The 57,671-nt window shown below is 35.7% G+C and carries 53 protein-coding genes, 2 tRNA genes, 2 pseudogenes and 1 riboswitch (2 of these 58 only partly in view); of the genes and pseudogenes, 23 read left to right on the top strand and 34 right to left on the bottom strand.

All coding sequences use genetic code 11. The annotated features are described in order from the left end of the window. The 11 genes from OOK84_RS06245 to pgsA all read right to left on the bottom strand — a co-directional run. Positions 1 to 59, bottom strand: the 5' portion of a protein-coding gene (locus OOK84_RS06245) for a TrbC/VirB2 family protein (protein ID WP_264731653.1). Its footprint begins 298 nt before the window's first position; only the first 59 of its 357 coding nucleotides appear in the window; it begins with the start codon at positions 57 to 59; its stop codon lies off the left edge, out of view. 956 nt (positions 60 to 1,015) lie between these two features. Next, entirely contained in the window at positions 1,016 to 2,812 is a 1,797-nt protein-coding gene (lepA, locus tag OOK84_RS06250) for a translation elongation factor 4 (protein ID WP_264731656.1), read from the bottom strand. Between the two features lie 79 nt (positions 2,813 to 2,891). Next, a complete protein-coding gene (locus OOK84_RS06255; RefSeq protein WP_264731657.1) occupies positions 2,892 to 4,295 on the bottom strand; it encodes a malonyl-CoA decarboxylase in 1,404 nt (467 codons plus the stop codon). A gap of 1,082 nt (positions 4,296 to 5,377) precedes the next feature. After that, positions 5,378 to 6,067, bottom strand: coding sequence for a thiamine diphosphokinase (locus OOK84_RS06260; RefSeq protein WP_264731659.1), 690 nt, complete (start codon positions 6,065 to 6,067; stop codon positions 5,378 to 5,380). Next, on the bottom strand, positions 6,048 to 6,323 hold the full coding sequence (locus OOK84_RS06265; RefSeq protein WP_006280002.1) for a SemiSWEET family sugar transporter: 276 nt from the start codon (positions 6,321 to 6,323) through the stop codon (positions 6,048 to 6,050). Before OOK84_RS06265 ends, OOK84_RS06260 begins: the two co-directional genes overlap by 20 nt. Then, positions 6,312 to 6,414, bottom strand: a riboswitch (TPP riboswitch). It overlaps the preceding gene by 12 nt. A 76-nt stretch (positions 6,415 to 6,490) precedes the next feature. Beyond that, positions 6,491 to 7,336, bottom strand: a complete 846-nt coding sequence (locus OOK84_RS06270) for an SPFH domain-containing protein (RefSeq protein WP_264688468.1) — start codon at positions 7,334 to 7,336, stop codon at positions 6,491 to 6,493. A gap of 7 nt (positions 7,337 to 7,343) precedes the next feature. Continuing rightward, positions 7,344 to 8,282 (bottom strand): M23 family metallopeptidase, encoded by a 939-nt coding sequence (locus OOK84_RS06275; RefSeq protein ID WP_264732595.1) that lies wholly within the window; start codon positions 8,280 to 8,282, stop codon positions 7,344 to 7,346. A gap of 3 nt (positions 8,283 to 8,285) precedes the next feature. After that, positions 8,286 to 9,026, bottom strand: coding sequence for a YebC/PmpR family DNA-binding transcriptional regulator (locus OOK84_RS06280; protein WP_264732597.1), 741 nt, complete (start codon positions 9,024 to 9,026; stop codon positions 8,286 to 8,288). A 59-nt stretch (positions 9,027 to 9,085) separates the two neighbouring features. Then, on the bottom strand, positions 9,086 to 9,793 hold the full coding sequence (locus tag OOK84_RS06285) for an outer membrane protein assembly factor BamD (protein WP_264731661.1): 708 nt from the start codon (positions 9,791 to 9,793) through the stop codon (positions 9,086 to 9,088). A 60-nt stretch (positions 9,794 to 9,853) separates the two neighbouring features. Then, on the bottom strand, positions 9,854 to 10,852 hold the full coding sequence (locus tag OOK84_RS06290) for a hypothetical protein (protein ID WP_264731663.1): 999 nt from the start codon (positions 10,850 to 10,852) through the stop codon (positions 9,854 to 9,856). A 100-nt stretch (positions 10,853 to 10,952) separates the two neighbouring features. Continuing rightward, on the bottom strand, positions 10,953 to 11,495 hold the full coding sequence (gene pgsA, locus OOK84_RS06295; RefSeq protein ID WP_253309177.1) for a CDP-diacylglycerol--glycerol-3-phosphate 3-phosphatidyltransferase: 543 nt from the start codon (positions 11,493 to 11,495) through the stop codon (positions 10,953 to 10,955). A gap of 126 nt (positions 11,496 to 11,621) precedes the next feature. Here pgsA and OOK84_RS06300 point away from each other — a divergent pair, with 126 nt between their 5' ends. From OOK84_RS06300 to grxD, 3 genes are all read left to right on the top strand, one after another. After that, the gene (locus tag OOK84_RS06300; protein WP_264731666.1) at positions 11,622 to 12,944 is read left to right on the top strand and encodes a malic enzyme-like NAD(P)-binding protein; all 1,323 of its coding nucleotides are present in this window, start codon (positions 11,622 to 11,624) and stop codon (positions 12,942 to 12,944) included. Positions 12,945 to 13,022: 78 nt separating this feature from the next. Then, positions 13,023 to 13,241, top strand: a complete 219-nt coding sequence (locus OOK84_RS06305; RefSeq protein WP_096641415.1) for a BolA/IbaG family iron-sulfur metabolism protein — start codon at positions 13,023 to 13,025, stop codon at positions 13,239 to 13,241. A 15-nt stretch (positions 13,242 to 13,256) separates the two neighbouring features. Then, entirely contained in the window at positions 13,257 to 13,580 is a 324-nt protein-coding gene (gene grxD, locus OOK84_RS06310; RefSeq protein ID WP_164224629.1) for a Grx4 family monothiol glutaredoxin, read from the top strand. A gap of 73 nt (positions 13,581 to 13,653) precedes the next feature. On the opposite strand, the gene OOK84_RS06315 is transcribed toward grxD, so the two are convergent. Together OOK84_RS06315 and dnaG are read right to left on the bottom strand one after the other, a co-directional pair. Next, positions 13,654 to 14,736 carry an efflux RND transporter periplasmic adaptor subunit gene (locus OOK84_RS06315; RefSeq protein ID WP_264731670.1) on the bottom strand — a complete coding sequence of 361 codons (1,083 nt, stop codon included), beginning with the start codon at positions 14,734 to 14,736 and terminating at the stop codon, positions 13,654 to 13,656. Between the two features lie 184 nt (positions 14,737 to 14,920). Beyond that, entirely contained in the window at positions 14,921 to 16,669 is a 1,749-nt protein-coding gene (dnaG, locus tag OOK84_RS06320) for a DNA primase (protein WP_264731672.1), read from the bottom strand. A gap of 174 nt (positions 16,670 to 16,843) precedes the next feature. Here dnaG and ubiG point away from each other — a divergent pair, with 174 nt between their 5' ends. Beyond that, positions 16,844 to 18,013: a bifunctional 2-polyprenyl-6-hydroxyphenol methylase/3-demethylubiquinol 3-O-methyltransferase UbiG gene (gene ubiG / locus OOK84_RS06325; protein ID WP_264731674.1), complete on the top strand. Its 1,170-nt coding sequence runs from the start codon at positions 16,844 to 16,846 to the stop codon at positions 18,011 to 18,013. Between the two features lie 205 nt (positions 18,014 to 18,218). On the opposite strand, the pseudogene OOK84_RS06330 reads toward ubiG, so the two are convergent. After that, positions 18,219 to 18,493 (bottom strand): annotated as a pseudogene (locus OOK84_RS06330) (TrbC/VirB2 family protein); the annotation flags it as partial. A 157-nt stretch (positions 18,494 to 18,650) separates the two neighbouring features. On the opposite strand from OOK84_RS06330, the gene metG reads away from it, so the two are divergent. Next, positions 18,651 to 20,249 (top strand): methionine--tRNA ligase, encoded by a 1,599-nt coding sequence (gene metG / locus OOK84_RS06335; RefSeq protein WP_264731676.1) that lies wholly within the window; start codon positions 18,651 to 18,653, stop codon positions 20,247 to 20,249. A 230-nt stretch (positions 20,250 to 20,479) separates the two neighbouring features. On the opposite strand, the gene OOK84_RS06340 is transcribed toward metG, so the two are convergent. Then, the gene (locus OOK84_RS06340) at positions 20,480 to 21,502 is read right to left on the bottom strand and encodes an IS110 family RNA-guided transposase (RefSeq protein WP_264731025.1); all 1,023 of its coding nucleotides are present in this window, start codon (positions 21,500 to 21,502) and stop codon (positions 20,480 to 20,482) included. 304 nt (positions 21,503 to 21,806) lie between these two features. Then, entirely contained in the window at positions 21,807 to 22,019 is a 213-nt protein-coding gene (locus OOK84_RS06345) for a hypothetical protein (RefSeq protein WP_264731678.1), read from the bottom strand. 40 nt (positions 22,020 to 22,059) lie between these two features. On the opposite strand from OOK84_RS06345, the pseudogene OOK84_RS06885 reads away from it, so the two are divergent. Then, positions 22,060 to 23,000, top strand: a pseudogene (locus tag OOK84_RS06885) (IS5 family transposase). A gap of 347 nt (positions 23,001 to 23,347) precedes the next feature. Next, positions 23,348 to 24,691 (top strand): DNA repair protein RadA, encoded by a 1,344-nt coding sequence (gene radA / locus OOK84_RS06360; protein WP_264732599.1) that lies wholly within the window; start codon positions 23,348 to 23,350, stop codon positions 24,689 to 24,691. On the opposite strand, the gene ftsY is transcribed toward radA, so the two are convergent. Continuing rightward, positions 24,678 to 25,589 carry a signal recognition particle-docking protein FtsY gene (gene ftsY, locus OOK84_RS06365; RefSeq protein ID WP_264731680.1) on the bottom strand — a complete coding sequence of 304 codons (912 nt, stop codon included), beginning with the start codon at positions 25,587 to 25,589 and terminating at the stop codon, positions 24,678 to 24,680. The two genes, radA and ftsY, sit on opposite strands and share 14 nt — an antisense overlap. 192 nt (positions 25,590 to 25,781) lie before the next feature. On the opposite strand from ftsY, the gene iscU reads away from it, so the two are divergent. From iscU to hscA, 4 genes are read left to right on the top strand one after another with little or no spacing between them, the layout of a single operon-like run. Continuing rightward, positions 25,782 to 26,174 (top strand): Fe-S cluster assembly scaffold IscU, encoded by a 393-nt coding sequence (gene iscU / locus OOK84_RS06370; RefSeq protein WP_114516867.1) that lies wholly within the window; start codon positions 25,782 to 25,784, stop codon positions 26,172 to 26,174. 10 nt (positions 26,175 to 26,184) lie between these two features. Next, complete coding sequence (locus OOK84_RS06375) at positions 26,185 to 26,589, top strand: HesB/IscA family protein (protein WP_264328899.1); 405 nt, start codon at positions 26,185 to 26,187, stop codon at positions 26,587 to 26,589. Then, positions 26,582 to 27,040: an iron-sulfur cluster co-chaperone HscB C-terminal domain-containing protein gene (locus OOK84_RS06380; RefSeq protein ID WP_319803093.1), complete on the top strand. Its 459-nt coding sequence runs from the start codon at positions 26,582 to 26,584 to the stop codon at positions 27,038 to 27,040. The genes OOK84_RS06375 and OOK84_RS06380 overlap by 8 nt, the downstream gene beginning before the upstream one ends. Next, positions 27,018 to 28,775, top strand: a complete 1,758-nt coding sequence (hscA, locus tag OOK84_RS06385; protein WP_264731684.1) for a Fe-S protein assembly chaperone HscA — start codon at positions 27,018 to 27,020, stop codon at positions 28,773 to 28,775. The genes OOK84_RS06380 and hscA overlap by 23 nt, the downstream gene beginning before the upstream one ends. A 3-nt stretch (positions 28,776 to 28,778) precedes the next feature. On the opposite strand, the gene lepB is transcribed toward hscA, so the two are convergent. Beyond that, entirely contained in the window at positions 28,779 to 29,525 is a 747-nt protein-coding gene (gene lepB, locus OOK84_RS06390; RefSeq protein WP_264732601.1) for a signal peptidase I, read from the bottom strand. Between the two features lie 94 nt (positions 29,526 to 29,619). Beyond that, positions 29,620 to 29,928, bottom strand: coding sequence for a hypothetical protein (locus OOK84_RS06395; RefSeq protein WP_264731686.1), 309 nt, complete (start codon positions 29,926 to 29,928; stop codon positions 29,620 to 29,622). Positions 29,929 to 30,008: 80 nt separating this feature from the next. Between OOK84_RS06395 and OOK84_RS06400 the strand changes: the two genes are divergently transcribed. Together OOK84_RS06400 and OOK84_RS06405 are read left to right on the top strand one after the other, a co-directional pair. Further along, positions 30,009 to 31,196 (top strand): phosphoglycerate kinase, encoded by a 1,188-nt coding sequence (locus OOK84_RS06400; protein WP_264731688.1) that lies wholly within the window; start codon positions 30,009 to 30,011, stop codon positions 31,194 to 31,196. A 58-nt stretch (positions 31,197 to 31,254) separates the two neighbouring features. Beyond that, positions 31,255 to 32,082, top strand: a complete 828-nt coding sequence (locus tag OOK84_RS06405) for an EndoU domain-containing protein (protein ID WP_264731690.1) — start codon at positions 31,255 to 31,257, stop codon at positions 32,080 to 32,082. 177 nt (positions 32,083 to 32,259) lie between these two features. On the opposite strand, the gene OOK84_RS06410 is transcribed toward OOK84_RS06405, so the two are convergent. From OOK84_RS06410 to OOK84_RS06420, 3 genes are all read right to left on the bottom strand, one after another. Next, entirely contained in the window at positions 32,260 to 33,225 is a 966-nt protein-coding gene (locus OOK84_RS06410) for an RluA family pseudouridine synthase (RefSeq protein ID WP_264732603.1), read from the bottom strand. Continuing rightward, positions 33,216 to 34,982 (bottom strand): hypothetical protein, encoded by a 1,767-nt coding sequence (locus tag OOK84_RS06415; RefSeq protein ID WP_264731693.1) that lies wholly within the window; start codon positions 34,980 to 34,982, stop codon positions 33,216 to 33,218. Before OOK84_RS06415 ends, OOK84_RS06410 begins: the two co-directional genes overlap by 10 nt. A 61-nt stretch (positions 34,983 to 35,043) precedes the next feature. After that, on the bottom strand, positions 35,044 to 37,209 hold the full coding sequence (locus tag OOK84_RS06420; protein WP_264731695.1) for a ComEC/Rec2 family competence protein: 2,166 nt from the start codon (positions 37,207 to 37,209) through the stop codon (positions 35,044 to 35,046). Between the two features lie 59 nt (positions 37,210 to 37,268). Here OOK84_RS06420 and OOK84_RS06425 point away from each other — a divergent pair. Then, positions 37,269 to 37,345, top strand: a tRNA-Met gene (locus tag OOK84_RS06425). Between the two features lie 874 nt (positions 37,346 to 38,219). Here the strand turns inward: OOK84_RS06425 and OOK84_RS06430 are convergent. After that, entirely contained in the window at positions 38,220 to 39,092 is an 873-nt protein-coding gene (locus OOK84_RS06430; RefSeq protein ID WP_264731697.1) for a DNA-methyltransferase, read from the bottom strand. A gap of 204 nt (positions 39,093 to 39,296) precedes the next feature. On the opposite strand from OOK84_RS06430, the gene OOK84_RS06435 reads away from it, so the two are divergent. Then, a complete protein-coding gene (locus tag OOK84_RS06435; RefSeq protein WP_264731699.1) occupies positions 39,297 to 40,010 on the top strand; it encodes a helix-turn-helix domain-containing protein in 714 nt (237 codons plus the stop codon). A gap of 300 nt (positions 40,011 to 40,310) precedes the next feature. Here OOK84_RS06435 and pdxH read toward each other — a convergent pair whose 3' ends face one another. Genes pdxH through OOK84_RS06450 form a run of 3 tightly spaced genes read right to left on the bottom strand, consistent with a single transcriptional unit; the run spans position 40,311 to position 41,845 of the window. Then, the gene (gene pdxH, locus OOK84_RS06440) at positions 40,311 to 40,904 is read right to left on the bottom strand and encodes a pyridoxamine 5'-phosphate oxidase (RefSeq protein WP_264731700.1); all 594 of its coding nucleotides are present in this window, start codon (positions 40,902 to 40,904) and stop codon (positions 40,311 to 40,313) included. 16 nt (positions 40,905 to 40,920) lie between these two features. Then, positions 40,921 to 41,736 carry a bifunctional DNA-formamidopyrimidine glycosylase/DNA-(apurinic or apyrimidinic site) lyase gene (mutM, locus tag OOK84_RS06445; RefSeq protein WP_264731702.1) on the bottom strand — a complete coding sequence of 272 codons (816 nt, stop codon included), beginning with the start codon at positions 41,734 to 41,736 and terminating at the stop codon, positions 40,921 to 40,923. Beyond that, on the bottom strand, positions 41,702 to 41,845 hold the full coding sequence (locus tag OOK84_RS06450; protein ID WP_264731704.1) for a hypothetical protein: 144 nt from the start codon (positions 41,843 to 41,845) through the stop codon (positions 41,702 to 41,704). Before OOK84_RS06450 ends, mutM begins: the two co-directional genes overlap by 35 nt. A gap of 19 nt (positions 41,846 to 41,864) precedes the next feature. On the opposite strand from OOK84_RS06450, the gene OOK84_RS06455 reads away from it, so the two are divergent. Beyond that, a tRNA-Thr gene (locus tag OOK84_RS06455) sits at positions 41,865 to 41,937 on the top strand. A gap of 53 nt (positions 41,938 to 41,990) precedes the next feature. Here the strand turns inward: OOK84_RS06455 and OOK84_RS06460 are convergent. From OOK84_RS06460 to OOK84_RS06480, 5 genes are all read right to left on the bottom strand, one after another. Next, positions 41,991 to 43,517, bottom strand: coding sequence for an acyl-CoA carboxylase subunit beta (locus OOK84_RS06460; protein WP_264731706.1), 1,527 nt, complete (start codon positions 43,515 to 43,517; stop codon positions 41,991 to 41,993). Between the two features lie 115 nt (positions 43,518 to 43,632). After that, positions 43,633 to 43,986 (bottom strand): hypothetical protein, encoded by a 354-nt coding sequence (locus tag OOK84_RS06465; RefSeq protein ID WP_264731708.1) that lies wholly within the window; start codon positions 43,984 to 43,986, stop codon positions 43,633 to 43,635. Positions 43,987 to 44,207: 221 nt separating this feature from the next. Then, positions 44,208 to 45,155: an IS110-like element ISWpi12 family transposase gene (locus OOK84_RS06470; protein WP_264731046.1), complete on the bottom strand. Its 948-nt coding sequence runs from the start codon at positions 45,153 to 45,155 to the stop codon at positions 44,208 to 44,210. 203 nt (positions 45,156 to 45,358) lie between these two features. After that, on the bottom strand, positions 45,359 to 45,877 hold the full coding sequence (locus OOK84_RS06475) for a hypothetical protein (protein ID WP_264731710.1): 519 nt from the start codon (positions 45,875 to 45,877) through the stop codon (positions 45,359 to 45,361). 88 nt (positions 45,878 to 45,965) lie between these two features. Continuing rightward, positions 45,966 to 46,109, bottom strand: coding sequence for a hypothetical protein (locus OOK84_RS06480; protein WP_264731712.1), 144 nt, complete (start codon positions 46,107 to 46,109; stop codon positions 45,966 to 45,968). 134 nt (positions 46,110 to 46,243) lie between these two features. On the opposite strand from OOK84_RS06480, the gene der reads away from it, so the two are divergent. The 7 genes from der (at position 46,244) to OOK84_RS06515 (ending at position 56,125) form a co-directional block, all read left to right on the top strand. Then, positions 46,244 to 47,569, top strand: a complete 1,326-nt coding sequence (der, locus tag OOK84_RS06485) for a ribosome biogenesis GTPase Der (protein ID WP_264731714.1) — start codon at positions 46,244 to 46,246, stop codon at positions 47,567 to 47,569. Beyond that, complete coding sequence (locus OOK84_RS06490; protein ID WP_319803084.1) at positions 47,566 to 48,096, top strand: disulfide bond formation protein B; 531 nt, start codon at positions 47,566 to 47,568, stop codon at positions 48,094 to 48,096. Before der ends, OOK84_RS06490 begins: the two co-directional genes overlap by 4 nt. Continuing rightward, complete coding sequence (locus OOK84_RS06495; protein ID WP_253302799.1) at positions 48,071 to 48,613, top strand: demethoxyubiquinone hydroxylase family protein; 543 nt, start codon at positions 48,071 to 48,073, stop codon at positions 48,611 to 48,613. Before OOK84_RS06490 ends, OOK84_RS06495 begins: the two co-directional genes overlap by 26 nt. Positions 48,614 to 48,783: 170 nt before the next feature. Further along, entirely contained in the window at positions 48,784 to 53,094 is a 4,311-nt protein-coding gene (locus tag OOK84_RS06500) for a collagen-like protein (protein ID WP_264731719.1), read from the top strand. A 4-nt stretch (positions 53,095 to 53,098) separates the two neighbouring features. Next, entirely contained in the window at positions 53,099 to 54,427 is a 1,329-nt protein-coding gene (locus tag OOK84_RS06505) for a hypothetical protein (protein ID WP_264731721.1), read from the top strand. 114 nt (positions 54,428 to 54,541) lie between these two features. Beyond that, positions 54,542 to 55,522: a phospho-N-acetylmuramoyl-pentapeptide-transferase gene (mraY, locus tag OOK84_RS06510; RefSeq protein ID WP_264731722.1), complete on the top strand. Its 981-nt coding sequence runs from the start codon at positions 54,542 to 54,544 to the stop codon at positions 55,520 to 55,522. 6 nt (positions 55,523 to 55,528) lie between these two features. Then, positions 55,529 to 56,125, top strand: coding sequence for a ribonuclease HII (locus tag OOK84_RS06515; protein ID WP_264731724.1), 597 nt, complete (start codon positions 55,529 to 55,531; stop codon positions 56,123 to 56,125). A 14-nt stretch (positions 56,126 to 56,139) separates the two neighbouring features. Here the strand turns inward: OOK84_RS06515 and virB9 are convergent, their stop codons facing one another. The 3 genes from virB9 to OOK84_RS06530 form a co-directional block, all read right to left on the bottom strand. Then, on the bottom strand, positions 56,140 to 56,925 hold the full coding sequence (gene virB9 / locus OOK84_RS06520) for a P-type conjugative transfer protein VirB9 (protein WP_253309562.1): 786 nt from the start codon (positions 56,923 to 56,925) through the stop codon (positions 56,140 to 56,142). A gap of 187 nt (positions 56,926 to 57,112) precedes the next feature. After that, positions 57,113 to 57,568: an outer membrane lipid asymmetry maintenance protein MlaD gene (mlaD, locus tag OOK84_RS06525; protein WP_264731726.1), complete on the bottom strand. Its 456-nt coding sequence runs from the start codon at positions 57,566 to 57,568 to the stop codon at positions 57,113 to 57,115. Between the two features lie 2 nt (positions 57,569 to 57,570). Further along, on the bottom strand, positions 57,571 to 57,671 hold the 3' portion of the coding sequence (locus OOK84_RS06530; protein WP_264731730.1) for an NADH-ubiquinone oxidoreductase subunit NDUFA12 family protein. Its footprint extends 214 nt past the window's final position; only the last 101 of its 315 coding nucleotides appear in the window; its start codon lies beyond the right edge, outside the window — the gene reads right to left on this strand; its stop codon occupies positions 57,571 to 57,573.

Genomic DNA, 57,671 nt, shown 5'->3' on the forward strand with positions numbered 1-57,671 from the left:
TGAGAAAAAGAAATAAATAATACTATAAAAAGAATATTAAAAACTTTCCTAGGGTTCATCCCTATACCTTAAATTTAGATATTGCAATTATACCTAAAATACTATAATTTTTAGTAAAGCTAGCATAAAGATTGAATAACAAACGGTGCCACAAAAGTAGTTGACACACAACTGCACGAACATTGTAATATGGCACGATATCACATAGTAAACAATGTCATCCCAGTGCTCAGACACTGGGATCCGTTTTCTTTTTTCTAGATTCCAGCGTCACGCGCTGGAATGACAGCAGTCCTATGTCATACCGCCGCGGTATCTCTAGATCCCGCTAACAAGTAGCGGGATGACGAATTGCTTAACCGTAATACCGCCACGAACCGTCATACCGCCGCGGTATCTCTAGATCCCGCTAACAAGCAGCGGGATGACAGCAATCCTACGTCATACCGTGATTTATTCACGGTATCTCTTAGCCGCTAACACGTAGCGGGATGACGGTTGTCGGTGAACCTAAATTACTTTAGCCATAAATGTTTGAGAAATTTACCAAACGAAAAAAAAGGCAAAAGGAACCCCATGGTTGGCTAATTATCTATATTAACTTTATAAATTGGCGTTTTTTACTCTCAACGCTCCAATTTAGCTACTTTTATAACAAAATTGTAAACGTTAAGAAATTTACTAAGCAGAAAAAAAGGCAAAAGAAACCCCGCGTTAGCTAGTTGTCACTCTCTAATCCTGCAAATTGGCGTACTATACTGTCTTAAACGACTTATAAGCGCGTTTCAGCTTGTGTAGGTAAAAACCTAGAAATGTTGTGAAGACATAAGGTGTACATAGTGCGAAAAATTAAAAATAAGACGCCAAGTACGTTGTTTTTTTGCTGTTTAATCTGCACAGATGAAGATAACTGAATACCTTCACTATCATGATAAGGGGGCTGGCGGAGTTTGTCAAGTAAGTTTTTTCGTTTCTAACGGTTGTTGCCAAAAACTATACAAGAAGTCTTTTAAGATCAATCACTTATCTTCAAAGCTTGAATAAAAGCATTCTGTGGAATATTTACGTTCCCTATAGAATGCAACCTTTTTTTACCCTTCTTTTGCTTTTCAAGCAGTTTCATTCTTCGTGTCACATCTCCACCATAGAGTTTAGCTGTTACATCTTTTCTATATGGATTAATCGTTTCTCTGGCAATAATTTTCCCGCCCACTTCCGCTTGAATCGCGATTTTATATTGCTGACGTGGTATTAGATCCTTCAAGCGTGCGCATATTTCACGCCCCCTTTTTTCTGCTCTGCTTTTGTGAGCGATACAAGCCAGTGCATCTACGGGCTCTCCATTAATTAAAAAGCTTAATTTATCTATTTGGCTTACCAGATAGCTGGAAATTTCCCAATCCAAACTTGCATACCCCTTGGAAATTGATTTTAATCGATCATAAAAGTCAAAAACAACTTCAGACAGTGGTAACTTATATCTTAACAATGCTGTTGTTGTGTTACCAATGTAAGATAAATCTTCCTGTTCTCCCCTCCTCTCTTCACATAATGATAGAATCTCACCTAAATATTGGTCAGGGACCATTATAGTTGCAGTAATCCACGGCTCTTCTACCATTTCAATCTTTGTTGGATCTGGCATGTCACTAGGATTATGAATGCTCAGAACTTCACCACCTTGCGTTGTAACCTTATATATAACACTCGGTGCAGTTGCTGTTAGATCTAAATCAAATTCTCTCTCGAGCCTTTCTTGAATAACTTCAAGATGCAACATTCCCAAAAAACCACAACGAAATCCATAGCCTAGCGCATTTGAAGTTTCTGCTTCAAAAGTAAAACTTGCATCATTCAAATGTAATTTTTCCAGTGCTTCTCTTAAATATTTAAAGTCGTCCGTTTTATTAGGAAAAATACTACAAAATACCACAGGGTGCACTTCTTTAAAACCAGGCAATGCCTTGCTGCACGGTCTTTTCTCTTCAGTAATAGTGTCTCCCACTCTACAGTCTGCAACTTCCTTCATTGAAGCAGTGATAAAACCAACTTCACCTGCTGAGAGTTCACCTGTCATTACTTTTTTAGGAGTAAAAATACCGATATTGTCCACTTGGTATGTAGAGTTATTAGACATCATAACAATCTTCATGCCCTTTTTTAGCACTCCATTTTTAATTCGTACTAAAATTACTACTCCCAAATAAGTGTCATACCAACTATCAACTAAAATTGCCTGTAGTGGAGCATTCACATCACCTTGAGGAGCTGGAAGTTTTGTCACTATAGCTTCTAATACATCCCTTATTCCAAGACCAGTCTTGGCTGATATTAAAACTGACTCACTTGCGTCAATGCCAATTACTTCCTCAACCTGGAGTTTTACCTTTTCTGGATCTGCAGCAGGGAGATCAACTTTATTGAGTACAACTATTATTTCATGATTGTTGTCAATAGCTTTATATACATTTGCAAGAGTCTGAGCTTCAACACCCTGGCTACTATCTACCACTAAAAGTGAACCTTCACATGCAGCTAAGCTTCGACTTACCTCATAAGAAAAATCAACGTGACCTGGGGTGTCCATGAGATTTAGGCAATATTGATTACCGTCGTTTGCCGTATAATTGAGTTTTACCGTCTGTGCTTTAATTGTAATGCCACGTTCACGCTCTATATCCATTGAATCGAGTATTTGATTGATCATTTCTCTTGCTTCAAGGCCGTTACATTTCTCTATTAAACGGTCAGCAAGCGTTGACTTACCGTGGTCTATATGCGCTATTATTGCAAAATTTCTTATGTTGTTCATTTATGGCCTACTATACTTAATTAGTAAAACTATTTTACATTTTAAGTGTTGTGAGGGCAATTATTTATTAAGAGACTATTTACTCCTTCAACATAGACGACACTTTTTTCGAGCAGGAAATCACTTTATTAACCATATAGTTTTCATGATTGTTATCTATTTTAGGCAACTCATACAGATAATTCACCATCATTCCAGCCGACTGACTAATACCCTTTTCAGAAGTATCTGCCATCCAGTTTAATTGTTTTATTGATGCGCCATTGCTTAAATGAAAATGTGCCACCGGATCATAAGCATTTCCATTACTATTATTCACTTTTAGTAAATAATATGTACACAGTTTAAGCATGCATTGTTTAGTTTCATTTGTACATTCAACGTTAGTTTTTAATTGCTCTGCACTTTCTAAAATTTCTGCACTAGATTGTTTTATATTTAGTTTGCCCAATAAAGTGACATCTTGGTTTAGATTGTTTTTTAGCCATTTCGTAAAGCCAGGTATTGGAGAAAGAGTTGCGTATGTTTTTATACTTTTAAACTCTTGCGATAGCTTTTCTACAACCCTTTTGATCAAAAAATTACCAAGGCTGATTCCAGATAACCCTGCTTGAGTATTTGATATTGAGTAGAATATAGCAGTGCTTGCACTACTTGGATCACTTGAAGGTACTGATTCATCTAAAAGGTGTTGAATGCTATCTGCAATCTTATTCACCAATGCAACCTCTACAAAAATTAGAGGTTCGTTTGGTATTTTGTAATGAAAGAAAGCAAAACAGAGACGATCAGAATCTAGTCTGTTTTTTAAGTCATCCCAAGAGGAAATTTTATGCACAGCTTCATATTTTATAAGTTTTTCTAGCAATGATGCAGGTGAATCCCAGGTGATTTGACGAAGATCGAGTAGATCAACATCAACCCAAGTATAGAGTATATTTTTTAATTCATTCTCTAGTGGATTCAAGCTTCTATATTGGTTCTTTAGCTTAAGCACATCAGAACGCATATCAACAATAAACTTGAGGCCTTCTGGTAGAGAAATAAATTGCTTCAATATTTTAGAACGCGGTGATTCAAGAATTTTTATTAAATCCTGTTCAAATTTATAGTTTAACTCGGGATCTTGATTTTCCTTGTACTCTTTTATTTTCTCATCTATTTCTTCTTTATGTAGACTAAATTTTTCTGCCAGGGTTTGCAGAAATTTTATTTTACCTTTCTCTGATAAGCTTAAGTACAAATTACCAAGAGATACAGCATTCTTACGTGCTGAAACCTCCCCTCCCTTTGGATTTAAGCACTCGTTCATCTTCAAGACTAAACTATCGATATCGCGACTGTTGCTTAAATCAGGACCGATGTTACCAATCCACGATCTTACAGCATCTGCCACTTCACCTAGTATTTTAAAAAAGCTTCTTACCGCTTTTTTGTCTTCAACTTTCACTATATCAGTTTTTACCAATGATTCTTTTGTCATAGATTTCCTTTATTATACATGGCTAATGCAAGTCAGGTTTCCCTACGTCATACCGCCGCGGTATCTCTAGATCCCGCTAACAAGCAGCGTGATGACGAATTTGTCGTTTGTCAAATCGTCGGTAAACCCAAGTTATTTTAGCTACATATAGCTTAAGTTAAAGGAAAATTTTAGCTACATAGCAGGCACTATTACTGAATTATTAATAATTCAGTAATACAATAGACTTCTTGCACTACCTCCCAAGCCACAACTGTCATTCAGTAGAAACAAAAAACTTACTTGACAAACTCCGCCAGCCCCCTTATTATGATAATAATGGTATTCATGACTCAAAACTTGTTTTTGACCTGCAGGCTCAATGACAAAATTCAGTAAAAAACTTAGGGTATTTTTTGGCGGATTAGATAAAATTATAGCGGCTGCATGTCTTTTAAATTTTTTCTACATTCAGCCAAATCGCGCTTATTTTAAGCGTTAGCACATTATTACAGCGCCACTTACAGTAATATAGAGTCAAAACTCGCTACTCGGGGCTTCTTTTGCCTTTTTTTCGTTTGGTAAATTTCTTAATATTTGTAGCTGAACGACAACCGTCATCCCTGTAAAGGTCAAGTATCCCGCTACGTGTTAGCGGATGAGATACCGCGAATGAATCGCGGTATGACGGTTCGTGGCGGAATGAAGGTTCGCGGCGGAATGACGGTTAAGCAATTCGTCATCCCGCTACGTGTTAGCGGATGAGATACCGCGAATGAATCGCGGTATGACGGTCTGCGGCGGAATGACGGTTCGCGGCGGTATGACGGTTAAGCAATTCGTCATCCCGCTGCTTGTTAGCGGGATCTATGCTAAGAGATACCGCGAATGAATCGCGGTATGACGGTTCGTGGCGGTATGACGGTTAAGCAATTCGTCATCCCGCTGCTTGTTAGCGGGATCTAGAGATACCGCGGCGGTATGACGTAGGACTGCTGTCATTCAAGTAGCTGACACTGGAATGACACGTCATAAAGGAACCAGTGTCAGCTACTTGGATGATACCTTTTTTCTACTTAGTTTGGGTTATGCAAGAAGTCTATTTACTTCTTAACTTGACGCACATGATGTCTTGCAGCATCATCTACTGCTTCTAAATAAACCATCGCCAAACATATACCACTGTGTACTTCTATAGATAACTTATTGCCTAAACTTCGATTAAAGCAAGAATTCTTTCCTGGAAAAGCAAGGTTGCTAAGATGCAGTTCCCATTTTAATCCTTTGGTTGATATTTGAGCTCTCGGTATACCAAGTAAAGATATTTTAGTATCTTTCGGCAAAGAAAAATGGGTAATACTTTTTTGTAGGATGTAACCTACCATGGGAGGTGAAGGTGTGTAAAAGATACTGCCCGTACTTAGAAAAATGTTAATATTCTGTAGTATGTGATCAATTGCTCCTCCAGTAATACCCGTTACTATTGATGGCAATAACTTTACTGTTTTTAAGTGAGCCATTGCTTTAGAAAAGTCGCAATAATCTTGATCAGGTAGATATATCGTATTCAAATTAGCACGTAAATCCGGATTTACGCTATCCAAATCTCCTACTACAAGATCAGGTTTTACGCCAATTGATAGAAGCTTGTTTGCTCCTCCATCTACAGCAATAATAGGTATATCTCGTTTAAAAAACGATGAGCTCGGTATTTCTCCATTTAGCACTACAATAGAACGATATTGTTGTTGTGTACTGCAGTGCAGCACATGATCATGGTGCAGGTTTTGCATCGTAGTAACATTTTTGAATAATTGATATTATGCTAATCACTAATCCAGCAATATTGCTAAGCACCACAAAAATTGAGCTCTGGTAAAGACCATAGCCAATCCAAGACAATGAACAAATAAGATAGTTTACTAACATTAGCATCGATACATCACGAGTAACTTTAGTGATATATGCTTTATATACTTGAGGTGATAATCCAATTAGAGATGCAATTAACGCAATGAAGCCGAAGCATTCTTCAATATTTATATACATACATTTTCCTACGCTTGCTTTAACAATATCAGGTTCAAAGGGTTGTACTTTATGTACTCTCAGCTTTTCTAGAGCACCCCTAATGCGTGTAATTTATAACATCATTTAGTCTATTAATCAAGAAATTAATAGTGACTTGCATTCATGAAACCCAATCGGCTTCTATGCTAATTATTATCCAAACTAATCGTCGGTTGTGCATCTTGCTCAGAGATTAGGGCAACCAACAAATTATTTATCAATTGAACCTTTTGCTTGCCATCTAATTGTAAGCTTTTGTTTTTTTCAAAATGAGCTATTACTTCCTCGACAATTCCTATTGCATTTTGCACTATATGCCTTCTTGCCGAAGTGATAGCATGTGCTTGTTGACGCCTTAACATTGCTTGTGCAATCTCGGACGAATACGCCAAATGCGATATTCTTGCTTCTGTAATCTCAATTCCTGCAATATCTAATCTTTGTTGTAACATTGACCGCAATTCATCTGAAATTTTATCAGAATTTTTACGTAAAGATTCCTCATCGCTTTCGCTATCATACGGATAATTGCTTGCTAATTCTCTTATTACTGAGTCACTTTGTACAAAAACAAATTCGTGATAGTTGTTAACATTATAATACGCCTTTGCAGGGCTGTTTACTCTCCAAACAATTACTGCAGAAATCTCTATTGGACTTCCATTTGCATCATTCACTTTTATTTTTTCTGTGTTGATATTTTGAAATTTTAGGGAAACTATATATTTGCTTGAAAAGGGAAGCGTTACACATATTCCAGACTTAAAATAAGTTCCAATATAATGACCAAAAAACTCTATCACTCTTGCTTCATTAGGGTCATTAATAAAAAATCCTTGAAGAAAAGTCAAAATTGAAACAGCAGCAACTCCAAGCGCAATTGTGCTGTCATATGCAAAAAAAAGCAGCGATAAAATTAATCCTAGCGCTATTAGTACAGGAAAAAACCGGAGTTGACTTAAATTTCTATCGTTTATCGTATTCTTATCCATATTGTCTTTAAACTTCTTTTTCACTTGAACCCTCTCTGTTGATCGTTTTATTTATCTTATTTACAAATAGTTTAAACTCTCTTAATTCATGATCAGGCAATTTTACTTCAGTTTTATGCGCTATCGTAAGCGGATCGACGTGTTTGCCGTTATATATAACTTCGTAATGTAAATGGGGTCCTGTTGCAACACCAGTGCTACCAACATAGGCGATTACCTGCCCCTGCTTTACTTTAGAGCCTAACTTTATATCGCCACTAAATCTACTTATATGCGCATAACAGGTTGAATATTCATTTTTGTGTTTTATTTTGATGTAATTTCCATAGCCACCATTCTTTCCTATATATTCTACCACACCCTCTGCAGCAGCGTATATGGGAGTGCCAAGCTTAGCTGCATAATCCACTCCTTTGTGAAAAGCAATTTTACCGCGAACAGGATGCTTTCTATTGCCAAATTTTGAGGATATGCGATAATCTCCATTTAAAGGATTTGCAAAAATTTCGCCATTTTTTAAGCTTATTCCTTCTTTATTAAAATACCTTTCTTTGCCGTCTTGCGATTTATAATGATATAAACTAATAGCTTTCTTGTTTATTGTCAGTGAAGCATATAAAATCTTTTCTTCAGTCTTCTGATTACTGATCGATCTCTCAAAAAGAACCTCCAATTTACTCTTCGGCACAATGTCTTTTTTAAAATCAACACCAAAATCTTTATATATGTTGATCAATTTTACCACTGTATTTGGCGCCAACCCTTCCGTGTCAAAAAAAGAGGATTTTATGTCACTAGATATGAATAACAACTTTCCATCACTTTCTGTCGTCAAAGTAGCTTTTTTTTTTCTGATTCCATGCTGGAATGGCTGTGCAAGATCTGTTGATGTTTCAGTAGCATATGCTGGTAAAATATAAAGCAGTATAAATATAATCAGCTTCATCATTTAAACAGCATCAACAAAAGTAAAATTACCTTCAACATACTGTACATCATCATTATCTTCTAATTCTTCAACCAATGTGGATAATTTATCGATCAACTCTTTATCGCTAATTTCAACTAGATCCTTTGGTTGCCACGAAAGACGAGCAAGTTCTGGTTCTCCGAATTTTGCATAAAAGGCATCGCGTACTTTACCAAAATCTTTTATTTCACAAGTTATAACGTGTAATCCTTCTTTGTCATTTTCCTCAACATTCAATACTTCTAACTCGATCCCATAATTAAATAAATCATCAAAATTCACACCCTCTGCTTTATAGACGATTAAGCCTACATGATCGAAAAGGTAACTAACACTTCCTGTTTCTCCCAAGTTTCCACCCTTGCGAGAAAATATATAACGTACCTCAGAAGCAGTACGGTTGCGGTTATTAGTCAAGGCATGGACAATAAGTGCAGTGCCAGAAGGCCCATGACCTTCATATTGGATTTCCTCATAATTTTCTCCAGCAACGTTACCAGTTGCATTTTTTATTGCTGTTTCTATTTTATCTTTTGGTAGATTTTCCTTGCGTGCAGCAAATATAGCAGAGCGAAGGCGCGGGTTGAGTTCGGGATCGGGTAGCCCTTGCTTTGCAGCAACTGTTATTTCTCTAATCAGCTTCGTAAATTTTTGAGAGCGCTTTGCATCCTGAGTGCCTTTCCGATGTTTTATATTTGAAAATTGTGAATGACCAGCCATATTCAAATAGTTAAAAACCTAATTATATATCAAAGCATAGAAAAAACTAAAGCAAATTTTCAAGCCTCCGGCTTGGCATCTTGCAGGTTTTCTGCTAATAACATACTTTCATACTGCTCAGCTTCTAAGTCAAGGCCAAGAGCTGAATGGGCTGCTATTAAATAGTTAATAGACTTAGAAAAATATTTAGAATCCTTATAGCTTGCTATATTCTGGAAACGCTTAATTGCTGCTAAATATTCACCACGCCTCAGGTAAAATTTACCGATAGAATACTCTTTTATTGATATATGTTCTGTGATTAATTTTGCTTTTTCCTTGATTTCATCTATATATTCGCTGTCTGGGAAAAGGTTAATGTACTCTGTAGCCAGCTCTAAAGTTTTATATGCAGTTTGCTGTCCAAGTTGCACTTTATTAATTTGCATGTAACAAGATAATACTCTTAAGTAGTATACATATGGTAAATCTTCACCATTTGAATAAACATATATATAATCATCCATATCACTTGCAGCACTGCTATAGTTACCCATGTTATAATGAGACACACCAGATAATAATTTTGCTTTCCTTGCCCAATAAGAGAAAGGGTACAAATCTTCTATCTTTTGAAATGCCCTAATAGCTTGTTTATATTTTTTCTGGTCAAAAAGTTCAACTGCTTCCTCATATAGTTCAGCTTCAGTTTTTTCAAGATCATCCGCATACGATTGTGTAAAGGAGCAAATTAGGAAAATAAAGCACGTGATTAAAGTCTTATGCATAAGATTTTTTTCGATCAAAATAAAGTATAGACCTAAATATTACTTAAATAAATAAATTTCTTAGGCAATAGCCGGCCCTTCCTCTTTATAACTACGGTCAGAACTACCTGCATTCCTCGATTTACCTTGTCCTTCCACTTTTGGATCTTTCAGCGTTTTGCTGTAGGAATGTGTAGTTAATATCTGTACAACCATAAAAAGTGCAATACCTATCAAGCCTAAAGTAGGCCCAACAGAAGGATTTAAGGACGATGCTAATGCCATTAACATTATCCTTCTTATTAAAAATATAGAAGAACCAGCAAGCGCCAATCCGGCTACAGACATATTGCTAGTTTTCTTGCTAGATTTTTCATCAAGATTAGATTTTTCTGTTTCCTTTTTCTTATTTTTTTCATGCTCATCAATATAAGAAACAAGAGTTACAAGAAAAGCAATTGCATTGGCAAGAAATAAAATTGCATCCTCTGCTGCTTCAAGTGAAGATGTTTCACCCATTATCATACCTACAATAATCAGTGCAGTTGTTATAGCCTCAATATAGATCAAACACTGACCTATATCAGAAATATTGTGCTCTTTTTCCTTTACTTCCTCTCCATTTTCAATATTCTCCAACTCTCGTTCTTTTTGTGCTATTTTCCTATTATTGTAAATTAAATATAGCGTACAAATAAGAGATAGGACCATAGAAGGTAATATAGTGTGGCTTAGCGCGCCACTTATCACGCCAAGTAATACCTGATCGCTACATATTTTTTCCAGTTCAATAGCCATAAATAATGCAAATGGAACCATTGTTACCAATGATACACATTGTCTATATAGCTCTCTTTTTTTTAGTGTTAATAGCTCTTGTTCTAGCTTCTTCTTTTTTTCTGCTTCTCCTACTTTTAGCATTAATAACTCCTGTTCGAGTTTCTTCTTTTTTTCTGCTTCTTCTTTTAGTGTTAATGACTCTTGTTCTGACCTTTCTTTTTTGACTTCCTTATCAACTGTCAGCCAAAAATCCCCAAAAAAATCTTCAGGAGAAAACGTAGTCTTAAAGTTATCAGTCATATAAACCCTATTAACTAATATATTATACAGGATTTTAACTATTCAGTCAATATTATGAAAGTATTAACCACTTTTGTATATTAACTGTTTCTCAAGAAATTCAGTCAACCTGTTTGATGCCGGCTAGGATATAATTATAGCCTGACCACATAGTTATAATAGCTGCAACCCATAAACAAATTGCACCTATATATTGAGTTGTGTCGTAATCGTTCATTATTAGCGCTACTACAGCAACCATCTGCAAAAATGTTTTAATTTTGCCAGCTTTGCTTACAGGTAGACTAACATTTATAGCTATAAGGAACTCCCGTAAACCCGAAACTAATATTTCCCTACAGATGATGATAATCGATGGTACTATTGTAAAATCATTTATCTTCTGCTTATAAACTAGCATAATTATCGTTGAAACCACTATTAATTTATCAGCAATTGGATCAAATAGCTTGCCAAACTTTGATTGGACTTTCCACGCACGCGCCAAGTAACCATCAAAAAAATCCGTAATGCACGCAAACACAAAGATTGATATTGTTATTAGGCCTGCATATTTATTTTCTATATAAAAACTTAATATTATTGCTGGTATTGCAAGTGCACGAGAAATTGTAAGCAAATTAGGCACGTTTTTCTTAAGCATGTAATATCATCTTACGTAATAGGTAAACTTATACAGAAGTACAACAGAGTTCACAAGCTAATAGTTTACAATTGAACATTTATAAAAACTCCATATACTTAAAAATTACAAGCTTAAAATATAAGAATGAACGATGATTTAGATAATACCACAAAACAAGAGGCACTTAAGTATCACAGTAGAGGTGGTAACCCTGGTAAAATTTCAATCATGCCAACAAGACCTTTATCTACCCAGTATGATTTGTCACTTGCTTATTCTCCTGGCGTTGCAGCTCCGTGCCTTGAAATAGCTAAAAATCCTGAGGTTGTTTATGATTATACGGCAAAAAGCAACTTTGTAGCTGTCATTTCAAATGGCACTGCAGTGCTTGGGCTTGGTAATATCGGTCCTCTTGCTGCAAAACCTGTCATGGAAGGCAAAGCTGTTTTATTTAAGCGTTTTGCTGATATTGATGCAGTTGATATAGAAGTTGGTACAGAAAATATAGAAGATTTCATCAATGCAGTAAGGTACCTTGGGCCAAGTTGGGGGGGGATAAATTTAGAGGATATAAGATCTCCCGATTGTTTTATAATAGAGAAACGTCTGAATGAACTGATGGATATTCCAGTGTTCCATGATGACCAGCATGGAACTGCAGTGGTTGTTGCCGCTGGTATAGAAAATGCTCTTGATATTGTCGGAAAGAAATTAGAGGACGTTAAGATCATTATGAATGGTGCTGGAGCAGCCGGTATTGCATGTTTAGAAATACTAAAGTCCATGGGCGCTAAAAATATAGTGCTGTGTGATAAGCAAGGAGTAATATACAAAGGTAGAAACGAGGACATGAATGAGTGGAAGGAAAAATATGCAATTGATACTTCCGAACGTTCTCTACTTGATACAATAAAAGGCGCTGATGTATTCATCGGATTATCTGCAAAAGATGTGTTAAATGAAGAGATGTTAAAGAGTATGGGCAAAGACCCGATTATTTTCGCTCTCGCCAACCCCGATCCAGAAGTAAGGCCTGAGTTTGCAAAATCTGTGAGGCCAGATGCAATAATCGCAACTGGCAGGTCAGATTACAACAATCAAGTCAACAACGTAATGGGATTTCCTTATATATTCAGAGGAGCGCTTGATGTACATGCAACAACAATAAATGATGAGATGAAAATTGCAGCTGCAGATGCAATAGCAAAGCTTGCCCGTGAGCAAGTGTCTGACGAGATATCTGCAGCCTATGGCGGTCGTAAAATGAGCTATGGACGTGAATATATAATACCTACTCCATTTGACCCAAGATTAATTTCTATAGTATCTCCTGCTGTTGCAAAAGCCGCAGTTGATTCAGGTATTGCAAGAAAGGCAATACAAGATTGGAGTAAATATGAAAATCAATTGAAATCTCGCCTTGCTAGTGCACTTAACACGCTGAATCTACTGTCTTCACAATATTAGTAACCATATAATCAATAATTCAATTGCACCCAGTCGTTTTAGATTTATAATGAAAGTATTGTAATTTAAAGCAAATCAATGACTATTGCAATTCACGAATTAGAAAGGATCATCAAACAATCGTTCCCCGACGCTGATATAAAGGTTCATGACCTTGCTGGAGATGATGATCATTATCATTTAAAAATAACCTCCAAGCGTTTTCTTGGAAAGACAAAAATAGAACAGCATAAAATGGTATATAAAGCTCTGGAAGGTCAGTCTATACACGCCTTGCAACTGGAAACTAATACTTAAAAATAAGGTGAATTTATGAGCAGTTTTGAACAAATAAAAAAAGATATAGCGGAAAATGATGTGGTGTTGTACATGAAAGGCACTTCTGATTTTCCTCAATGCGGATTCTCTGGACTCGTCGTGTCAATCCTAAAAAAATTGAACGTGAAGTTTAAGTATATTAACGTGTTGGAGAATGATGAAATACGTGAATCTATAAAAAAGTTTTCTGATTGGCCAACAATTCCACAATTATATATAAAGGAAGAGTTTATCGGTGGTTGCGACATCACTCGCGAGATGTACGAAAAAGGCGAACTGCAAAATTTATTGAAGGAAAAAAAAATTATTGCGGAATAAGTACCAAGAAACCAGTTCCCAGACGCTGGGATTGGTATAACGTAGTATAAGCTATGAAAAAGGATCTTATGTCTTAAACCTTATCACCAGGCTTAACAAATAGGTGGCCCAATACTATTAACTTTATGGGTTTACCTTCGTTATTTGCTACTATCCAAACCCCATCGCTCTCATGATCAACAATTTCTATTGGTACAAATATTACATAATTATTGTCATCAACAATCTTTATTCCAAGAGCACCCTCGTCACTTAAGCTCAGGGCTGAAGAAGGAACTTTATATGCAAATCTTTCGCCTGAAGGTAGTCTTACGTTGGCAGTTAGTCCCTGCAAGGATATCATTTTATTATTAATTACCTTTACCTCTACCCTATAAGACCCAGTTTTAGGCTCAGCAATTTTACTAATAAAACTTACTTCACCTGCCAATTCTTTTCCGTCCAGTAAACTAATTTGAGCTGTGCTGCCTAGCTCTATTTTATTTACTTCATTTTCCGAAACGTATAACACCACAAGAATTTGATCGAAATCAACCACGTCAGCTATTTTTTGCCCAGCATTAACAAAATCCCCTTCGTTTGCATTGATTTTATCAATATAACCATCTATAGGAGATTTGACTGCAGTATTTTCTAAATCCAATTCTAGCCTTTTTAGGTCAGCTTTTGCACTTTGTAACGCAGTAAAAGCTGCTTCTACTTGTATTTGTGCTCCATAGCCTGTTTTATTCAGTTTGTGAGAGGAATCATACTCAATTTCACGCTGCTTTAATAAAGCTTTGGCTTTCTGAGCTTGCTCAATCCTGTCATAATCTTCTATCTTTAACACTACATCATCTCTTTTTACCTTTTCACCATCAGGTAAATAAATAGCAATAATCTTACCACTTATTTTTGAGACAAGGCTAGCTCTATGTAAGGGATTTACTGTACCAGAAAAATTTAAATATATAGTGCGGTTTTGCGGCGCACATTCTTGAGTTTTTACTGAAAAGCTACTAGTTGCATTATCACTATGAACCGCCTGATCTTTTTTTAAAAATGCACTGCTGATAAAAAACAGTAGAATAAAAGCAATACTAGAAATGATGATTACTTTATTTCTCATCTTTAAACAATAGAATTTGTTGACTAATTTTGTTAGAAACAACTGCATAAATTTTCGAATCAAAAATGTAAGTATAATACATGCACCATTGTCACTCCATAAATAGTTTTATATGAGAACAAACACAAGATTTTCCTACAATAAGTAAGTTTTTTATTGCTAAGAGGCAGTATAAATTCCGTTAAAAAGCAGCAGAATGACAAACAACCTAAAAATAATTAACTGTAGCAGCCTACTTTTCAATAAACTCCATTTGCATTTCTTGTATATTACTTTCTATTTGCTCTATTTGTTCTATCAACCTTTCCTCTAAGTCAAGATTACCGCTCAGCCTCGCTTCGGTTCTTTCTTTTCGTAACGCATTTAATTCTTTTAGTAACACTATATTATTCCACACAATTTCTGCAGATTTTCTCTCGTTCAGTTGGCTATTTAGTACACTAGTTTTTTCAAATACATACTTTATAACGTCAAACTGTTTCAATTCTTGTAACAAAGCCTCTTTACCAAGTTTGCTTTTGTTACTTATTACATCAATTACACGCTGTTGTAATCTTTTCATCTCATTAGTAAATTCAAAATGAGAAAATTGCTCAAAAAATATAGGACGGTTCAAGATTTCAGGAAATTCTACGGCTATACGCAAAATTATGGCCTGATTTTGCTCTGCCTCAATTAGCTCTGGAGATTTGTTATGAAGATACTCACCTTTTGTTGCTCTAGTTTTACTATTAAAAATCTGTTTTTTGAAGCTACTTCTTAGTTCACTAGCCTTATTGTAAAAATAATCTCTATAATACCTTCTAATACTGCTGTTGCTAATAGTATTTACATATTCCATGAACTTGTGCTCAAGAATTGAATATTTTTCCGGAGCAAGTTTTTCATAATTTTGAAAGTTGCTATCGATTATGTGACGCCATAAATATTCAGAATGCAGTTTTGTTGAATGGTCAAGAGCAGTCAACACGTCTTCTTTCTTGTATGCCAGTTCGTTACATATATCGTATGGATCTTTATTACTCGGCAAAGTCACAAACTTTAACGTGTATCCAGGCTCTAATATTGGCAGAGCAAGTTCTGCAACTCGGGTAGCAGCATGACGTCCAGCATTATCGCCATCCATACAGATGGAGATTTCTTTAGCAAATCTCCATAGATTTTTTATCTGTTCTGCAGAAATTGCGGTACCAAGTGGAGCAACTGCATTACTAATTCCCGCTTGATGTAGCGCTATAGTGTCCATATATCCTTCAACAACAAATATGTGCTGTTTTTTACGTATTTCGCTTAAAGCAAAGTTTAATCCGTATAAATTCTCCCTCTTCTTGAAGAGCTGACTCTCTGGGCTATTTAAATATTTTGGCTGTTGCTCAGAACTCAGCGCACGTCCGCCAAAACCAATAACTCTTCCTGCAATGTTGTATATAGGAAATATCAGCCGTTCATAAAAATAATCATGAAAATTTTTGTTTACTAATCCAATATCAATTAAAATTTTGTCTTCAATACCTGAAGAGTTTAAATACTCTTTCAAACCAGAGCTTGGTGCATAACCTATCTTAAATTTATCTATGATTTCAGGTAAAATCTTGCGCTGCTTTAAATAATCTACAATGCCCTGATTTTTTTGTGCAAACCAATTTGCAGCTAAATCAAGCGCTAAAAATAGTTTATTGTCCCCTTTTGTAATACTAAGACTTTTGGGCAGTTCAACACCTGTAACCGATGCTAATCTTTCCAATACTTCTTTAAAGCTTAATCCTTCAGTTTGTGAAATAAATTCAAATGCATCACCACTAGCTAAGCAACCAAAACAGTAATATAATCCTTTAGTATTGCTCACCGAAAAAGATGGGGTTTTTTCGTTATGAAATGGACAGAGCCCAACAAAACTATCTCCTCTTTTTATTAGCCTGACTTTTTTACCTACTATGTCAGATAATAATAATTTTGATTTTATAATATCTATGTGATCCATCTTATTGAATTAGTAGTAGGATAAAAATTATATGGAATTTATACACATCTGACTCGAAATTTATTTCAAGCTTTAGGACTCCGAAAGATCAGGAGTATTAAAACGGCTTGACAGAAAGATCAAAATAAATTACCCATATAAATATCCTTAAGTTATGCAAGATCAACTTTTTATATGTCAGATATAATATCAATTGCCTCAGATCATGCTGGTTATGAATTAAAATCAGAAATAAAATCCTACCTGGAAACCCTGGGTTACACAGCGGTAGATCAAGGCTGCACTTCTAAGCAAAAGTGTGTAGATTACCCAGACTATGCTGTTAAAGTTGTAGAAGATATAACAAGCAAAAAAGCAAATTATGGGATATTAATTTGTGGTACAGGTTTGGGCATGAGTACTGTGGCAAATCGTTTTGAAGGAATCTACGCTGCTTTATGCAATAGTGTTGAGATCGCAAAATTAGCTCGCGAGCATGGCAACGCAAATGTACTGTGTCTTGGTGCAGGATTTACTGCGAGTGGATTAGCAAAAGACATAGTCAAACAATTCCTCGAAACAGAATTTTCAAAAGAAAGCAGACATAAAAAACGCCTTGATAAACTCAGCAATATAACCTCTAAGAAAAAAAAAACAAAAACTTATAACGAAGATGAAATATCAAAATTCGCTAAAATGGCAGGTGAATGGTGGGATGAGAATGGTAAATTTAAGCCATTGCACATGATGAATCCTATTAGAGTATCTTACATTATTGAGAAAATAAAAGAGTTAAAAAAATGCGATTTAAAAGAATTATCATTGCTTGATGTTGGATGCGGTGGTGGCATTTTATTAGAATCAATGGCACGCGTTGGCATTAATGTTGTGGGAATAGATGTATGTGAAGAAAACATCAAAGTGGCACAGTCACATGCGAAAAAAGTAGGGCTTAATGTAGAATATATGCACACCAGCATTGAAGAGCTAAGCAATGACAAGAAGTACGACGTGGTTCTGCTGATGGAAGTAGTCGAGCATGTAGATAATTTAGAATTCTTTATGAGAAGAGCAATAGAATTGCTGAAACCAGAAGGGCTAATCTTTATATCCACAATAAATAGAACTATCAAATCCTTCTGTCTTGCAATAGTCGGCGCAGAGTACATATTAAATTGGCTGCCTAAGGGTACGCATAATTGGAATAAATTTCTCAAGCCGTCAGAAATTGCAAATCACTTAAGAGAAAATAATGTAACGCTGCAAAACATGGCTGGCATGGAGTACAACGTAATAAAGCGTGAGTGGAATTTAACTAAAGGTGTGGATATTAATTATATACTTTGTGGTTTGATGAGTGGTTAGATTTAACTCTATAAAAGCACCATTTTCACTACCAATACTTTGAAGGATCTAGACCAGCTTTCTTACATTTGCCCTTACTAGTGAGCACCCAGCCATTAGGACAACATCCTTGAACCCCGTTTCTCGAAGGGCCACAACGATCACGACCTATGTATTCATATCCAGGAGCAGCAACACACTTTCCATTATTGAATGTTTGTCTCTTATCAAGACAACAAACTTCTTTTTCTGTTACCTTTGTTACAATTTGAGGAGCACCAAAAAACACAGCAACAAACATACCCAGTGCGAAAAGTGCAGGCCAAGGCATTCTACCAAATATTGCAAGCAAGCTTGAACCAATGATTACCACTGTAATCATTGGTCCACCTATTCCATGAACGTAACCTATTACATTACATCTGTTGCTCCATCAGCGTGTGCATCAAATGCATAGGAGAAAATTAAAACTACAAATAGAATTACAAGAAAATTTCCCATTGTTCTTTCAATAATCATACCTGATTGTTTCTTATTTTAATAAAATTTCAGTAAATAGCTTTTTTCAAAAATTATGCTTAACCCAATCAATATTTATTTATTACTGCCTTTTTAATACTATAATTAACTCAGTTGATTTTTATCAAAATGCTAAACCATGGATCGATTTGAGAGTTTTTACATCACCACGCCAATATATTACGTAAACGATAAGCCGCATATCGGTCATGCATACACTTCTCTCTTGTGTGACGTGGTGGCAAGGTTCATGAAACTAGCTGGGAAAAATGTCAAATTTACCACCGGTACAGATGAACATGGACAAAAAATAGAAAAAGCAGCTAAAGCAAAGGAAATGCGGCCAAAAGAATTTACAGATGAAGTGAGTGTTTCATTTAAAGAATTAGCTAAGTTCATGAATTTTGAGTATGACAATTTTATTCGCACTACGGAGGAACGTCATGAAAAAGCAGTGGTAGCTTTATGGAATAGGCTTGAAGAGAGAGGACAAATATATTTGGATTCCTATTCGGGTTGGTATTCAGTGCGTGATGAAGCATTTTATCAGGAATCAGAGCTGATAGATGGCAAAGCACCAACAGGTGCTGAGGTTGAATGGGTAAAAGAAGAGAGCTACTTTTTTCGTTTGTCGAATTGGCAGGATAAATTACTAGAACTATATGAAAATCAGCCAAATTTTATCTTTCCTGAGAGCAGAAAAAATGAAGTGGTATCGTTTGTAAGATCAGGGCTCATTGACCTCTCAATCTCTCGCACTAGTTTTAACTGGGGAATAAAAGTACCAGGTAATGACAAACACGTAATCTATGTCTGGATAGATGCATTAACCAATTATCTCACGTCAATAGGTTTCCCTAGCACTGAAGGTGAAGAATATAAGAGATTTTGGGCAGAATCCAAAACGCAGATTCCAGTGTCAAGCACTGCAAACCTAGCTGACAACTCTTTCAACGTTCATGTAATCGGCAAAGACATATTGCGCTTTCATGCTGTGTATTGGCCAGCGATTCTCCTTGCAGCAGATTTGCCACTGCCAAAACAAATTGCAGTTCATGGTTGGTGGCTAAACGAAGGAGAAAAAATATCCAAGTCTCTTGGTAATGTCATAGATCCAATTGGCCTCGCTCAAGAGTTTGGTGTTGACCAACTACGCTATTTTCTCCTTCGAGAAGCAAGTTTTGGCCAGGATGGCAACTTTAGTAAGAAAAACATGATCAGCCGCATAAACTCAGAACTTGCAAACAATATAGGCAATTTAGTACAAAGAACAATTTCATTTTTACACAAGCAATGTTCTGGAATTGTACCAACAATCGATCAAAGCCTACTTAAAGGTGAAGAAAGTCTTCCAGGTTGCAAAGCTATACTCGATCAGGTGATGAATCACCTATCAAAGTATGAGTTTAACCAGATTATACTTCTAATTATCAACATCTCTTCTGAAGCCAATGCTTATATAGACAAAAGTGCACCCTGGACATTAAGCAAAACTGATAGAGAACGCATGAATTTAGTAATCTACAAATTACTGGAATATATCAGGATAATTGGCATTTTATTGCAGCCAATCGTTCCCAAATCAGCGGAAATGATACTTAATCAATTGCAAATTCCAAAAGAGCAACGTGATTTAAAATCTCTGTGCAACGCATGCGTAAGTTCAGGCATTACACTACCTAAACCTACGCCGGTTTTTTTGAGGGTTGATGCTAAAGAGGAGATACCGTCTTGTTAGTCAACAAAAAAATTATAAAAATTTCCCAAGTTGCATCATAAAATCAAAAAATACTTCCAATTGTGTAACAGTACACAGATTATAGTTAGTGGATATGTTGATAAGTAAATTAGTTTTATACGCACAAAACAGATGAAGTTTACTTATCAACATATCCACTAACCAACAACATTCAATAAATTTGTGTAAGATACCACTTTACATAAGATAGATAGGAAGCATTTTTGATTTTAAAGTACTAAACCTTCAGTCAACCTCCTAGCCCTGTAGTTTTTGATATGGTTAGGATCAAAAGCACTTTTGGATGTCAGAATACCGAAAATGATATGGAGTAGCTTACGCATTGCAGCACCAACGATGGCCATATTATGCTTACCCTTTTCCTTTAATCTTTGGCAAAAGCTCATAATGATAGGATTGTGATTCTTAGCTACTATGGCAGGAAAGAAAAGTGCCTTACGTAATGTTTGTGAACCGGATTTACTTAATCTGGGTTTGGCATATACAGAGGAACCTGACGTCATATTTCGTGGTATAACTCCTGTATATGCTGCCAATTGCCTGGCATCTCTAAAAACCTCTATATCAGAAACTTCAGCTAAAATAGCTATTGCTGATTCTTCTCCTATGCCTGGAATAGTCAATAGAAGTTGAAAATTTTCCAACAATTCTTTGTGTTGATTTAATAGTTCACGTACGGAGTTTTTTATTGTTTCTATTTTTTGAGCTATATTCATTGCAAGGTCTTCCCAAGCATTTGCAACTTCTTTAGGCAGTCTCTCTTTTTTTTCTAAGTGGTTATTTACTAATGTTAACTCATCTTTTAACGCAACTGAGCAACGATAAAGATGTTTTAATTTTTTCATTTCAGGAGAAGGTGGTGTCCAACTAGAAGGTTCCTGTCTTTGGCAATAATCAGCAATAACTTCTGCATCGGTCTGATCATTCTTTTGTCGTATCAGCTTACTCCTTGCATAAGATTTTATGCAATAAGGATTTACAACACTTACAAAATGTCCAGCATTGTGTAGAAATTCAGCCAGTGCTTCGCTATAACAACCAGTAGATTCCATGCAGGTTTTTACTTTTTCTACATTATGTTTGTGTAGAAAATTCAGTAGACTTTGAAACCCATGATCATCGTTCTTAAAGCTTCTTTTTCTAATTTCACGCTTTCCTTTTTTGCTTATAAATGAGAGAAAAACATCAAAGCGATCTTTTGATATATCTATGCCCAAAAAGTTGTTGATCATATATAACCCCATACGTTACCATTAAAAATGAAAAGTAAGGCTAGTCTTGTGAATACAGAATTAGAACCATTCAGGTCTTTCTACGATACCGTCCAGCCTATACTTTTGAGAAGGGAATTCTTATCTCCTCTACAGATTTTATATCTAAGAAGAAGCACAGAGTTCCTCCCTTCTCCACCTAATGCTTAAGCTTAAAACATTAGATGCTTTTGACAAGATACAAGAAGGGGCTACTCGGATAACAAGAAAGAGGCTACTCGGATGACACCCTGACAACCGTCATCCCGCTGCTTGTTAGCGGGATCTATGTTAAGAGATACCGCGAATGAATCGCGGTATGACGTAGGACTGCTGTCATCCCAGTGCCCAGACACTGGGATCCAGTTTTCCATATAATCTCATCGAAAATGTTGTAACCACTTTCTATGCTAGTTTGCTTGCTTACAAGCAAACTTTTCTGGATCCCAGTGGGCTTTGTTGCATCGCTCAAGTGAAAAGAACTGGCAGTTACTGACAAAATTCATTATAAATAGCCATTTAACTGTTGAAGAAAAAATATGCCACAAAAAATGAGAGTCAGTAACTGCCATGAATATAACAAATTTCTCCAAGAAAGAGGAAGCATTTTTTGTTATATCAATGACGCCATAGAAAATTGGTACGAGAATTGTCCAAAAATGCAGGGCGGCAACTATATTTATAGTGATAAAGTTGTGATTTTGGTGCATATAATCGTCAGTTTCTTTAGAATTGGTTTAAGACAAACAGTCGGGTTTATAAAAGGGTATTTGCAACAAATAGGAAGAGATTTGGCAGTTATCAGCTATTCACAAGCATCAAAAGAAACTTAATATTAAGATAAATGATTGCAGAATTGATAAAAATAATATGGAAGATATCGAAATTGCTATAGACAGTACAGGAATTAGTATATACAACAACACACAGCAAGGAAAATAGCACTGACAGAAAATATCGTGGCTATGAGCAAACGAGAAAATTGCACGTAATGTTGAATATAAACAACAAAAAAGCCATAGCTGTAAAATACAGTAACGGTGTCTACTCTGATCACTATGGAGCTTGTGATTTGCTAAAAGAAGTTGATTTTCAGCATGCCATAAAAGTACTATATGCAGATAGGGCATGTGATAGGCACAAGTTTTATAAGTTGTGTAACGAATATGATATAAAGACAAAAATTCCACCAATAAACAATGCGGCAGAACATCCAGAAATAGATTATATGTCTGACAGGAATGCTGCTATTAGGTTAATAAAATTATACGGTGAAGATGGCATGAAAGAATGGAAAAAAGAAGTAAATTATGGGAAAAGATCTTATATTGAAGGGTTTTTCTCAAGATTAAAGCAAATATTCGGATTTAGTTTTAGGAATAAATCTGAGATAAATCGAGAAAAAGAACTGCTAATCAAATGCTATTTGCTTAATAAATTCACTGATATTGGTATGGCTAAATTTGAGATAGTTACATGAATTTACCATAAATCACCATCTCATAAAGTGTGATGCAACAAAGCCATCCCAGTGTCGGGGCACTGGGATGACACCATTCTTTTTCCTGGATCCAAGTAGTCAGGGCACTGGGATGACAAAAAAGGGGCTACTCGGATGACAAAAAAAGGATGCTACTGGAATGACAGGAGAATGGGCTACTTGGATCCTAGAGGAAAGCGTTCGTGCAATTATTGTGCATGAATTTAAATGGCACAACTTATGACAATTATCTTCGCACCAAAACGTTTGTGAGACTCAGTGGTTAGATTTACTTCGCCTATTCAGCTAATTTTTATTACAATTATAACAAAATAATTTTGGCTTTGATGAAAACTGTATATGTATGTCAATCCTGTGGTCATAGCACTGGTAGGTGGGTAGGAAAGTGCATTGCATGTGACAATTGGGATACAGTTGTTGAAGAAATAGCAGTAAAAACGGGCAAAAGAAGTATATCTGCGCCAATTTTAATAAAGGCGTTATCGGGTAGCGAAATTATCACTCCAAGTCGTTTTCTAACAGGAGTAGAAGAATTAGATAGAGTTTTTGGTGGGGGTATCGTTCAAGGTGCTAGCATTCTAATTGGAGGCGAACCTGGTATTGGAAAATCTACCCTTTTGCTTAGAATTGCAGCTAATGTCGTGCAACTTTCCTCTTTTGAATGTCTTTATGTATCTGGCGAGGAATCTTTAGAGCAGGTGAGCCTCAGAGCAAAGCGTCTTAAGATAAATGAACCTAAAATTAAGCTTTTATCTACAGTGTCTTTAACTGATGTAGTAGCAACAATAAAGGAAAATAAAAGTATTAAATTTTTAGTAATTGACTCTATACAAACAATGTATGATAGCAGAATTACATCGGCACCAGGAACTGTAACTCAGGTTCGTACTTGTGCCCATGAATTAACCATTCTTGCAAAACAATATGGTGTTTCTCTTTTAATAGTTGGTCATATAACTAAGGATGGGCAAATAGCTGGACCTAAAACTTTGGAGCATATGGTAGATACGGTATTATATTTTGAAGGTGAAAATAGCAATCAATACCGTATTTTGCGTACTATTAAAAATAGATTTGGCCCTGCAAATGAAATTGGTGTTTTTGAGATGTCTGAAGCAGGACTTGTGCCTGTTGATAATCCATCATCATTGTTTCTGATGGCCCATGACAGAGAAGTAGTTGGCAGCGCTGTATTTGCAGGAATTGAAGGCTCAAGACCAATTTTAATGGAAGTTCAAGCGTTAATAGCAGGAACTAATATGGCAACCCCAAGAAGGGCAGTAGTTGGGTGGGATATTAATCGATTGGCTATGATCATCGCGGTGCTAAATGCTCGCTGTAAAATGTTTTTGCATGATAAAGAGGTATACCTAAACATTGCAGGGGGACTCAAAATACAGGAACCATCGGCTGATCTTGCTGTTGCTGCTTCCCTTATTTCAAGTGTAGTAAATTTACCGCTGCCAACTTCTTCAATAATCTGCGGTGAAGTTGCACTTTCTGGAGAAATTAGGAATGTCTCGCATGCTGATCTTAGACTAAAAGAAGCACAAAAGTTAGGATTCAAAAAAGCAATTATGCCTAAAAATGGTAATTACTCTTCTCATGATATTGAGATAATCAAGCTTGGTCACGTAAGGGAATTAAGAGAAATTTTTAATTACAATTAAATAATGCTTCAGCAAACTCTTTACTAGTAAACTCCTTTAAATCCTCTATACTTTCACCAATTCCTATAGCATGTAACTTTACCTTATAAGCTTCTGCAAGTCCAATTACTACTCCGCCCTTAGCAGTGCCATCTAGCTTTGTTATGATTAACCCTGTAACACTAACCATCTTACTAAATGCCTCTAATTGGCTATAAGCATTTTGGCCGGTAGTTGCGTCAAGAACTAAAATAACATCATGAGGGGCAGTGTCATCCAATTTCTTTATCGTTCTATATATTTTTGATAACTCCTCCATAAGGTTCACATTATTTTGCAGCCTTCCTGCTGTGTCAATTAGAACAACATCAACGTTATCTTTTATAGCTTGACTTACAGCTCTATATGCCACACTCGCAGAATCGCTACCATGCTCTCCAGTAACAATCAAGCAATCAGAACGTTCTGCCCAAATGTTTAATTGTTCACTAGCAGCAGCTCTAAATGTATCACATGCAACAAGCATAACGGACTTTCCCATCTCCTTATATTTATATGCGAGCTTACCTATAGTTGTGGTTTTACCATTACCATTTACTCCACATACCATTATTATATGTGGTTTTCTGTTTAAAATTAACGGTTGCACGACAGGGTTTAATATAGCTTCTATTTCGTTCATTAACTGCTGTGTGATAATGTTATGTTCAACTTCCTTGTCAAACTTGATGCTTGTGAGCCTGTCAATAATCAACTTGGAAGTTTTATGACCAATATCCATGCTAATTAGCAATTCTTCTAGCTCATCTAAAAGCGACTGATCTAATTTTTTTTTGCCAGAAAAAATACTTTTCACCCCGTCGCTAAAGCGAGAAGAAGTTTTTAACAAGCCTTTATAAAGGTTACTAAACAAACTCAAGGGAATACTCCTTTTTAAATTATAAACTTAATGACAATATAAAGAATGACATGCACTACGTGTATTTGTAAAGTTAAATACACTCACTTTTGTGTTATTCTGTGAGTAAAATATACCGTTTGCTAGTGTATTTCACTTTAGTTTTTAACCTAAATATGTTATAATGTAGGACAGTGGTTTATAGGTAATTTTATGAGTTATAATGAAAAAATTTTAGATCATTACGAAAATCCAAGGAATGTTGGCTCTCTGGATAAAAATGATCCAAATGTTGGTACTGGTTTAGTTGGTGCACCATCGTGCGGTGATGTAATGAAATTGCAGATAAAGGTCAATGACAAAGGTGTTATTGAAGATGCAAAATTTAAAACTTTTGGTTGTGGTTCTGCCATTGCTTCAAGTTCCTTGTTAACAGAGATGATAAAGGGAAGAACCATCAGTGACGTTACACAGATAAAGAATACTCAAATAGTGGAAGAGTTGTCTTTACCTCCAGTGAAGATACACTGTTCGGTGCTTGCTGAAGATGCTATAAAGGCTGCTATTCATGATTATCAAAGCAAACAAAGTAAAGGTGGACATTGAGAACTAAAGCATGAGTGAATATCAAGGAGTAAACGCTATAAAGAAAGATAAAAAACTTATTACTATAACTGCGAAAGCAGTAGAAAGGATAAGGTATTTATTGGACCAAAAGAAGCATACTAACCTTGAGAAACCGGAAGAAGCAATAGGAATAAGAGTGCTAATTAAACAAAAAGGATGTTCTGGTTTAAAATATGATATTGAATATGCGTATGATACTCGTCCTTTAGAGTCGATAATTGAGGAAAACTGCAGTGATGACCAAAAAGTCAAAGTGTTGATCGATCCAAAATCTGTCATGTTTATTCTTGGCTCTGAAATGGATTATGTAGAAGAAAAATTTTCATCGGGTTTTGTTTTCAAAAATCCTAATGAGAAAGGAAAATGTGGTTGTGGAGAGAGTTTTCATGTCTAGCAGCTATTTTACATTGTTTGAAATTGAACCAACTTTCAATATCAGCTTTGATGAGTTAGAGAAAAAATATATTGAGCTAAGCAGGACTGATATAAACGAAGGACAATCTAAAAATATAATTAATATTAACAAAGCTTATCAGGTGCTAAAGTCACCTCTAAAACGTGCCGAGCATTTGTTGAATCTTTTTGGTATGAAAAGCCAAAAGGATCATCTAAATTCTGAAATACTAAATGAATCAATGGAAATAAGAGAATATTTGCTGGACTGCGATGATCTACAATTTGCAAGTAGGATGGTTGATGAAAAAATAAAAGATTGCGTTAAAAACCTAATTAACACTTTTGCTGTAAAGAATTTTGATGGAGCTGCTACACAAGTCTTAAGATTGAAATATTTATATAAGTCATTTGAGGAGGTGAAAAAGAATGCAACCAATTCAAATTTCTGAACCAAATTCAAGTGAAGTAGTTTTTGGTATAGATCTTGGCACTACTAACTCTTTAATTGCTATGGTAAATAAAGCTGGCAACGTGGAGATATTTAAAGATGAGCAGGGAAGAGAGCTACTGCCTTCTGTTATTTCGTATGAAAATAATACATTGAAAACTGGCTGTGACGTCGGTCAAAATGCAATCTACTCAATAAAGCGTTTAATGGGTGAAAGTGTTGAAGAATTAAATAAAGAAGGCCTCAATTTTGAAATAGATAACGAAAGTGAAAAAGTTATTAGAGTAAAATGCTCAGAGGAAAAGTATCTTACTCCTGTTGAGATTTCTGCTGAGATATTAAAAGCTTTATGCGAGAGGGTGAAAAAGTCTACAGGAATGGAAGTAAAAAAAGCAGTGATCACTGTGCCAGCTTACTTTGACGATTCAGCACGTAACGCAACTAAATATGCAGCAAAATTAGCTGGCATAGAAGTTCTTCGTCTCGTTAATGAACCAACTGCTGCTGCACTTTCTTACTCCATTGAAAAGAACAACAGCAGCGGAATATATGCAGTTTACGACCTTGGTGGAGGAACATTTGATATTTCAATATTGAAATTACATCAAGGAGTGTTTCAAGTCCTTGCGGTTGGTGGTGATACCAAACTCGGCGGTGATGATTTTGATCACCTACTAAGTTCAATTGTACTTGATAAGTATAGAGAAAAAGTAGGTTTAAACAAGGAGTCGACAACACACCTTAATGTCATTCCAACACATAACGCTGGAACCTGCAATATCCGTACCGCGAAAGAATACTTAAGTGAAAATGTATCAGGCACTTTTGGCTTTAACATTAACGGCAAGCCATTTGAATGTGAAATAACTAGAGAGAAGTTCGAACAGGCAATAAGTCCTTTAGTTAATAAGACTATCAATATAGTCACTCGTACTATAAGTGATATAGATCTTAAAATTGATGATATAAAAGGAGTAATTTTAGTTGGTGGTGCAACTAAAACACCATTGGTTCAAAATTCACTAGTCAAGCTCTTTGGAAATAAAGTACTAAGTGAAGCAGATCCAGATAAAGCAGTGGTCATTGGAGCAGCTTTGCAGGCTCATTCTGTTCTCCTGGATGTTTTACCTTTATCACTTGGCATAGAAACTATGGGAGGCATAGTTGAAAAAATCATACCAAGAAATACGCCACTACCAGTTTCAGAAACAAAAGAGTTTACAACTTATGTTGATGGGCAAACAGCAATGAAAATTCACGTTTGTCAGGGAGAACGTGAAATGATCGAGGATAACAAATCTCTAGCACAGTTTGAACTAAAAGGTATACCGCCACTACCTGCAGGTTCTGCAAGAGTTGAAATAGAATTTACAGTTAACGTTGACGGAATATTGACTGTTACTGCAAGAGAAAAAACCACCAGAATCGAGCAGACAGTTGAAGTAAATTCAAGTTTTGGCTTAAGTGGAGCCGATATTCAAAATATGGTTGACCAGTCAATAAACAGCTTTGACGAAGATATGAAGGCTCGTTCCCTTGCAGGCGCTAAAATTAATGGAAATAAACTTATACACTTGGTTGAAAACAATAATAACCTTTCCACTGATCAAAAGTTAAAAAACCTATTACAAAACGCAAAAAACGCTTTACAAGGCAATGACTTGAATGAAATTAACAACGCTATCGCTGAGTTAGAAAGTTCTGCTTTAGAATTATGTGAATTAACAGATAGGTAGAGTTTACACAACTTTATGCAATATCCTGTCAAATCTCAAAGCAACAGGTAACCTGAAATTAAATGGTAACCAATCGACCTTTCCTAATTTAAATGATAAACCAACTATGCTTACACGCCCAATTATATTTTCCATTGGTACAAAACCAACTTCAGGAAACCTGCTATCCAAAGAATTGTTTCTATTGTCTCCCATAACAAAAAATTGATCGTTAGGTACATAATAAACCGTAGTGTTATATGATAGCTTATTAGAAATGTTATCTACCAAAATCTCATGCTCCTTGCCACTTAAAAGCGTTTCTATATATCTTGGTATGTTACGATTTGACTCATAATCAAAAAAACTTTCAATTTGCCTTCGCTCTACTTTCTGATCATTTAGGTATAATTCTCCCTCTATCATTTGCACTTTGTCACCTGGTGTTCCTATTACTCGCTTAACAAACCTGATGCTGTCATTTCTTGTGGGTTTGAAAACTACTATGTCGCCACGCTTTGGAGGGGTATAAAAAATCCTGCCGCTAAAAATGTTTGGAGAAAATGGAAATGAGTGTTTACTGTAACCGTATGAATATTTACTAGTAAAAATGTAATCCCCTTCAAGTAGGGTGCTTTTCATTGAACCAGAAGGTATATGAAATGGCTCGAATAAAAAACTACGTATTGATAGCGCAATCAACAGTAAAAAAAACAATGAAGATAAAAATCTTCCCGTTCTTATCACCCAGTTTTTGCTTAGTTCTTCCAACTTTTCCAACTTTGTTTTTCTTATAGATTAAGCTTATTATAATACATAAATTAAAAAATGGTAATATGAAATTTTACTTGTGAATGTTATTCCTCTATTCAAAACAATTTTGAAAAGGCGGTTCATTTCTTTCAACGGTGTCATCCAAGTAGCGTGACACATAACTGTACGAACATTGCAATTTGCAGGTGGCAGATGAAAGTAGCTGACACTGAGATCCAGAAAAAAGAATGGTGTCATCCGAGTAGCTGAAACTGGTTCCTGCAATCTCATCGAAAATGTTGTAACCACTTTCTATGCTAATTTGCTTGTAAGCAACCTGGATCCCAGTGTCGGCTACTTGGATGACACCATTATAGAGTGAACCAGTGTCAGCTACTTTCATGACACCATCTGGATGCAAATTTCCTTAAACGTTCGTAAACTTAAAACTTTACTTTAGGTCAAACCGCTGTATAGTGGCTTTATAGCTTTAGTTTTACAATGAATATACCTAGTATAGAAAATTGTGATCTTCACAATAAAACCGTTTTACTCAGAGTTGACTTCAATGTTCCTATAAAAGATGGAGAAATTCGTGACGTCACTCGTATTTTGAGAGCATTGCCTACTATTGAGTATTTAGTGAATGCAAGTGCAAAGATTATTATTATATCGCATTTCGGACGCCCAAAGGCCAGAGACAATAATCTGTCGCTAAAAAATGTAATTGACACTTTATCGCAGTTACTAAATAAAAAAGTGAAATTCATTGATGATTGCGTTGGTGAAAAAGTGCAAAAAGCAGTGAGTGCTATGGATGCAAGAGATATAATATTACTAGAGAATCTAAGATTTTATAAAGAGGAAGAGCAGAGTGACTCAAATTTTGCCAAACAACTAGCATCTCTAGCGGATATATATGTAAATGATGCATTTTCTTGCTCTCACAGAGCTCACGCTTCTATTTCACGCATTACAGAGTTTTTACCTTCCTACGGGGGATTTTGCTTACAAGATGAGCTAAAGTATCTTGAAAAAGCTGTATCGTTTAAAGCTAAACCTATTACTGCGATAGTTGGGGGAGCCAAAATGTCAACTAAGATAAAAATGCTTATAAAGCTAACAGAAAAGGTTGATTACCTAGTTCTCGGAGGTGCAATTGCTAATAATTTTTTGTTATTTAGCAAAGTAAATATAGGAAAATCTTTCTTTCAAAATGGTGTTGACGACCTTCTACATAATATTGTTGAAACAGCAAATAAAAACAATTGCAAAATAGTTGTGCCAGAAGACGTTCTGGTTGCAGTAAACTCTGATTACAGCACTAGTATTTCAAGAAGAACTGAGTCCATTTTGGACGGTGATATAATTTTGGATATCGGACCACAAACTTTGAGTACAATAAGCAGTATAATAGCAAGCAGTAAGACTCTGCTGTGGAATGGACCTATTGGTGTTTTTGAACATTCAGCTTTTGCAAGTGGTACAATAGGGGTAATGAAAGTCGTAAGTGACTTAACGCACAAAGGAAAGTTAACCAGCATAATAGGGGGAGGTGATAGTCTATCTGCAATAAGCGCTGCAGGCCTTACCGATAAGGATTTTACATATGTTTCCACTGGTGGAGGAGCGTTTTTAAGTTGGCTGGGTGGTGATGAAATGCCGGGAGTTGCTGCTCTGCAAAAATGATTAGATTAAAACTTTTTTAAATTGTTTCTTATAAGCTAGCTTTTTTGTGAACGTGATTATGTCGAAGACAGTTAAACTAATTTTGTGTTTAATAATACCAATAATAGGATTTATTTTTTATATTAAGGATCATTATTTTCACACCAGTTATGTAGAAGAAAATGTTAAGGTCAATTTTGAACCATTGTTCAGTTCACAACCAGGTTATATACCACCGTTTCCAGAATTAACTGACTTCGATAGAGGAGTGTTGAAAGTTTGTGGAGATTGGGGAGCACATCCAGATAAAGAAGATTTCAAAATTTTACTTAGTTGTCCGCAGCATCAAGAAGTAGTGAAAGGAATATATGATAAGCTTGATCATCAAGTGATTACGCCAGATGCGGATTTGGAGTTATTTAAAGATGAACTGGCTAACATTTGGTTTACAAATAGTGGAAGTGAAAAAGAAACTATAGGGTTTGGACATATTTTTTGTGGTGAGCCAAACGATAAATTAGGTGATATGCATTTTGTAGGTAGATATGTTGAAGCTCAAGAAGATAAATGGGCAGGTGCAATTTGGAATGATAGGTCCCTATGCAATAAATCAGATATTAAGCCACCAGTTTATACATTTGGAATGAAATATTTGGGTAAGGATGGGGAAGTGAAAGTTAAATGCCCAAATGGATACGCATATAACCTTCATGCCGATGATATTTTAATTTCTGCAACTAAGGCGTTCAAGGAATTAGGAAAAGATGGAATGTGCCTATATGAAATGGAAGATGACAATTATCAATCAGTGTTTGTAAGAAAGAATGATGCTATACTCACGTTCTATCCCGACTTAACACCAAAATGTGATGATAAGAGTACTTATTGTAGCTGCAGTAAATCTTAATTTATTTCAGCCAAAGATATATATAGCTAAAGTGGCTTAGGTTTACCTACAATTTGAAAAACAAAAATTCGTCATCCCGCTGCTCGTTAGCGGGATCTAGAGATACCGCGAATGAATCGCGGTATGACGTAGGGAAACCTTTCTTGGGTTAGCTATACCAGCAATGATGCCGTTACTTCAAAAATCAGGTAAACCTTTCTTAGGTATATTTTCAAACTCACCAATTAAAGTTTTTATATCTTGCGGTAAATCAGAGACAAATTCCATGTATTCCTTACTTTTTGGGTGGTATAAGCCCAGTATATAAGCATGTAGTGCTTGCCTATTGAAATTATGAATGAAACTAGAGTTTTTAGCATATTTTGTGCTTTTACTACTATTTTTTCCGTAAACTTGATCACCAACTATGGAATGTCCTATGTGGCTCATGTGGACTCGAATTTGGTGTGTTCTGCCTGTCTCTAAAGTGCATTTAACCAGGCTTGCTTGTCCTATAATTTTCTGCACTAAATAGTGAGTGATTGCTAATTTGCCTGTGATTTTTGTTACACACATCATTTCTTTATTACCGCGTTTGGGAGCAATGTTAGTTTTTATAGTTCCCTGCTGGGAAGATAATGCTCCCCAAACTACTGCTAAATATTCTCGCTTTATTTTACGATTTGATAACAATTCAGACAAAAAACTATGGGCTTCCTCATTTTTTGCAATTACCATCAGCCCACTAGTATCTTTATCGAGTCTATGAACAATTCCTGGTCTTACATCAAGGCGAGCGATAACTGCGTTCAAGAGCGTATCATTGTTTGTCCCAGCACCAGGGTGCACTGTTAATCCACTTTGTTTACTCAGAACTATAATGTCCTCATCTTCATAGACGATATCAAGTTTTATGTCATAATTAGGCTCAATTGATGTGGATATGTTAGGTTGAACGAGATGTACTATATACTCTTCACCTGATTTTACTATGTGATCATTATTAATTATCGGTGTGCCAAGTAATTTCACCTGCTCATTCTGTATCAATCTTTGCGCTTTACTGCGCGATATGTTGCATTTTTCAGCTATATAGGTGTCTAACCTTAATTTCTCTTTATCATTATTAACACTTAAGGTTATTACTGAGTGATCTATAGTGATTTACCCCGCGCCATTTCCCATGCTGCTTGAATATTTTGATTTACGAAATCAACTTTTGTACTAGGAAGATCACCTTGTTTTTTAATATGGCAAGTTGTTTGAGAGCCATCTTTCCAGTGAATTATTATCTTGTTATCAAAATCCCGTAGTGTTGCCTCAACCTTTTTTTCTTTATTATCTTTTTCTTCCAGCTTAATAGATTCTAATAAATAATATAGAAAGTCACTTGGTTTGCCGTTGATTTTTTCTTTCCACTTGTCTGTTCTTTTTCGTTCAAGTAAATCTTTTTCCAGCTGCCTTACTCTGTCTTGTTTTTCTAAGACTGCCATTTGTTCTTGTAGCTTCTTCTCTTCATCTACTAATTGATCAGTATTATCTTCATTATCAGGCTCACTTGGTCGGTTGTGTTCTTCTAATAACTGTGTCTGTATCTCTTGATCTGCAGATTCATTAGTACTAGTTTGCATATCTTTATTTGCAGATCGATCAGTATTAGATTGACTACTGCTTCCTTGCCCATTTTGTTGAGGGTTGGGGTTATTAGGTGCGTTAGGCAGTCTTTCATCTGCAAAAGTTGCTCCGGATAATCCCATACAGGCTCCAGGTTTAAGTCTAGATATTCTATCTTCTAAAGTCTCTGCTAGATTACTCAAGTTGTTTACTAAACTCATTACCTTTTCTATGTCCACTTCACTCAGTTTACCTTTTACGTCTCCGCTAACTTCTTTACACAGAACATCCACACTTTTACTAATATTTTTCAGGCAGTCAGTTATTTCTTTACTAGCAGTTGTTTTCACCTCATCCACATTTTTCTTTATATCTTTTTCTAATTTATCAAGTAAAGCTTTGAGATCCTTCCCTATACTGCCAAGCGTTTCTTTAATGTTAATATTTGCAGGCTTTAAAAGACTATTATCAAGTAAATCGCAAGCTTTTTTAAGGTTACTGCGAAATGAGTCGCAAAACGGACCAAACAGTTCTTTTATTAGAGATATTAGTTCATTTTCCTTTTTACCAAGCTTATTTTCTATTACTGATACAACCATGCCCTTTCCAGACCAGTATGGAAGTAGAAGACCTAAAGTACTGTGGTTTCTAATAGTATGATTTTCATAATCTACGCTATTACTTATTAGATTGCTAAGTGTTGATATGATGCATACAAGAATAACAACTAATAAAGATATTAATGTTATTGAAACATTAATGGATTGTGATATTGCTGAAACTACTATAATAGCACCAAATACATATGATCCAGTAAACAAGAAAATCCTATTTCTATTTTCTGCTTTTATATCTTCTAGTATTTCTCTCTGCATCTTAGAAATTGGTAAAACTATTGAAAGCTTTTTCCTCTTACGATCTAAATTTGTTACAATTTCAATTTTTTCGGCTTCTTGAACAATCTGGCTGTACTGTTCATCAACTTGATAGTTTCCTACTTTTTTATCTATCTCATTCTCTTTTATTTTTTGTGTATTTATAAAGTTTATAACAGCAGTAAATAAGAGAACTGCAAGAGGAATAAAGGCAAGAGGTGCTGGCGTGAACGTAAACCCAGCAATACTTACTGTAACAGGCTGAATAGAAAAGGCAGTAAATGCTATAAGAGTAGCAATGGTACTTGCTATCGATATAGTACCAGAATACTTTCTTATAGAGCTCAAAATTCTACTGGGCTGGTCAGCAAGTTTTCTAAATCCTAAAAAATCAAAATAGTCTTTGAAAGGATCTTTAGTGTCTGTAACCATAACATTTTTCTAGTTTTAATTTATTTAGGTATACATTAACCAAACCTTAAAATCAAGTTTCTTAATTTTTCAACATGTGCCAAGGCCGGTTAGAGCGCACTGTATTAATCTTTACGTAACGATTTGTTAACCAAATTGAATGTGTGCCATATGTTTTTAGATTGGTGTATTTAATAGTTCTAGTATTACAAACTGAATAGTCGAATTCACTTAATTGAATTATTAAATCAACTTTATCACAATTTTCTGAAATATCTTCTTTTTTATAAGCAAGCAGTACTGATTTATTATTTCCTTTATTATATATACAGCCATAATCGTTGCACTTTAGTCTTTTATCTGGATTGCTATATTTTGTATGATTCAAAATTTGGTTCTGCCCATTTTGTTTCGCCCATGTTTTGACAACAAAGTTCCTATTTTTTCTGGTGAGAGAATATAGTAAGTTATCACTCTCCTTTGCAGCAACATTATCAGCATTTATTAGGATGTCGGGGGTTTTATATGCGGTGCTAAAGCAAATACCTAGTACAATAAAGAAAATTCCGAAGAAACGCCAATTTCTTTCCCACAAGCACAGCCACAATAAACCAAGTGTTATGATAATAATTGATGAGGCAGGAAAAGTACGAATGGGAATAACCAAATACTGAAGACTAGCGATTGCATTTGTTATATACAAGATACTGTCAATTGGGCGCTCTATAAATGGCGCTATAATCCATTCAATACCTAAAGGAATCAATAAGACATAAATTATTCCAAGTGGAATAATAATTAATGTAACTATTGGTATAGCAACTAAATTTGTGATAATACCACTAATTGAAAAATAATTAAAATTGTATATCGTGTACGGAACAGTTGCTAAACTTGCTATTACTGAGCTGATCATTATCGACACAAAATATTTCATTATTTTTATTTTGAACAATTTATTAGCATTAATTTGATAACTGGCAACCAGTGCCAAAACCGCAGAAAATGACATCTGAAAGCCTTGCTTTAAAATTGCTTCTGGTTCTACTGAGAGTATCACTGCAGCAGCAAACGCAATTGCTATTAACCCTCGATATTTTCTCTCTATCATTATTGCAACGAGTACTAAAATCACCATGATGTAGGCACGCTGAGCAGAAATTTGCATACCGGTAATCAACAAATAAAACGTGGTTGGCAAGATAGTAAGGAATGCAGATATTTTCTTGGTGTTATACTTAAGAGTCAAAGTTTCAGATATTGCGAATAAATTACGAAACACTATAAAAAACAGGCCAGCAACAAATGATAAATGCAAACCAGATATGGCAAACAAATGTGCTATACCTGAATCTCTTATCGCATCCATAGTTTTTTGGTCTATTCCGTCCTTTTTGCCGATTAGTAATGCAGAAATTATGTCTGCATGTGGTTTTTTAATATTTTGCTGCAGGTTTTCATAAATGTATTGACGGAAAGATTCTATATATTCTTGAAATTTCCTTGCTTCAGCCTTTTTGTGCAAAGCTATTTTGCTTGTTGCAAAACCTGTTGCACTTATTTTCTGATAATATGCTATTCTTGCAAAATCATATGCATGCTCCGAGGGCGCAATCTTTAGAGGGAAGAGTTTTGCTGATAATTTTACTTGATCGCCTATTTTAATGCCTTTTTCCACTTTGGTTCTAACTGATATTCTGATGTTATCTAGAGCTCTATCCGGTGTCATTCCAGTGCGTAACGCTGGAATCCATATCTTTTTTTTCTGGATCCCAGTATCAAGTACTGGGATGACAAAAGGGGGTGCTGGGATGACAGGAGAGGATTTTGAGATAGTAGAGACAGAAAGCAGAAATTGTTTGTATGAGCCCCTGTCGTTAATATCCTTCACTGTGGCAATTATATCTTTTACGTATCTCTCTTTATCAAGAATTTGAGTATCAACTAAAGCTGTTCTTAATTTACTAGCTGTAAATCCTATGAGCACTGCAATTAAAGCAATGCATAGTATTGTGTACCTTTTGTGCAGTATCGCAATCAGAGTTAGTGTAGGTGGAAGCAAAAGAAAAATAGATATAGTGAAAATGCAGCTTGGTTCAAAACTTAGGGAAAAATAGGTTAAAATCCCTACACACTGGCACACAGGAAACCACAGTATCAAGTTATATTTTTCATTACGTAGGTTATGACGTATATATCTAACTATTATGTCAAAAAAAGTTAATAAATATACTAATATACGACCCATAGCGGATTTTATCCTTGTATATCCTATAATTGCAAGTATAATAGCTAAATAAACAACGACGCGGGATGGAGCAGCTCGGTAGCTCGTCAGGCTCATAACCTGAAGGCCGTAGGTTCAAATCCTACTCCCGCAACCATTTTCCAACTGTGCGAATATTGTGGTTTCAGGTAGAAACTACTTGACAAATTCCCCCAGTCCCCTTATCATGATACTGAAGGTATTCAGTTATCTTCATCTGTGCAGATTAAACAGCAAAAAACAACGTAGTTGGCGTCTTATTTTTAATTTTTTGCACTATGTGCACCTTATGTCTTCACAACATTTCTGGGTTTTTACCTACACAAGCTGAAACGCGCTTATAAGTCGTTTAAGACAGTATAGAACGCCGATTTGCAGGATTAGAGAGTGACAACTAGCTAACACGGGGTTTCTTTTGCCTTTTTTTTCTGCTTAGTAAATTTCTTAAACATTTAAGATAAGGTGAGTTGCACTTAAAAGCAGCTAAATTGCAGTGTTTAAGACTTAAAAAACGCCAATACAGAAAATAGACAGTGACTAGGGCTTCTTTTGCCTTTTTTTTTATTTGGTAAATTTCTTAATGTTTGTAGCTAAAGTAATTTAGGCCTACCGACAACCGTCATCCCTGTAAAGGTCAAGTATCCCGCTACTTGTTAGCGGATGAGATACCGCGAATGAATCGCGGTATGACGGTCTGCTGCTTGTTAGCGGCTAAGAGATACCGCGGCGGTATGACGGTTCGTGGCGGTATATTCGTCATCCCGCTACTTGTTAGCGGGATCTATGTTAAGAGATACCGTGGCGGTATGACTTAGGGCTGCTGTCATTCCAGTGCTCCTTTTTTTGTCATCCGAGTAGCCCCTTTTTTGTCATCCCAGTGTCACGCACTGGCATTTGTTGTAAACTCACTTTTACTCTATGGTTATCTTTTTATACTACCTTGTCTACCTTATTTTGCCGCTCCGCTGAACGGACACGAACAAAGAGCATAACTAAACTACTAATGACTGCTGAGTGAACTTAAGATCCAATACAGACTGCTTAGCCTTTAACACTTGCTCTTCACCATGAACAATGCGTTGATAAATAGTTTCTTTTGAGCATTCTTTTTTTAAGAACCTAAAAGCAGATGCAGCAAGATATTCTCTATTTTCTTCAAATGCTAACCAGTAACGGTTTTCTTGCTCACATACAAAACCTGTTGTGTTAGAGCCAGCAAAAATATCTAAAACAACATCTCCTGGTTGTGTTAGAAACTGAATAAAAAATTGAGGTAATTTAGCAGGGAATCGAGCTGGATGCTCTTTTACACCTAGTTCCTTACATGCAGCAAGATACTGGCTGTTAGATTCTGAATTGGGAATCTGCAAAAGATTTGATGGAATAGCTCCTCCATTATCTTTACCAAAGCTACTACCAATATTATGTCCTGATGGTCGTTCTTTTGGAGTATAATAAGCCTTTGGGTTCTCGATAAGTTTTTTCATGCGGCCACTGTATTCCACTAGCACCTTTGTGACATCTGCTTTAGGCCACTCAGTTTTGCTGAACCACCATACTGTATTAACAGAATCTTTTGCTCTGATTTTTCTCTTATTTACCCATTCAATTGGACTTGGCAATTTAGAAGGATTATACCAATAGAAATCTTCTGCAAGGAAGAAGCCTATGTCATCACAGAAATATATAAGCACTCTAAAATTATATAAACTTCTGGATGGCACGCCTTTTTCATAAGCCCCACCTAGATCAAGTACAAAACTGCCTGTATCTTTGAGTTTGCTATGTACTAATTTTGCAAATTGACTAAGCCATGCAACATATTCGGCTTGGGATTCATTTCCGTATTCTTTTTTTCTTTGCAAAGCAAACGGTGGACTGGTGATTACGAGATCTAAGCTATTATCTGGTAATTGCGGCAATAGGTTAAGAGAGTCTCCACAATATGCAGCTCCCTGTCTGTAGTATATGTGGGTTTATTATTAAATTTAAATTTTTCCAATATATGTGCCATATGAAAGATACTTATAGTCTGTAGACTTATAATTGTCAACTATTATCTTACAAAGATGACAAAAATAAAAAAACAATCTTTGCGGTTACTTCTTTCCCAGAATATACGAAAGATAAGAAATATAAAAGGGCTTTCCCAAGAAACTCTTGCTGATTTATGTGAATTACACAGAACATATATAGGCTCCGTTGAACGTGGTGAGAGAAATATCTCTATAGATAATGTTGAGCGCATAGCAGATGCCCTTGGTGTTGAACCTACTGCACTTCTAAATCAGGATCAAGACAGAAAATGTCTGAAAGATATATTTCCTCATATACGGAAGTACCAGGAGTTTGCTGTTAAGCATGGTATAAATGATATCTTTCAGGATAACGGCGGGAAAATCCTACAAGTCTTATTACTAACTGGACTCACTATTCTTCCAGCACGCGAGGGAAATGATGCCATTGATGAGTATGGTAATGAATATGAGCTTAAATTAGTAAATGCTCTTCTTACAAAAAGCTTTTCTACTCATCATCATATGAATCCGACAATAATTGCAAAATACCGAAAGGTGGATTGGGTATTTGCTATTTATGAAGGAATAGAGCTAAAAGAAATATATAAATTAACGCCGCAAGACCTTGAACCATATTATATTACATGGGAAAAGAAATGGCATGATACTGGTGGTAAAGACATCAATAATCCCAAAATTCCTTTAAAATACGTCAGAGATAAAGGTAAGCTTCTTTGTGATGAAAGAGTATGTGACCGCCACTAACTTCCTTCGTATCTGTTCAGGTGCATGGCTAATGTACAAATACTGAAACAAAAATTCCAGTGTTCCCTTTCTTGTCATCCCAGTGCCCAGACACTGGGATCTAGCTTTTGATCGAAAATGTTGTATAGTGTGCCTGTTTACAGTCAATTTTTCTGAATCCCAGTGTCTGGGCACTGGGATGACACCATTTATTGTAAGCTCACATTTACTCTATGACTATCTTTTTAGAGCACTTTGTCTACCTATTTTGCCACTCTGCTGAACGGATACCTTCCTTCAGCTTTCCAATAACGAATGTAGCTAGGGATATAGTTGTTCTATTTTCCAATCGCTTCCCTCAACAAGGGTGTATCTAAATCTAATATGCTTCCTATATTCACCTTCTTGCCAAAATTCAATTACTTTTGGGATTACGCAAAATCCCACCCAAAAGTCAGGACGAGAAACTTGTGTATTGTAAAATTCTTTCTCCTTCAATTTTATAGCTTGCTCAAAATCTTGCCAATCTTTCAGAATGCTCGATTGTTTTGAGCACCATGCGCTAATTTGACTATCGCGCGCTCGAGAAGAGAAGTATTTGTCAGTTCTTTCATCGTTTAGAAGTTTAACATCTCCTTCAATTCGTACTTGCCTAGCAAATTCTACCCAGTGAAACACTAACGCAGCTTTAGGGTTCTCGGTCAATTCTTTTCCTTTTCTACTATTTATGTTAGTGAAGAACACAAAACCTTCTTTACTATATTCCTTTAGTAATACTACTCTTGCAGATGGAATGCAGTCTTTGCTACAAGTTGCTAGCGTCATTGCAGTTGGTTGTTTACACGGAGAATTAAGTACTTCTTCATACCACTTTGAAAACAAGTTAATCGGATCTTTTTCAGGTAAAAATGTCATATTCAAAAATAAAATCTTAATTCTGACATACGTTGCAGAAATAAGTGCTACGGCCATTTTGTCGTATAAGTGTTATGATATTGTTGCAGATTTTGCAAGGTTTTTGAACTTTACCATATACGTAAAAGTTATTTTGAAAGTATCCAGCAGATCCAGATGGCTGTGCATAATCTTTCAGTGTTGAACCGCCTGCAGCAATTGCATCACTCAGAGTATTTTTTATTTCAGCAGCAAGTTTTTCGCACTCTCTATAGGTCAAGTCTTTTGCTGACCTGAGTGGTGATATGCGGGCTCTAAACAAACTTTCAGAAGCATATATATTGCCTACGCCAACTATTAATTTATTGTCCATTAATGCTGATTTGATATTCACTTTTTTGTTTTTCAGCAACTCCTGTAAATAGTCTCCACTGAATTCATCCGTGAGGGGCTCTATTCCAAAACCATCAAAAAAATTTATTTCTTGTTCTTTGCTTAAAATAATAACTAATCCAAATCTTCTTGGATCATTAAAGATTATTGAAGTATTATCGGAAAATAAAAATACCACGTGATCGTGCTTATTCCGCACTTGATCATGGTCAGCATATATAAGCTTTCCGCTCATGCCAAGATGTATGATTACAGCCATACTACCATCTGTATTCCAGATCGTATACTTACCTCTACGCTTGATGTTGCTTATGACTTTGCCCTTTAGCATATCATCAATATTTTTTGTTATTGGGGCACGTAAATTCCAATTATTAACTATAACATTGCTAATTTGCTTGTTTTTAATTTTATCAAGCAAGAAGTTAGAGATTATTTCTACTTCTGGTAGTTCTGGCATCTTGTCTACTCTGTTGCTGCTTTTTTCTTTTCAAAATATTTTGCTTTAAAGCTTTCGCTAATCTTTTTTTCTCCTCTTCTTTTTCCTTATTCTTTTTTGTATTATTCATTATCATAATATATAAACTTGCCGTTGTAGCTCAGGTGGTAGAGTACGTCATTGGTAATGACGAGGTCCCAAGTTCGAGTCTTGGTAACGGCACACTGATTACACTTATAATATTGCATAACTTGTAAGCAAGGCTTAGAAGAAAGTTACAGAGGCAGGTTATCATGCTTTTTCCATATCCTTTCTACTTTCTTGTTTTTGAGTAGCTCTAATGCTTTACAAAAGTAATGCCTTGTTTTACTTGGCACTATAATGTCATCAATGTATCCATGTGATGCAGCAAAAAATGGATTAGCAAATTTCTCTTTATATTCTTTGATTAACGTTTGCTGGTCTTTTTCATGCCTAAATATAATTTCAACTGCACTTTCAGGGCCCATTACAGCTATTTCAGCAGTTGGCCAAGCATAATTTATGTCACCTTTTAAATGTTTCGAGTTCATAACGATATATGCACCACCATAAGCTTTTCTAGTGATAAGGCTAATTTTCGGCACGGTCGCTTCAGCGTAAGCGTAAAGCAACTTTGCTCCGTGTTGTATTATATTATTGTATTCTTGATTTGTACCAGGTAAAAACCCCGGAACATCAATAAGTGTGATGATGGGAATGTTAAATGCGTCACAGAATCTTACAAACCTTGCAGCTTTTCTTGAAGAATCAATATCCAAACATCCTGCAAGGTGCATAGGTTGATTTGCAACAATACCAACAGTATTTCCTCCAATTCTACTAAAACCAATTATAATATTACGAGCAAAATCAGGTTTTAGTTCAAAGAATTTCTTCTCATCACAAACTTTTTCAATGAGTTCATACATATCATAAGGAGTGTTAGGATTGGTAGGAACTAGAGTGTTTAAGGATTCATCAATCTCATTAACATCATTACAGGTTGGTACAGATTTCGGTGGTTCTTGATTATTTGCTGGTAAAAAGGTAAGGAATTCACGCATTTTTAGCAGCATTTCAACATCATTATTGAATGCAAAATCTGCCACTCCTGTTTTGCTTGTATGAATTTTTGCTCCACCGAGGTCTTCGAAGCTTACATCTTCATAGGTAACCTTTTTTACTACATCTGGTCCGGTTATAAACATGTATGAACTATTCTTTACCATGAAAGTAAAGTCAGTTAATGCTGGAGAATAAACAGCCCCTCCTGCACATGGACCCATAATTAAAGAGATTTGTGGTATAACGCCCGATGCATTTACGTTTCTTTGGAAAATTTCTCCATAACCAGCAAGGGAATTTACTCCTTCCTGAATTCTGGCTCCACCAGAATCATTTAGTCCGATAATTGGAACCCTGGCATTAATTGCCATATCCATAATTTTGCATATTTTTTTTGCATGTGATGCACCAAGTGATCCACCAAAGACAGTAAAGTCCTGAGAATAAACAAAAACTTTCTTGCCGAAGATAGTACCATGACCAATCACTACTCCATCACCTAAAAAATTAGCATTTTGCATGCCAAAATCAGTTGCGTGATACTTCACGAATTTATCGTACTCTTCGAACGAATTTTCATCGAGTAATACACTGAGCCTTTCTCTAGCAGTTAATTTCCCTTTTTCGTGTTGTTTATTGATTCTGTTAGAACCGCCTCCTTTTTCAGCTTCTAGTGCTTTGGTTTTTAGATTTTCTAGTATTTCAAAGTCTTGCATACAATAAAGTAGTTTTCAAATTAGTTGTAGACTTTATTAAGTTTACAAACCCTATTAACTATACACATACACTATTGCTATATGCAACAGTGTATGTGTGGACAGCTATTGCTTCTCAACTTCTCTGTTCAGCGCTCTTGCCAATGTTTTCAAGGTGATTGGATGTATTAGTATCGCCCATAGAAGAAAGAGGAGGTGAAACAGTTTTACTTTGCACAAAACTTTTAGCAGCTTCGACGACCTTGCTTACACGAGATTCTTTTTCTAGCTCTTCAAGGTACTTTGAGAAGATTTCACAACTTTTATCATCCATCTGTACTGTTATTGCACCAAAACTCTCAGCTTTTTCAGAAGATAAAATCATTTCAATCATTTCACCATTATCTACTTTAAAAGTCATCTTTACTTTGCCTTTCATATCATGATATTGCCCATTTCGTGTCCGAATTATATTATCTCCTTCTCCCATTAGCAATGCACCATCAACTATGTTTTTTAAATTTTTTATTTGTATAATTTTGCAACTTTACCCAACCATATAGATAATAAAAACCCGTTTGTCATAGAAACAGAATTCTATATCAAACAGCTGCTGCAACAATTTCCGTTTAAGCTATTGTGAATAAGCACGTCCGCACAAACTTAAAGTGCTTATTCACAATATTCATTTCAATTACTGCTATGTAAATTTTAAATATTCAAATTAATTGCTTCTTTAAGCCTTGCGTTAGCAATTACTATAATTTTACGCATTAGAGCTGTTATAGCTACCATCTTCTTCTTACCACTTTCAACAAGCTTAGAATAAAAGGCACCAAGTGCAGATTTGGACTTTGCAGCAGCCATGGCAGATGTAAAAAGTTTTGCACGAACATTGCTTCTACCACCTGTTATTCTTCGGTATCCAATAGTTTTACCACTTTCTTTTGGATAAGGTGCAACCCCAGCAAGGCTTGCAACTTCTCTCCTGCTTAAGTAACCAAGCTCTGGCATTAAACAGAGAAAATCTTGAGATAACTTTGGACCTATTCCAGGAACTGTTTTTAGGATTTTTTGACGTTGTTGTAACTCACGGCTTTCATCAATAATTTTTTGTATAGTATTATTGAGTTCATCTATTTGAATATTAAAGAATTCGATAGTTTTTTGACAACTTTCTTTTATATGGTCATTTTCAGGTGCTGCCAGTCTACATTTTTCCTGAGCTCTCATTTGCGTAATGTCATCACGACGTTGACAAAGTGCAACCAAGGTTGATTGATTTTCAAAAGTGGGTACAAATAGAGAGATAGTGCTGTGACGTTCAAATCCATATTGAGCAAGAGCTCTTGCATCTGATTTATCAGACTTTGCTAAAGTTCCGTGAGACAAGATAAAGCTTTTTACTTTACGGGTATTAGCTCGATGTGTGGCAATATTTTTGTCAACAAGAAAATGTAATAAACCAAGCTCATACTTTCCTGTATTTTCTAAAGTTACTAAAGAATTAGGTAGGATATCTGAAAACTTTTGAAACAATTGTTGCCAGCCAGAAGTATTATTGTCAAATCCTACAGTATTCTTCTGTTCGTGAACTGCAACAACATTTTTAAATTTCCCGATATCAATGCCAATAAAATTTTGATAAGATGTAATCATTATAACCTCGATAGTTTAATTAATTTAAGATTGTAAACGGGTGCATATACATGTCCCACACAACTATTCAAACGTATCGAGAGATGGGCTAGTGTACCTTGATGGACACGGTTGTAATACCAATATTCTGCCGGTCGCACACGCCCGTGATAACCCTATCCCTATAGTGAGTAGGGTTATCTTTCCCTCTTATTTCCTTTATATCATATTTTTGACTTACAATATTCTAAATCCTTAAATTCCGGAGAATTCATAAACTTTGCAGGAGTGATCACACTTTCTTCTGGACATTTTACACAATAAAATTTATTATCTCTTTCTACTACAATTCCTTCTTTTTTGTCATTTTCAATACTGTCACACACAGCTTTCTCTAGGCTCAATAAGTAGCTGTTACGCTTTTCTTCTAGAGCCGAATTTATTGGTATATTGTTGCAACACAAGTCCAAGATTTCTTTACTCACATACGTGCCTGTTGAAATTAAATCAGTTATCTTTGAGCAAAGAGAATCCAACTTTTCTTTTTCACTATTTTCAAGGCTTAAATTTTGTCTTTTGATTAGGTCTATATTTTTTATCAAGTGCCCTATCAGTGATATTTCTTTTGCTGCTCGTTCTTTTTCTTCATTAGATAGTATACCATGCACCAAACCATACGGCATACCAAACATAATTTGGTCCTGATATGCAAGCTTTACAATTTCTAGTAATTCGTCAACCACTTTTCCCGCAATCTGACTATCAGAAAGCACTTTATATTTTTTTTCTATATCTTCTACTTGCTCTAGGATCTTTTTCCGCTTCTCTCTCTCAGATTTGTTTATATACTGTCCTAATTAATAGGAATTCATCCGTCTTTTCTGGACGCTTTATATCTTTATATGAATGGTTTTGTGACCCTTGTTGTTCTAGTTTTCCATTACCTACACTTTCTATTTGCTCTAGCTTTAACATAACTCCTCCATTTCACATAATAAAGTTAAGATAAAATATCTTGACTTGAGAATATTGATATAACCTATAAAGTCAATAGTTAAATTGCAAGATTTCGGTTATAATTTACTGTGTATAGAAGGTGCTCTTAAATTATGCTAAAAATCGCTATAGTAGGCCTACCAAATGCTGGTAAATCAACTCTTTTTAATAGATTGGTGGGAAGAAAAGCAGCGGTGGTCAGCAATATTCCAGGGGTTACACGAGATAGAAGAGAAGGAATAGGCAGAATTAGCGATTTAGAGTTTAAAGTTATAGATACAGGAGGATGGAACGACCAAACTAATTTTTCACTACAAGTTATTGAGCAAATAGAGTTTTCTTTATTGAGTGCAGATATAATTTTCTTTCTTGTTGACGCAAAAGTGCAAAATGAGCAAAACAAAGAATTTGCAAAGTGGCTGAAGAGAAAAATAAATAAACCTGTGATACTGATAGCAAATAAATGCGAGAGTCATAAGTCTGAAAATGTTGATTATTTGCAGTTTTTTGATTTTCTTGGCCCGGTGTATATCTCTGCCGAACATAATCTTGGCATGGTTGATCTTTATGATGCATTAGCTGATGTTATTGAAAATTTGAACGAAAACACTGATCTATTGGGCAGTGAGTCCAGTAAACTTAGAATTGCAATCATCGGTCGCCCAAATGTCGGAAAATCAACTTTTTTAAACAGCCTACTTACAGAAAACAGAGTAATAGTGAATTCAGAGCCAGGCACCACACGTGATTCTGTAGATATTGTATATGATCATAATGGGGAGCTAATTACTCTCATTGATACTGCAGGAATCCGCAGAAAGGCGAATGTTATAGATGACTTAGAATCAAGATTTGTTGAAAAAAGCTTAGAATCAATCAAGCGCTCTCATGTGGTAGTTTTAATGCTAGACTCCCTAGTTGGTATTGAGCAGCAGGATTTATCAATTGGTGAAGCTGCAATTAAGGGAGGGAAAGGGATTATTGTTGTTTTAAATAAGTGGGATTTAATAGCTAAGGATGACAGAAGTAAGTTAATAAAATTTGTCAAACAACAGGAAGTGACTCGGTTATTCTTGGAAGTGCCAACTGTAACAATTTCTGCATTGAAAGGCATGCGCTGCGGCGATGTGATAGATAAGTGTCTTGAAGTGAGTGAATCTTTGAACAAGAAAGTCAGCACTGCAAAACTGAATAAGTGGCTAATTGATGCTTTAGATAGGCACTCTCACCCGCTTGTAAAAGGTAAAGCAGTTAAAATGAAGTATATCGCTCAAATTGGTACTAAACCTCCAGCTTTTTCTTTGATATGTAACATACCTGAAAGTGTTGATGAAAGTTATAAACGCTATTTAATTAATGATCTTAGAAAAAATTTCTTCGTAGATGGTGTGCCAGTCAGATTACTTTTGAAAAAAAATAAAAATCCCTATGCAAAATGAATACTCTGCTTTATACTTTCAGGGGTCTTTATAATAATTTACTTAAAGTCGTGTGTAATAACTCCAGAATTCCTACAATCTTTCTGCTATCAAGTGCTTTTGCTCTAATTTTTGCATATGTGCTAGAATATTTTTTCAACATGCTGCAATGCAAGTTATGTACATACGAGCGGGTAGTTTACTATGTTGCAGGGTTACTTGCAGTAGTATGCATGCTTAAAGACAACAAAATTCTAATCTATGCAATGTTTTGCAGCTACCTCATAGGTGCAGTAATATCTTTTTATCATGTAGGTCTTGAACTCCACTTATTTCATGATGTTTTAGGTTGTACAGAGCAAGCAAGTGGTAACGTTAGTATAGAAGAGCTCAGAAATAATCTACTAAATCCTAATTACTCTCCATCTTGTGACAGACCTCATTACGTTCTAGGTGTTTCCTTAGCAACATGGAATTTAATTTATCTCATAGCAGCTCTGTTCGTATCAGGTAAGGTGTATTGTGGAGAAAGAAAGAAATCTAAATAATTTAAGGTACAGCAACAATCAGTTCTTGCAACAGGCAATTAGAGTAAATCATGCTGGGGAATATGGAGCTATTTGCATTTATTCTGGTCAAAAATTTATTCTTAAAAAATCTTCTATAATCAATGAAATAATTGAAATGGAAGAGCAGGAAAAAAAGCATTTTCACTATTTTAATGAGAAAATCAAAGAGCAAAAAGTTCGTCCTACTGTTTTGTTGCCAGTTTGGCGTGTTTTAGGAGTGTCACTTGGCGTTGCAACTGCCATTATGGGCAAAAAAGCTGCTATGGCTTGCACTGCTGCAGTTGAAGAAGTTATAGGGGAGCACTACAAAGAGCAAGTTTCACATTTAGAAGATGGAGAATTGAGAGAAACTATAAGTAAATTCCGCGATGAGGAGCTAGAACACAGAGATATTGCAATTCAGCACAATGCTGAAAGCGCATTTGGCTACAACATTTTATCTTCATTCATAAAAACAGGCTGCAAAACTGCTATTTACTTGTCCAAGTTAATTTAACTAAGCAGCTTTCTTAAAGTGTTTTTAATGTTATGATGACAACAGAAACCAGGAAGAAATTCAAGTGTAACAATTATTTTATAACTATATTTACATATCACCATTATTAATCAATAATTAGTGTTTGTAAATTAACTGTGTATAAAACATAGACCACAAAGGAAGGGAAAATGCGTTTTAAACTAGAAAAGGAAGATGCCCCAGGTAAAGACTGTAGTAACGCAGCTCGTTATGTGATAACTACTAAAGTAAGAGTAAATAGCGAAACAACAGTTAGTCTACCTACTACATCTTACGTTATTATTGATGAGCCTATAGATCAGCGCCTTATTGTGATTGACTATATCTGTGGAACACAAAAGGTGCTGAATGGTTTATCTCAAGGACTACAACTAAAGCTAGAAAAAGTAGGAGATGACAACAAGTTAGCTTTGGTTACTGACTCAGGTGAATATTACTATTATTACCATGATGGCAATATTATTAGTATAGCTACTATTGATTTTATACCTCAATCCCGCAAGAATGGTGAATATGTTCATGTATATGATTATGATACACGTTCTATAAAATTTAAACCACTTGAAAGTAGTAAGGTTTTAATAGATCCAAAAGATGTAATAAGTAGTAAAAATATGAGTCTTATTGGCAGTAGACTTGATATACGAATTGGAGACAATGTTTTTAAAGAATCACAATATGAATACAAATTTTATAAGAGCGTTGAAATACATAACTCCACTGGTAGTAAGGTTGGTATGTTGAATAATGTTGTTCCAATATTCGATAGGAGAAGTGATGATTTCAAATTATCTCCTTTTCATGAAATAAAGAGATTGAATGTGAAAAATAGCTATTTCACAACAGAAAAGTTAGGTGACAATTACGTTGGCTGCATATCGGATGAAAATGGCGAATGCAAAAACTTCTATTCGTTAAACCCTAATTCTTTTGGGTATAAATACGATCATAACTTAGCTTTATATCCTTATTATTATAACTTAGAAAATTTTGGTAACTTTTTGGAGGTTGATGTGGTGAATACTAGAGAATTTGAAGACTTAAAAGCAGAAGTTCAACATTTAAAAGAGCAAATTAAGCAATTAAGACATACAGAACAAGTAGAAGGAATGCCTAGACTTCCAGGTTATCGAGGTCCTCCAGGTTATCGAGGTCCTCCAGGTGATAAAGGTCTAAGAGGTTATGAAGGTTTTCCAGGTCCTAGAGGTATTCCAGGTGAAAAAGGTAGACAGGGCGAGCCTGGGTCGCCAGGCTTTAGAGATCATTCAGGTCTTCCAGGTGGAAAAGGTTATCCAGGTCAAAAAGGTGAGCCAGGAAGAGATGCAAAGCCCGAGAATGTGGCAGCTATTTTATTATCAAGTGAACTAGAAAGATTCAAAAAAGTGCTGTTTAATACACCTATAACTGAATTAAAAGGTAAAACACTTGAGAACTATGTTACTCAAGATCTGTCGAAGGACATTGCAAATGATAAAAACTTTAAAAAAAGTATAAAGGGTGAAAAGGGCGATCAAGGATTAAGAGGAGAAGTTGGTTCTCCAGGTCCAGTAGGTCCTAAAGGTGAGCCAGGTTATCCAGGTCCTAAAGGTTTAAAAGGTGAGCCCAGTGCACCAGGACGACCAGGGTTAGATGGACAACCAGGAATAAAAGGTGAGCAAGGATTAAAAGGAGAAGTTGGTCCGCGGGGTCCAAAAGGAGATCTTGGAGAACTGGGATTGAAAGGTTCAAAGGGGAATATAGGCCCACAAGGTCCAAGTGGAACAAAGGGAGAGAAAGGTATTAGTGGTCCTCAAGGGCCAATAGGTCCAGAGGGTAAAAAGGGAGAACTGGGAAAAGCTGGTCCCCAAGGACCAAGAGGTTGGAAAGGTGAACCTGGTTCACAAGGCGAACAAGGTAAAACCGGAGCGCCGGGTACGGCTGGACTAAAAGGAGAAACCGGTCCACAAGGCTTTAATGGCACGCAAGGAGAAAAAGGTGCTCAAGGTCGAGTAGGTCCTAAAGGTGATAAAGGAGATTCAGGTCCAGTAGGTCCTCAAGGAGTTGCTGGAGCGCCAGGTGTGTCTGGTAATAAAGGGGATACTGGGTTGCCAGGAATGCCTGGAGAAAAAGGTGACCAAGGAAATGCAGGTCCAAGAGGCCCTCAAGGAAATAAAGGTGATCAAGGTTTAGTAGGTCCACAAGGTCCTAGAGGTTTCAAGGGCCTCTCTGGTTCAAGAGGCGCAAAGGGTGAACAAGGGCATAGTGGCATGGATGCAAATCCTGAAGAAGTTGCAGATAAGCTAGTCACTACTAGAGCCACTGGGTTTAAGGAGATGATGCTTAACTTCACTGATTCCAGTGGAAAAATGTTAATGGAAGAACTTGCAGGCAGTTCAAGTCTGCATACTGGGGTTGCACAAAAATTAATTGACAATGAAACCATTGCGAATAAAGTACTTGAATATCGTGATAAAGATGGAAATTTACTGCTAGAGCAACAGATTATAGGAAGACTTTATGATGAAAATATTCACGAAGGAATAGCTACTAAACTAATTGATGACAGAGCTCAAGAGTTAGCAGACGCGTTACTAAGTAGTGCTGACAATGATACATTGGTAGAGAAACTTGCAAACAGTACTGAGCTAACAAAAAGCATTTCAGAAGAATTAAGGAAAAATCCAGGAAAAGTTCAAGGACCAAAAGGTGGTAAGGGAGATAAAGGAGCAGATGGAGCGCCAGGAATACCTGGAGAAAAAGGTGACGAAGGTATACAAGGTTCTCAAGGCTTTAATGGTACGCAAGGGGAGAAAGGTTCTCAGGGTCTAAAAGGGGATAAAGGTGAATTTGGAGCACCAGGAACAGATGGATTGCCGGGAGCAAAGGGAGATACAGGTCCTCAAGGTCTAGTAGGTCCTAGAGGTGATCAAGGGGATATGGGTGCAAAAGGAGTAGATGGATTGCCAGGAATACAAGGTCCACAAGGCTTGAATGGCATGCAAGGGGAGAAAGGTGATGTTGGATTACCAGGGATGCCTGGAATAAAAGGTGATCTTGGTCTCAAGGGAGATAGAGGTGAAATTGGAGCACCAGGAATGGATGGATTGCCAGGTCTACAAGGCTTTAATGGCACGCAAGGAGAAAAAGGTGCTCAAGGTCGAGTAGGTCCAAAAGGTGACAAAGGAGTAGATGGATTACCAGGGATGCCTGGAATAAAAGGTGATCTTGGTCTCAAGGGAGATAGAGGTGAATTTGGAGCACCAGGAATGGATGGATTGCCAGGTCCACAAGGCTTGAATGGCATGCAAGGGGAGAAAGGTGATGTTGGATTACCAGGGATGCCTGGAATAAAAGGTGATCAGGGAGACATAGGTCCTAAAGGCGATATGGGTGATAAAGGAGATACCGGAGCGCCGGGTACGGCTGGATTAAAAGGTGACAAAGGAGTAGATGGATTACCAGGGATGCCTGGAATAAAAGGTGATCTTGGTCTCAAGGGAGATAGAGGTGAATTTGGAGCACCAGGAATGGATGGATTGCCAGGTCCACAAGGCTTGAATGGCACGCAAGGAGAAAAAGGTGCTCAAGGTCTAGTAGGTCCTAAAGGCAACACAGGAGCGCCTGGTCCTAAAGGCTCAAAGGGAGAAGATGGAATAGGTGCTGCAGTTGCTGATCAGTTTCTGCGCAAGATGAATCAAACAAAAATTGAAATTCAGAATGCTCAGAAAGCAGCAGAGGTAGCTAAAAGCGCTTCTGAAAAATCTGCCAAAGAAGCTAAAGATTTTAAAGAAGAGGCTGACAATTTTGCTGATAAAGCATTTCAATCAGAACAAAATACTCAAGCACTTTATAGTAAGGTAAAGGATATATTTTGTAAAACAAAACCTACAGATCAAGTTTGTACTGCACGTATAAAGAAGAGGGAAATTAAAAATTCAGACAATCTGCCAGTGACAAGTGGAGCAGGTAGACCAACTTCATTTATATCTCAAGTAATAAATTTCTTTTATCCTTTTGTAAAACAAGATGAATATAAAATAGAGAATAAAATACAAGAGCTTAATCAAGTGGTAAAAATAATAGATGCAGCAGATATTGCTATAAAATTTGAAAAAGTATTAGAAGAAACAGCTTCAAAATGCGGCATTCCAAAGAAAAGCCTAAATTTTGATCCAGTAAAACTACAGTCAACCATTCTAGATAGGTCATTATTTAATGATGAAAGTCGTAATGAGCTGTTAAAACTCTTATATTTATCTGCAAAAAAATCATGTCCAAATTACAAACAAACTGATAGATTTTTGACTACTTTCAAAGATCGTATGGAAAGAACATTAGAAAACAATGAGCAACAAAGGGGGTTTGTTAATATTGAGAAAACAGCAACAGATAACGAGCAGCCAAGGAGTTTTATGAGCGATGTCACTCCTCCAAGTAGTTTCAAGGCGATTGATCTGAAGGCTGTTAATTGTTTAAGGTAATAGTATGGGAAATACATTTAGAATAGATAATAAAGATCCGCTCTATAAGAAGCTGATTAAACTTCCTACTGCATATTACAGGTTAGAGATTAATAACAACAAGTATACTATTCGTTCACACATTGGTACGGCTGAGTTGGGTGATATTATTAGTGATTTAAAGTTACAGAAGCTGGGTGATGAAATAGTTTTATATAAGGGAAAATCACCTCTGAAAGTGAAAAATAAAGATGGTGAAGAAGAGAATCTTATTATACAGCAAGAAGATATCATAAGTGCAAACAGGGACAATATTATAGAAAAGCTTAGATCAAAACCAATAGAGATTTCGCTTTACCACATAGAAGATATTCCATATTTTGGTGCCAAATTACCCATTTCTAGACACAGTACAACAACTGAAGTACTAAACTTCATCAATTTTAATGATGAAAATGATCCAGTACTACAGAAGATCAAAGGAGAAAATGGTGGACTTTATTTTACAATAGAAGGTGATTATATCTATATATCAGACAAAAATGGAAAGTGTCTTTCAGTGTGTAAAGATGTTGGTTGCTATAAATATCAATACACAAAAGATAAATGTGATGTATTAACAATAAGTGATGTATCAACAATAATAGGCAATTTAACCGAGACTAACAACGAAAAGCAGAAATTCACTTTGCAAAAAGGGGAAGAGTTATCGGATAACATCTATGAAGCAAATGTTGCCTTGAATGATAAGCCCATAGCTACTCTTCCAAAAATAGGTTACTACATGTTCAATGATCAATTGGTCATGCGTAATCATGTTACACAAGAGAAGGTAGTTATCCCAAGAGATTTTCACTATTTAAAAGTTGTTAAATTTAATAATGATGATTATAAATTAACGTTTTGTAATTTTTTAGGTAATGAATTCTTTGAATATAAAAAATACGATCCACAGTATTCGAACGTTTCAGATGAATATAAATTCATAAGTTTGAGTTGTATGAAAGAAAAACGTAACCTAAATCTTGGTGAGTTACTTAGCCATCGGCCATCGTTTTTTATTACAGAAGGAATTGCTGAACCAGATTCTCTAGGTAACCATCAAGCTGTAGTGTTCGAAGTAATAAATAGTGGAAAGGGTGAAAAAAAGGCTACATTGACTGATGAATTTGGTTATTTTGATAAAAATAATAAGTTTCACTATTATGATTATCATAAAAAAACGGAATATGATACTTATGATTCTTCTGAGATTAATCTAAAAGAAATGTATAAATGGACAGATAAAAATAGCGAATTTTGTTTTGCAGAAGATAACAATATAATTCTTCACACCATTCCAGAGTTATTGTAATTATACGCACCAAGTTAGGAAAAAATGAAGTAAAAGAGGAATAGGCTATAGGATGACAGAAGTTGGCTTTATTAGCTATAGGTGGTATGATACTTAGTCAATTTAAGTAAGCAGATGATCTTAGCTACAAAAGTATTTTTTACCTCATTTGTTTTTGGGTTTATTCTTTTTCCCTATTTTATAAAGCTTCTAAAAAAAATAAGTAAAGATGGGCAACCAATTAGATCATGTGGACCAGAAAGTCATTTAATAACAAAAAAGAATGTACCACCTATGGGCGGAATAATAATACTGATTTCTTCTTTATTACCAATTTTACTCTGGGCTCAGTTAACACTAGAAATTTTGCTGCTGATATTGATAACTCTATTTTTTGCTCTACTTGGATTTATTGATGATTATTTAAAATTGAAGACAAATCACTATCGAGGTTTAAGTGCAAAAACCAAAATACTTATTCAGTTTATTGTAACTCTGGTTAGTATGTCTATACTTAAGCTATACTCTGCTGAAGGTTTTACAAAAACTTCTCTATTTAAAGGAGTAATAATCGACTTTGGCTATCTATATGTTCCGTTTGCTGCGTTTGTAATTGTCGGCTCTGCTAATGCTGTGAATCTCACAGATGGTTTGGATGGCCTTGCTGCAACTCAAGTCATCACTTCCTTTGCTTTTTTGGGGCTAATTGCATATATAACTCAAGGAGATATGAATATTACTTTATTCTGCATTGCATTTATAGGAGCTATTTTAAGTTTCTTGTGGTTTAACACACATCCAGCAAAAATATTTATGGGTGATGTTGGAAGCCTGTCAATTGGTGCAGCTTTAGGGTTAACTAGCGTTTTAATGAAGAGAGAAATGCTTTTTGCCGTTATTGGAATAATCTTTGTAATAGAGACTCTATCTGTGATTATTCAGATATCATATTTTAAATATACAAAGTTTAAATATGGAGAAGGAAAAAGAGTTTTTCTTATGGCACCAATACATCATCACTTTGAGAAGAAGGGATGGTCAGAAAATGTAATCGTTATGAAATTTTGGATAATTTCTATTATCTGTTCAGTTTTTACTATAACTTTCTTATTATAAAAACCTATGAAATACCCAGACTTTACATTAGAAAATAAATTATCAGGAGTGATAGCAGGAGTGGATGAAGTTGGAAGAGGTCCGCTAGCTGGTCCAGTAATATCCGCAGCCGTAGTGTTTATTGATAGAAATACAATTATTGATCGAATCAACGACTCGAAAAAGTTGACTCCTCAATGTAGGCAAGTCCTATATGAAAAAATAACATCCGTTGCAAAATTTGGTATAGGAATGGCAAGCGTAGAAGAAATAAATTCATACAATATCTTGCAAGCAACAAAACTTTCAATGAAACGTGCGTTGATAGACCTGGACCTAGAATTAGATTATGTGCTAGTTGATGGTAATCAACCACCTGAAGTGAAATGGCAAGTGAAATCCATAGTAAATGGTGATAATTTGAGTACATCAATTGCAGCAGCTTCAATCGTTGCAAAAGTTACGAGAGATCGGCTTATGCAAGAATTGCACAATAAGCATCCTGAATATAATTGGTATAAAAATAAAGGATATGGGACAAAAGAGCACCTTAACGCTATTGGCCTTTATGGAATTACAGAACATCATAGAAAAAACTTTGCACCCATATCTCGGGCATTATAGCCTTTAGATAGTAATCACTTACCTTTTTTGAAAGGCATGTTTTCATTAAATAGGCAAACTGTACTTGATCCATTCCTTAAGGTAAACACTGAACTCACCCTTTCGATTATCAGGTAGTTGTCAGCTGTACGGAAGTTTACTAAAGACTCATACCCTGCAGAATCAACCATAAAAACTGCCGGGAAATCAGAGTTTATTTTATTGAATTGTAAATATGTAAATTTTCCGTCATCAAAAACCTTAATTGGTATTATTGACTGACTGCCTTTAACGTGCGAGATGGAATAATTAAAATTTAAGCCCTTCTTTACAACTTCAATGTCGTTTATATCAGGAATAATGGTATGACTAGCTTGTTCGAAGATATCGCCGTTATTTGTTGTGTAAATCTCATCACTGCTAAATAATGGATAAAGAAACCTTACTTCATATGCTAATTTTGGATCATCTAGTCCAGTTGCTTCTTCAGCATGAAGTTCAAAGTAATAAACTCTTTTATTGGTAATTATAGTTGCGTTAGTATCGGCAATATCATCTATAGGCTTAATAAACAATCTGTTACCTTGAGGAAGGAGTTGCCAACCAGTTGAATCACCCATTGAAAGGTTTTGTATTACCTCCCCTGGTTCAAACAATATGCTGGATTGATAACCATAAAAACCCGTATACTTATGTATAGCTTGTGGGTTATAATTTATTACCTTTATGTGATTATCTCCAGCTATTGAACGTGGCTCCTGTTTTGCAAGTGCATCACTACCACAAAAAAACAACAGTACGGCAAACAGTAAACCAATCATAATATCAAAATAAATTAATCTTCATTTTATCATTGATAGACATGCACTGCAACTGTTAAGCTGTACTATAAACCCCAATTATAGGTTAGCAAGGGGTAGAAAAGGCAAGAAATAAGGCAAACTCCTTAAATACTTTAGAACTACAGGAGGCTTCACCTGAACGGATATACTTGGAATCCTGCCATTTTCACTTCGTAAACATACCAAGAATTCTGTCCATTATTCCACCCATATTTGCTTCAGCTTGAGTATACTCTATTTTACCACCGTGCAAGATTAGTTTAATATCTGATCCAGGTGATATATTAACAAATTTACTGCCAACAACTCCACTGCTAGTGATCAGAGCTGAGCTATCAACTGGCAACTTTATATCTCGGCTTACGCACATATCGATTCGTGCTATGTAGGTAGCTTTGTCAAGTGACACACCAGTTATGCTTCCAACGTCCACACCAGAGATCTTGACACTATCACCAACTCCTATACCGTTAGCGTTAGCAAAAAGACCATATATTTTATAGCAATCCTTGTAGTTTTTCTTTATGTAAGATAGCTTATCAATAGCAAAGAAAACCAGAAAAATAGTGAAAATTAATACAAATAATCCAGCGGTTATTTCAAGTATATTTGACCTTCGCATCTTTAGTTATCAGGACTCCAGCTTTTATAGTAATTTTTCACTTTTTGGTTTGGATAGTATGCATCTTTTGTACCCGTTAAATTAGGAGTATGTTTTACTTTTC

Origin of the sequence: Wolbachia endosymbiont (group A) of Sphaerophoria taeniata, from assembly GCF_947250735.1 — a bacterium.
GTDB lineage: Bacteria > Pseudomonadota > Alphaproteobacteria > Rickettsiales > Anaplasmataceae > Wolbachia.

What these genes read in the sequence shown, in the direction of transcription:
- radA (WP_264732599.1), top strand. Translation starts at nt 23,348, where the DNA reads ATGAAAACTGTATATGTATGTCAATCCTGTGGTCATAGCACTGGTAGG.
- OOK84_RS06280 (WP_264732597.1), bottom strand. Translation starts at nt 9,026, where the DNA reads ATGGCTGGTCATTCACAATTTTCAAATATAAAACATCGGAAAGGCACT.
- virB9 (WP_253309562.1), bottom strand. Translation starts at nt 56,925, where the DNA reads ATGATTGGTTTACTGTTTGCCGTACTGTTGTTTTTTTGTGGTAGTGAT.
- OOK84_RS06415 (WP_264731693.1), bottom strand. Translation starts at nt 34,982, where the DNA reads ATGGTTACAGACACTAAAGATCCTTTCAAAGACTATTTTGATTTTTTA.
- OOK84_RS06400 (WP_264731688.1), top strand. Translation starts at nt 30,009, where the DNA reads ATGAATATACCTAGTATAGAAAATTGTGATCTTCACAATAAAACCGTT.
- OOK84_RS06260 (WP_264731659.1), bottom strand. Translation starts at nt 6,067, where the DNA reads ATGCAAAACCTGCACCATGATCATGTGCTGCACTGCAGTACACAACAA.
- dnaG (WP_264731672.1), bottom strand. Translation starts at nt 16,669, where the DNA reads ATGGATCACATAGATATTATAAAATCAAAATTATTATTATCTGACATA.
- OOK84_RS06265 (WP_006280002.1), bottom strand. Translation starts at nt 6,323, where the DNA reads ATGTATATAAATATTGAAGAATGCTTCGGCTTCATTGCGTTAATTGCA.
- grxD (WP_164224629.1), top strand. Translation starts at nt 13,257, where the DNA reads ATGAGCAGTTTTGAACAAATAAAAAAAGATATAGCGGAAAATGATGTG.
- OOK84_RS06460 (WP_264731706.1), bottom strand. Translation starts at nt 43,517, where the DNA reads ATGCAAGACTTTGAAATACTAGAAAATCTAAAAACCAAAGCACTAGAA.
- OOK84_RS06515 (WP_264731724.1), top strand. Translation starts at nt 55,529, where the DNA reads ATGAAATACCCAGACTTTACATTAGAAAATAAATTATCAGGAGTGATA.
- mlaD (WP_264731726.1), bottom strand. Translation starts at nt 57,568, where the DNA reads ATGCGAAGGTCAAATATACTTGAAATAACCGCTGGATTATTTGTATTA.
- pgsA (WP_253309177.1), bottom strand. Translation starts at nt 11,495, where the DNA reads ATGCTTAAGAAAAACGTGCCTAATTTGCTTACAATTTCTCGTGCACTT.
- OOK84_RS06380 (WP_319803093.1), top strand. Translation starts at nt 26,582, where the DNA reads ATGTCTAGCAGCTATTTTACATTGTTTGAAATTGAACCAACTTTCAAT.
- OOK84_RS06315 (WP_264731670.1), bottom strand. Translation starts at nt 14,736, where the DNA reads ATGCAGTTGTTTCTAACAAAATTAGTCAACAAATTCTATTGTTTAAAG.
- OOK84_RS06480 (WP_264731712.1), bottom strand. Translation starts at nt 46,109, where the DNA reads ATGTTAAAGCTAGAGCAAATAGAAAGTGTAGGTAATGGAAAACTAGAA.
- lepA (WP_264731656.1), bottom strand. Translation starts at nt 2,812, where the DNA reads ATGAACAACATAAGAAATTTTGCAATAATAGCGCATATAGACCACGGT.
- OOK84_RS06435 (WP_264731699.1), top strand. Translation starts at nt 39,297, where the DNA reads ATGACAAAAATAAAAAAACAATCTTTGCGGTTACTTCTTTCCCAGAAT.
- metG (WP_264731676.1), top strand. Translation starts at nt 18,651, where the DNA reads ATGGATCGATTTGAGAGTTTTTACATCACCACGCCAATATATTACGTA.
- OOK84_RS06470 (WP_264731046.1), bottom strand. Translation starts at nt 45,155, where the DNA reads ATGATTACATCTTATCAAAATTTTATTGGCATTGATATCGGGAAATTT.
- OOK84_RS06305 (WP_096641415.1), top strand. Translation starts at nt 13,023, where the DNA reads ATGACTATTGCAATTCACGAATTAGAAAGGATCATCAAACAATCGTTC.
- OOK84_RS06500 (WP_264731719.1), top strand. Translation starts at nt 48,784, where the DNA reads ATGCGTTTTAAACTAGAAAAGGAAGATGCCCCAGGTAAAGACTGTAGT.
- OOK84_RS06290 (WP_264731663.1), bottom strand. Translation starts at nt 10,852, where the DNA reads ATGACTGATAACTTTAAGACTACGTTTTCTCCTGAAGATTTTTTTGGG.
- OOK84_RS06285 (WP_264731661.1), bottom strand. Translation starts at nt 9,793, where the DNA reads ATGCATAAGACTTTAATCACGTGCTTTATTTTCCTAATTTGCTCCTTT.
- OOK84_RS06340 (WP_264731025.1), bottom strand. Translation starts at nt 21,502, where the DNA reads ATGATCAACAACTTTTTGGGCATAGATATATCAAAAGATCGCTTTGAT.
- pdxH (WP_264731700.1), bottom strand. Translation starts at nt 40,904, where the DNA reads ATGACATTTTTACCTGAAAAAGATCCGATTAACTTGTTTTCAAAGTGG.
- ubiG (WP_264731674.1), top strand. Translation starts at nt 16,844, where the DNA reads ATGTCAGATATAATATCAATTGCCTCAGATCATGCTGGTTATGAATTA.
- OOK84_RS06270 (WP_264688468.1), bottom strand. Translation starts at nt 7,336, where the DNA reads ATGGATAAGAATACGATAAACGATAGAAATTTAAGTCAACTCCGGTTT.
- der (WP_264731714.1), top strand. Translation starts at nt 46,244, where the DNA reads ATGCTAAAAATCGCTATAGTAGGCCTACCAAATGCTGGTAAATCAACT.
- OOK84_RS06405 (WP_264731690.1), top strand. Translation starts at nt 31,255, where the DNA reads ATGTCGAAGACAGTTAAACTAATTTTGTGTTTAATAATACCAATAATA.
- OOK84_RS06465 (WP_264731708.1), bottom strand. Translation starts at nt 43,986, where the DNA reads ATGGGAGAAGGAGATAATATAATTCGGACACGAAATGGGCAATATCAT.
- mraY (WP_264731722.1), top strand. Translation starts at nt 54,542, where the DNA reads ATGATCTTAGCTACAAAAGTATTTTTTACCTCATTTGTTTTTGGGTTT.
- iscU (WP_114516867.1), top strand. Translation starts at nt 25,782, where the DNA reads ATGAGTTATAATGAAAAAATTTTAGATCATTACGAAAATCCAAGGAAT.
- OOK84_RS06490 (WP_319803084.1), top strand. Translation starts at nt 47,566, where the DNA reads ATGAATACTCTGCTTTATACTTTCAGGGGTCTTTATAATAATTTACTT.
- OOK84_RS06255 (WP_264731657.1), bottom strand. Translation starts at nt 4,295, where the DNA reads ATGACAAAAGAATCATTGGTAAAAACTGATATAGTGAAAGTTGAAGAC.
- hscA (WP_264731684.1), top strand. Translation starts at nt 27,018, where the DNA reads ATGCAACCAATTCAAATTTCTGAACCAAATTCAAGTGAAGTAGTTTTT.
- mutM (WP_264731702.1), bottom strand. Translation starts at nt 41,736, where the DNA reads ATGCCAGAACTACCAGAAGTAGAAATAATCTCTAACTTCTTGCTTGAT.
- OOK84_RS06450 (WP_264731704.1), bottom strand. Translation starts at nt 41,845, where the DNA reads ATGAATAATACAAAAAAGAATAAGGAAAAAGAAGAGGAGAAAAAAAGA.
- OOK84_RS06275 (WP_264732595.1), bottom strand. Translation starts at nt 8,282, where the DNA reads ATGAAGCTGATTATATTTATACTGCTTTATATTTTACCAGCATATGCT.
- OOK84_RS06505 (WP_264731721.1), top strand. Translation starts at nt 53,099, where the DNA reads ATGGGAAATACATTTAGAATAGATAATAAAGATCCGCTCTATAAGAAG.
- OOK84_RS06375 (WP_264328899.1), top strand. Translation starts at nt 26,185, where the DNA reads ATGAGTGAATATCAAGGAGTAAACGCTATAAAGAAAGATAAAAAACTT.
- OOK84_RS06300 (WP_264731666.1), top strand. Translation starts at nt 11,622, where the DNA reads ATGAACGATGATTTAGATAATACCACAAAACAAGAGGCACTTAAGTAT.
- OOK84_RS06420 (WP_264731695.1), bottom strand. Translation starts at nt 37,209, where the DNA reads ATGGGTCGTATATTAGTATATTTATTAACTTTTTTTGACATAATAGTT.